The sequence below is a fragment of the Planktothrix pseudagardhii genome (genome assembly GCF_904830925.1).
In the GTDB taxonomy this organism is placed as follows: Bacteria; Cyanobacteriota; Cyanobacteriia; order Cyanobacteriales; family Microcoleaceae; genus Planktothrix; species Planktothrix tepida.
The window spans coordinates 4,958,818-5,016,488 of record NZ_LR882967.1 but is presented as its reverse complement, the minus strand read 5'-3'; the positions used below and the strand labels follow the sequence as shown (position 1 = coordinate 5,016,488).

Here is a 57,671-nt window from a genome sequence, read left to right as displayed (position 1 = left end):
TAGTTTTTGTTTCCAAACGACTTCAGCCCGCACAAATTGACCATCTTTAAATAAGCCTTGACCATTATCAAACGTGGCTTTTGCTAAAATCGTTTGAGAGTCTTGATTCACCGATGGGGAAATAAAACTGATGCGTCCTGTGGCTAATACTTTTCCCTGAGCATCAACCATTTGCACAGCTAATCCTATTTTTAAATCTGCCTTACGTTCTAAAGGAATAGGTAAGCGTAATTCTAACTGATCATTAGCGGTTAAACGAGTAAGGATATCCCCTTTATCCACATAATCTCCTACTTTAATATCCACATCCCCAACTATTCCAGTAAAGGGTGCTAAAACGGCTGTTTCTTGCAACTGAACTTCAATACTGCGAACTTGTGCTGCGGCTTCTGCAACTTGTGCTTCCGCCTGTTGAATTTCTTGAATCCGAGTTCCGTTTTCTAACTGTCTTAACGCTTGTTGTTCCTGTTCTACAACGGCCCGACGTAAATTAATTTCTGATTGTCGATTTTTTTGTAATTGTTCTAAACGACGTTGCGCCGCTTGTAAATTAGCTTCAGCACTGTTTTTTTGCGACAATAACGCATCAAATTCATCCTGGGAAATTGCCCCAGATCGGCTTAATGCTTCAAAGCGATTCACCCGATTTTCAGCTAATTGAGCTTCGGCTCGAATCGAATCAATTTGAGCTTGAGCTTGATTAATTTCTGCTAAAAAACTACCAGATTCAGCATCAGCTAATCCCGCTTTAGCTTCCGCTAATTTTGCCCTTCCTTGAGCAATTTCTTCAGGACGACTTCCAGCTTGTAATTCCGATAAACGAGCTTGAGTACGAACTAGATTGGCTTTCGATTGGGTTAAACTCGCTTCTACATTATCACTTTTTAATCGGGCGATCGCTTCTCCCTGTTGAATCATCTGCCCGGATTCTACTAATATTTGAGTAATTCGACCTTCAATTTCCGGTTTAATATCTACCGCCCGTTTTGCTTCTAATGTCCCTACAAATTCAGAAGTTTCTTCAAGATTGGCAGTTTCTACCCCAGAAATTCTCACCCCATTTCCTCTAGGCTGTTTGGGTTGGTCTGCTGTTAAGTTTTCCCCCTTGCTTGGGTTGGCTTGCCACCATTGCCCACCGACAAAACCCAGACCTAATGCTATTAATGTAACTAGAGTAATGGATAACCATCCTGTTTTTACAACCACCGATTCTGGGACAGTTGTAGGAGGTAAAGATTGAGGGTTAAGGTCAGTTCGGATTGGAGGATTATCCTGTCCAGCCCAGTCTTGATCCTGCTCTTTTGTCGTTGATTTCGGGGATTTAGAATAAGACATTGTTCAGCTAAATTTGAGGTCGTTTTTACGGAGCAGAATGATGAAAAAAACAGATCAATCTAGATATTTGACTAGACGTTACAATATGTTAAGCTCACCCAACATCTTTCTTGAGATAGAGGAGGAATGAGGTAAATTTTCTTTTTCCAAACATTCATGTAACCACTCCATTTCTGATACCAACATGAATTTTGCACGTTCCCAAGTTGCAGATTGGAAAGAGTCCGTCACCAAATTCCCCATTTCTTGAGTCTCTAAATAAGCTTTTCGTTGATGACAAACTCTTAAACGATTTTCAATTAATCGCACTCGTTCGGAAGATTCTAAATCTCCAAAAAAGAAATATTTGACTAAAAATCGAGCGCGACTTTTAACCCAGCTTTCTTGAGGTTGTTCTAACATCTTTTCCCGCCAGCGAGTACACCCGCTAGGAGTAATCGCATAAATTCTGCGACTAGCTCCGGCATCCCCAGACTCTTCCAGTAATACCTGAATGTGGTCTCGTTCTTCTAAACGTTTGAGCAAAGGGTAAATTGCTCCATAGTTCACACTCATACAACTACTAAGAAACAACTCTAGTCGCTGTTTCAGTCGGTAGCCATGTAAGGGTTCTCGCTGTAATAGTCCTAGGGCAGACAGTTCTAACATTATATCAAATTGATAGTTTATTCAGTAATTTTTACCCTACAGGAAAGTTTTTGATCGATTTTAAAACCCTACCCGGAATATTTCACCCAGTAGGGTATAGGGTTATCTACACCACAAAAGATCTCAGTAGTTCTGAATATAGCAGATTAGTAACTGGACTCAGCCCTATAGCTTTACACCTGACATCAAGGATGAGTCCGATATCGATGCAGTTAGCTTCTGTTTAACAAGTGTGATTAACTCACTCGTTTTGTTAATGCTGAAACTTCTACAACTTGCATTAAATGGGATAAGATAGATCACAATCGTAATTTTTATCAAAGCAATTACACAGGGGGAAGTTCGTAAAACCCCAAACCTAAAACCTTAAGCTTGAAAAAAAGTAACTATTGTGATAATTTAACTTAACGCCAGTTTCGCCAAACGCTGATTCCGAGTTTTTAAGGGGTTAAAAGCATGACGAGCAGAAGAGTTCTGTTTATTCTGAGCAATCTCCAAGGCAAAATTAGGCATTTCTTGATGACAATAAGAACAATACCAATACACTCGGTTATGCTCAATATGACGGAGCATGGAAGAAGAGCAACAGGGACAGTCATTCATGGATATTATTCTCCTATCAAAAAATCAAATAAAATGAACTCAACAGTACAGATACAGTTGATAAACTAAAATGTTTTAAAACCGGGTTTTTGTAATTAAACTAATTCCGTGCTTTCGCAGAAATCTGGATTGTATTAGATCGATTTTTTATCAAAATTTTCCATTTGTCTATTTTAATTTGTTCATTCTCAGTTACGATGAACAGTCGATTCAAAATTGAAGAAACTTCGAGTTTGAGTTTAAGGCTAGAGGCGAACAATGAAGAAATTTTGAAGCCAACCCTAAAGTTTTTAATTGATTATTTCTTCATCCTTTAACTTCAGCATTAAACTTTACTTCCCTAATGTTTCACCTATCATGCTAATTTTTACTCACTTCAGAGGCAAATTACATCTTCCTTTTGAGAGGTTTCCTGTAAAATAGAAGCGTTTATCGGTTAATCAAACTGAGCATAGCTTTTTTAAGTATTGTAACAATTTAGAACCCTTAATTGTTTAGTTTGCCCCATCTAATTTAAACAAGATTTGGCTACTTTCAACCTGAACTGAGACAATGAAAAAATCCCTCTAAAATTGAAATCCATGAGACCTAAAATTAAAGATCCAATGGCTTGGCAGCAAGCTGAACTCCTGATGCAACCTGCTTTTATTCGTCTCCTCGACAATATCCGTAAACAATTAGACGAATCGATTTGGACAGGAACTTACCAGGAAATTCAAGACCCATTCCCTGGATATCGGCTAGACTTAGAACATAATGGTCAAAAAGTCAGCATAGATATTTGGGAATTGTGTTATCAAATCTGTTTTCAAAACTATCGTCCTACCCATGCTGCTCAAGAAAGTCTTGAGGTTGAAATTGACACAACCTTAATTGATCAAGAAACAGGGGACGTTGATTGGCAGAAGCTCGAAGATAAAACCCGTCAGATTATTGAAGATTTATTTGCGCGTCTTACGCCCTGAAGCAACCCATTTTTGCGCTTAATTTTCTATACTCATCAATGTTGAAAAAATTTTAATCTTCCAACTCCAACAATGATTTCAGAATTACAAAATTTACAAGCCAAGACTGGTGCTATTTTTGAAACCTCTAGCCTAGAGAAGGTCATTCCGATGAGCTTTGGAAATGACACCGAAGCGATCCATGCCAGCCAACAGGGTGTTGCTTTATATGATCGATCTCATTGGGGACTGTTAAAAATTTCCGGGGAAGACCGACTGCGATTTTTACATAATCAAAGTACCAATTCTATTCAAACTCTCAAACCGGGAGAAGGTTGTGATACCGTATTTGTAACTTCAACGGCTCGAACCCTTGACCTGGCTACAGTATTCATCACAGAAGATGCAATTCTCCTGTTAATTTCACCCAACCGTCGTCAGCAGTTAATGGAGTGGTTAGATCGATTCATTTTCCCAATGGATCAGGTAGAATTGCAGGATCTCAGTAGCCATTATTCCATTTTCAGTCTCCTAGGGCCAGATAGTCGCAGTGTTCTCCAGAAGTTAGGTGTAACCGATCTGCAACAACAGCCGTTAGGTTGCCATCAATTATTGGAAATTGCCGGTTCAACTGTCCGTATTAGTGCTGGTAGTGGTTTAACAACCCTTGGCTATACGTTCATCATTCCTACCTCTGCTGCTGTCTCTGTGTGGCAAACCCTAACCCAAGTGGGTGCTATTCCATTGGGTGAAGTTGTTTGGCAACATTTACGCATTCGCCAAGGTCGTCCAGTTCCAGACGCTGAATTAACAGAAGCTTACAATCCTCTGGAAGCAGGTTTATGGCAAACGCTTTCCTTTGATAAAGGCTGTTACATTGGTCAAGAAACGATTGCGCGTCTCAATACTTATAAAGGAGTTAAACAGCAACTGTGGGGTATTCGCTTGAATGCACCCGTTTCACCTGGAACGCCGATTTGGATTGAGGATGCCAAAGTTGGAATATTAACCAGTTATACCAACACGGATGGAGAGCATTTTGGCTTAGGTTATATTCGCACCAAGGCAGGTGGAGTAGGTTCTAAGGTCAAGGTGGGTGAAATAGAAGCTGAAGTTGTTGATGTTCCTTTTTTAAAACATCCTCCCCTATAGGATTTTGCTGAAGGTGGAGAAATCCTCAATCACTTCTTCACCTTCATTCTCAAAGCCTCCACAGGACATCCACCTTGTAAATGCTGTTGAATAATAGTTGATACATCCATCGGTTCAAGGTGACTGTACCAAACCTCATCAGGTAGAACAATCATCATCGGCCCGTTGCCACACTGTCCTAAACAGCCTATTCCCTGAATTTGGACATCAGGAGGAGATTCATCCTTAAACAACACTAATATCTTGTCACTCCCTTGTTTATGACAGGTGCGATTTTGACAAATCAGAACTTGTTTGAAACCCATACGGTTAAAGGGATCTCCTAAAAAAAACCTTTAAACAACAACTGCCCCGATTTAAGTCAGGGCAGCTATTCAGATAAACCTTAATAAAAAACAGAAAACTGAAGACTGCATAGAAAATCAGAAGAAAAGAGATGAGGTCAAGCCCTCGGTCTGTTAGTGTGTCTCGGCTGCATCCATCGCTGGACTTCGACCTAACACCTATAAACGGGTGTTCTGCCCGTGACCTTACTTGGTTAAGCCAATGAGAGTAATCATCTTGAGGTGGGCTTCCCACTTAGATGCTTTCAGCGGTTATCCACTCCGCACATGGCTACCCTGCGTCTACCGTTGGCACGATAACAGGTACACCAGAGGTGCGTTCCTCCCGGTCCTCTCGTACTAGGGAGGACTCCTCTCAATACTCTTACGCCTGCACCGGATATGGACCGAACTGTCTCACGACGTTCTGAACCCAGCTCACGTACCGCTTTAATGGGCGAACAGCCCAACCCTTGGGACGTACTTCCGCCCCAGGTTGCGATGAGCCGACATCGAGGTGCCAAACCTCCCCGTCGATGTGAACTCTTGGGGGAGATCAGCCTGTTATCCCTAGAGTAACTTTTATCCGTTGAGCGACGGCCTTTCCACACAGTACCGTCGGATCACTAAGGCCGTGTTTCCACTCTGTTCGACTTGTAAGTCTCACAGTCAAGCTCCCTTATGCCTTTACACTCTGCGAATGATTTCCAACCATTCTGAGGGAACCTTTGCGCGCCTCCGTTACATTTTAGGAGGCGACCGCCCCAGTCAAACTGCCCCCCTGAAACTGTCTTGTTCCCGGATTCACGGGAACCAGTTAGAATTCTAGCCTCTCTAGAGTGGTATCTCACCGATGGCTCCATCATCCCCACAAGGATGACTTCAACGCCTCCCACCTATACTGCGCAAGAGAAGCCCGAACCCAATTCCAGGCTACAGTAAAGCTTCATAGGGTCTTTCTGTCCAGGTGCAGGTAGTCCGTATCTTCACAGACAATTCTATTTCGCCGAGTCTCTCTCCGAGACAGCGCCCAGATCGTTACGCCTTTCGTGCGGGTCGGAACTTACCCGACAAGGAATTTCGCTACCTTAGGACCGTTATAGTTACGGCCGCCGTTCACCGGGGCTTCGGTCATCAGCTTTAGGTTTCCCCTGACCGACTTCCTTAACCTTCCGGCACTGGGCAGGCGTCAGCCCCCATACTTCCTCTTTCGAGTTGGCGGAGACCTGTGTTTTTGGTAAACAGTCGCCTGGGCCTCTTCACTGCGACTTACTTTCATAAGCACTCCTTCTCCCGAAGTTACGGAGCCATTTTGCCGAGTTCCTTAGAGAGAGTTATCTCGCGCCCCTGGGTTTTCTCAACCTTCCTACCTGTGTCAGTTTCGGGTACAGGCATTGATAAATTAACGGTTTTAGGGCTTTTCTAGGAAGCTTGATGCTCTCTACTTCCCCTCCTTAGAGGGTCGGACTCCCGCCTTAGCTCAGTCTGTTTTCTCCAGACCTCAACACCTTGAACGGTTGCACCGGTAACCATCGTCCGGCTAGCACACACCTTCTCCGTCCCCCTGACCAATCTACCAATGGTACGGGAATCTTCACCCGTTGTCCATCGACTACGCTCTTCAGCCTCGCCTTAGGCCCTGACTTACCCTCCGTGGACGAGCCGTGCGGAGGAACCCTTAGGATTTCGGGGTGTAGGATTCTCACCTACATTTTCGCTACTCAAGCCGACATTCTCACTTCTGGTTCGTCCACATCTGCTTTCGCTAATGCTTCTCCCTACGCCAGAACGCTCCCCTACCAATACAATACAATCATATTCCACAGCTTCGGTACATCACTTAGCCCCTTTCATTTTCGGCGCAGCAACGCTTGACCAGTGAGCTATTACGCACTCTTTTAAGGTTGGCTGCTTCTAGGCAAACCTCCTGGTTGTCTGAGCATTCCCACCTCCTTTCTCACTTAGTGATGATTTCGGGACCTTAGCTGGTGGTCTGGGCTGTTTCCCTCTTGACGATGGAGCTTATCCCCCACCGTCTGACTGGTTGCTTTCCTCTGGGTATTCAGAGTTTGACTCGATTTGGTACCGCTCTCGCAGCCCGCACCGAATCAGTGCTTTACCCCCCAGATTTTTCTGCAACCGCTGTGCCTCAACACATTTCGGGGAGAACCAGCTAGCTCCGGGTTCGATTGGCATTTCACCCCTAACCACACCTCATCCGCCGATTTTTCAACATCGGTCGGTTCGGACCTTCACTTGGTTTTACCCAAGCTTCATCCTGGACATGGTTAGATCACCCGGGTTCGGGTCTAAAAACGATGACGACTTCGCCCTGTTCAGACTCGCTTTCGCTTGGGCTTCGACCTCTTCGGTCTTAACCTGCCATCGCCTTTAACTCGCCGGCTCATGCTTCAACAGGCACGCGGTCATCCGTTTAATCGGACTCCCACTGCTTGTAAGCTGACGGTTTCAGGTTCTATTTCACTCCCCTCCCGGGGTTCTTTTCACCTTTCCCTCACGGTACTGTTTCTCTATCGGTCACACAGGAGTATTTAGCCTTACCTCGTGGTCGAGGCGGATTCACACGGACTTTCACGGGCTCCGTGCTACTCGGGATTCAGCTTGGCTCTTCAAACTTTCGACTACAGGACTTTCACCTTCTCTGGTGCAGGTTTCATCTGCTTCGTCTAATTCTCTAAGTCCAGTCTTGCTGTCCCACTACCCCAACTGGATACCCAGTTGGTTTAGGCTGTTTCCCTTTCGCTCACCACTACTGGGGAAATCGCTTTTGCTTTCTTTTCCTCGGGCTACTAAGATGTTTCAGTTCGCCCGGTTCGCTCATCTACATCTATGGATTCAATGTAGTGTTTCTAGGTTGCCCTATTCGGATACCTCCGGCTCATTGCTTGCTTCCCGCTCCCCGGAGCTTTTCGTCGGTCGCCACGTCCTTCTTCGCCTCTGTGTGCCAAGGTTTCCACCGTCAGCCCTTTCTATCTTGACCAATTCTCTTTTTGAATCACTGTTCGTTTCCGAACTCCTGAACACCAAAATTTTCCGGGTTTTTTCTTCCCGGTTTGGGTTTCATTTTTGATCCCTTCTGATTTTTCTATGCAGTTTTCAAGGTTCTGGCTGGAACATTTCCAGCATTTACTCTTTCTGGTGATGAAAGCTGTAGTGCTAGTTTGTTCTCGGTTTTGATGGGTTTAGTGGAGGTAAGCGGACTCGAACCGCTGACATCTGCCTTGCAAAGGCAGCGCTCTACCAACTGAGCTATACCCCCACATTGTTTAGGTGGGCCATCCTGGACTTGAACCAGGGACCTCACCCTTATCAGGGGTGCGCTCTAACCACCTGAGCTAATAGCCCTTTTACCCAACCTAGTTGACGTTTGAAAGTCTCTTTTTCTTTTTCCTAGTTCCGACCTGGGATGACTTCTGTGAGTGCTTTTTTTGTTGGGATTTGGCACTTCTCCAGAAGTAGGTCTCCCTGAAAAGGAGGTGATCCAGCCACACCTTCCGGTACGGCTACCTTGTTACGACTTCACCCCAGTCATCAGCCCTGCCTTCGGCACCCTCCCCCCTTGCGGGTTAGAGTAATGACTTCGGGCGTGGCGAACTTCCATGGTGTGACGGGCGGTGTGTACAAGGCCCGGGAACGGATTCACCGCAGTATGCTGACCTGCGATTACTAGCGATTCCTCCTTCATGCAGGCGAGTTGCAGCCTGCAATCTGAACTGTGCCAAGGTTTCTGAGATTCGCTCTCCCTCGCGGGTTGGCTGCTCTCTGTCCTTAGCATTGTAGTACGTGTGTCGCCCAGGACGTAAGGGCCATGCTGACTTGACGTCATCCTCACCTTCCTCCGGTTTGTCACCGGCAGTCTCGCTAGAGTTCCCAACTTAATGATGGCAACTAACGACGAGGGTTGCGCTCGTTGCGGGACTTAACCCAACATCTCACGACACGAGCTGACGACAGCCATGCAGCACCTGTCTTCTGGTTCCCTAAGGCACTCCCCCCTTTCAGAGAGATTCCAGAGATGTCAAGTCCTGGTAAGGTTCTTCGCGTTGCATCGAATTAAACCACATACTCCACCGCTTGTGCGGGCCCCCGTCAATTCCTTTGAGTTTCACACTTGCGTGCGTACTCCCCAGGCGGGAAACTTAACGCGTTTGCTCCGGCACGGCCCGGGTCGATACAGGCCACACCTAGTTTCCATCGTTTACCGCTAGGACTACTGGGGTATCTAATCCCATTCGCTCCCCTAGCTTTCGTCCCTCAGTGTCAGTTGTAGCCCAGCAGAGCGCTTTCGCCACCGGTGTTCTTCCTGATCTCTACGCATTTCACCGCTACACCAGGAATTCCCTCTGCCCCTACTACACTCTAGCTCTCCAGTTTCCACTGCTTTTACGAAGTTAAGCCTCGCTCTTTAACAGCAGACTTGAAGGGCCACCTACGGACTCTTTACGCCCAATCATTCCGGATAACGCTTGCATCCTCCGTATTACCGCGGCTGCTGGCACGGAGTTAGCCGATGCTTCTTCCTCAGGTACCGTCACTTTCTTCTTCCCTGAGAAAAGGGGTTGACAATCCAAGAACCTTCCTCCCCCACGCGGTCTTGCTCCGTCAGGCTTTCGCCCATTGCGGAAAATTCCCCACTGCTGCCTCCCGTAGGAGTCTGGGCCGTGTCTCAGTCCCAGTGTGGCTGATCATCCTCTCAGACCAGCTACTGATCGTCGCCTTGGTGCGCTCTTACCACACCAACTAGCTAATCAGACGCAAGCCCCTCTGTTGGCGATTAATCTTTTACCTCTCGGCTCATCCGGGATTAGCAGTCGTTTCCAACTGTTGTCCCCGTCCAACAGGCAGGTTCTTACGTGTTACTCACCCGTCCGCCACTAGAATCCTAAGATTCCCGTTCGACTTGCATGTGTTAAGCAGACCGCCAGCGTTCATCCTGAGCCAGGATCAAACTCTCCATTTTGAAGAATTTGTAGCTCTTCTGTTGACTAGACTTGCTAGTCATGTTATCTTTTGGGAGTCCTCAGTCTTTATAACTGATTCCTCTCCTGATTTTTTGACTAGGAGTTCGTTAATTCGACTTTCAAACGTATTATTTTTTCTAGGTTCGGTGCGCTTTCGGTTCTTTCGTCTCTCAAGCGCATTTACCAATGTATCTAATCTCCTCGGCTTTGTCAACCCCTTTTCTTGACTTTTTTTTGAACCGGGGCAAATCCTTGTCTGGTAATGGTTTATAGCTATTCTCCCCTTTCTAGAGATGGAACGACTGGAAAGCATCTGTTTGTAAGGGCCATACAAGCTGGTTGTTACAAAAAATGATAAGGGGGTACAGCGTTCCCCAGACTGAGTTGCCAATGAGTATATTGGCTTTGCCATTGCTTCAGTTGCTCTTGTAGTTTGGATTCGTTGCTCTGCGGCATCAATATATAGATTCGTTCTCTATTGGGTTGGCTATCGGCTAGGCAGGTTTCTGGATAGGTTTGACACAGTACCTCAACTAACTGCTGCCATTGTTGGGCTTGCTGCTGCTGATGTTGTAATTGATGGTGATGTAATTGTTTTTTAGCTAAAAAGTAATCCCGACCGCGCAAAGGAGGTAAGTCCGTGGGATTAGTTTGAGTGAGTGTGTTTGCTGGCGGTTCGAGGGGAACTCCTTGTAAACAATACTCTGCTTTTCCTTCGAGTTGGTCTAATTTGTGTAAATAGTTCTGTTGATATAAAACTAAATGCTCCAACAGGGCTGTTTTTGAACGGAAACAGGTTCCAAAACGGACGGGTAACAGAGAAGTTTGGTAAAAAATGGTACAGGTGATTTGATCATGAGTGACAACGGCTTGCATTAATTGTTCGTCTGTATCAGGGAGATCTTCGGCTTGTAAATCGGGTTCTACAAGAGCAGATAATCCCTGATCACTAATAATTTCTAAAGAACCCTTAATCCCTTGAGGAAGCTTGAGGGGTGATGTGGGTGTTTTCAAAAAAGCGTAAATATACATTGGTTAATATCTACAAGTGAATATTAGGAATAGAATCAAAAGATCAGGGTATTTATTCTAGGGAACCGGGCTGTGCAGGAATCCACTCAAAATCAAGGCTGAGTTGAGCTAATCCAGATTGCCAATTGGGGGATAATTCTAAATCCTCATTAGAATTCCCCCAATCTATCTTAACTCCTTTCATCCAGCTTTGGAGTTCAGGAAGAGTTTCTAATAAATTAATGATTTGCAATTTTAAAACGACTAGGGATTGAGGAGATCGACACAATTCACTCCAATCAGATTGAATAATAGATTCAGGAATAATGGGTTTTAAATCAAATTTAAGAGGTTGGCTAGTCGCAATATCCAATTCCCAAGAATCGCTTAAAAATTCTGCACTTAGAACCATTAATAATCTTAATGTCCCTGTTTGCCATAAAAATCCAGGTTGGAGGACTTTGGCTTGAATCCCACTCATTAATTGCATAACATTATAACTGCTTTTAACGATCTGCCATAATAATCTTAGCGATAAATCGATTAAGGGAATTTCAGGTTGAAGACGAATTAAGCTAGATGACGATTTAGGACTGTAAATTATATCAACTAATTCATCAGTAATTTGAATTAACTCGATTAATTCAGATTCTTCTGTTTGGGAGTCAAGAGTTAAGAAAGAGTTAACAGAATTGGTAAGTTGTAACTGTTTTTTTCGTTGTAGTCCGTGTAATCCATAATATTTAATTTGGGTTTGAATATAAGGTTGAATAATATTCGGATCAGTAAGTCGAACGTGAGTTTTGAGTAAAGCAGAGTGGGGAATAGAAGCTAAAATGGAATATTCAACATCTTGAATGGGGGTATTTTGAAACAATTCTTCATCTACAGGGGCATTTTCTAAAAAATAATGAAAGGGACTCACTTCGGATGTTTTAGAATCAGGAATAAATTGAAATCCTATTTCTATACTCATTTCAATGGGTTCCCATTGACTTTTAGGGGATAAAAATTCAGCTTGGATAGGATGATTCAAGAGATTAAACCCTTGAAAATTATCTTGAAAGTGATGTGTGATTTGTCGTACAAAAGATTGAACTTCTAAAGGATTTTGGCAAAAAGAACAATCATTAGATTGAAGATAAGCTTCTGAAGTAATTAGGGGAGGAGGGGAATCACTGGTTGCTAAATCAATAGAACTTTGGAAATTTTCAGTTTTAATGATGAGACTAGCAACTAATCTTAATTTTCCTGGAGTCCAATCTTGATGGGGTAATAAAATTTCAGCATTAATTCCCGTCAAAAGTCGCATAAATTGATAAGAGGTTTGTGCAAAATTCCATAATAACTGAGAAATTAAAGTATTAAGGAATAAAATAACAGGAGTTTGAATACTGCTGTCTTTTTTAGGGAAGGAGTCGGATTTAATATTAGAAGCAGAGATTGGATGAGTTTGATAAGCCGCTAGAAGTTCAGAAACTTCTTCTGTAACATAAGGAATTAAGTTTTCAGGGGTTTGGGGTAAATCACTAGGCCATGACCCATTCGGTGATCGCAAATGAGCTATAATTTGAACTAATCCTTGCATAGCCTGGATAACAGGGGCGGAAATTTCAGGAGAGGGAGGAACTAAATTAAAAGAGACTTCATCTTTAAATTTAATTAAAGTTTGATCGGGAAAATTCATTAAATTTTTAAGTTGATTTTTCGATAAGTTTTCGATATCACTGGGAGGTATTTCTTGGGAGTTCATAGATGGAATTAAAGGGTTGTTATTCATAAGTCTCTTTCAAAATTAACAGATTTTACAAAATGTAGATAACCTTGTTTTTCGGTATAAGTAACAATGGCTAATCCCGTTTTTCCCCAGAAAGCTAGAGATTTAGGATTAACAGGGCCAAAATCATAACTGATCAAATTCCCTTCCAAATCAAAAAAGGTGTATTTTCCTTCTTCATCCGCTATAACATATCCCCAAGAGGTAGCGCAAGCAACAGTTGGGGGAGAACTTAAAGGAATGCGAATGACGCTCAGGGGCTTTAAACGTAAGAGAACAAGGTAAGGTTGATCATCGAGTCCAATTCCCAATAAAGTATAGGGTTGAGGAGTAGGTAGCAGTTGTTTTAAAGGAATAGATAATTTAAGATTTCCAATGGGCATTCCTCGGCGAGTATAGACCCGGAACATATTAAAGTTTTGTTGTTTAAAGTTTAACCAAACACAAAGTAAATGTCTGTTATCTAAGAAGAAAATTTCGGGAACTTGAGATACAGCTAGGGATAATTTTTTCAGAGGTTTGAGAACAAGATAGTCTGATTTTTGGGTTAAAGAGTAGAATCGTAATTGTCCTGAAAATGCTAAAGCCATATAGCGACTATTGGGTTCTATCGTAATTTTATATAATAACTCTGGATCAAAGGTTTTTATGACAGAGGTTGAATCTTCATTTTCCCCGAAAAAATCAGGAGAGATAGGAGATTGCTGACGATTAGATTGTAAGGATTGAATCGAACTTAGATTTAACAAAGATTGAGATTTTTTTTGAAAAGGAGTGCAGTGATAAATTCGATTCGGGGTTAAAACACAGCAGCCGTTTCCCAGGGGAAGCATCCCCAAAATAGGTTCAGGAAATTGAATTTGTTCTTGAGAAGAAATAGCAACTTGCTGAACCGATGGAGATAAATCTTGGGGGATAGACCAAATTTCTAAAGCCTGACCAAATCCTGTATAAAGATAAGGAAAATTGGAAATACAATTGAAGGGGAATTTAGACTGATGAACCGAAGGTAAAGAGATAGAGTGATGTAAGATCAGAGGAGAAACGGAGGTATAGACCCCTGCTAATTGGGTGTGATTTTTAGTCGGTAAATTGGAGTTTTTCCAAGGAACAATAAAATCAGCAAGGCTTTGAATTTGGGGATGAACAATGACTTTGCGTAAGGCTTCTGCCATTTGTTCTGCGGTGTTGTAGCGACGAGCCGGGAGCTTTTCTAAAGCTTTTTGAATTACAGTTTGTAACGCTTCAGGAATCTCGTTAGGGATCTGCAACCGTTGATTTAACTGCGCCCACATTAACTCACCGGGTAAACCATGAAAAGGACGATCTCCAACTAACAGTTCAAATAAGACAATTCCAACCGCATAAATATCGGATCGGGCTGAATAAAGGCCATAAAATCGTTCTGGGGCCATATAAGCTGGAGATCCCCCGGTAAAGGTGGAGGCTTTTTGGGCAATAGATAATTTGCCTACGATGGGCAGACGACGGGCAATTCCAAAGTCTGATAATTTTGAAGACCATCCTTGGGCTTGTAGAGTCAGTAGGATATTTTCAGGTTTAATGTCACAATGGATAATACCCCGTTGATGAGCGTAGTGTAAACCTTCTAAAACACCAATGATCAGGTTTAACGCTTCTTGTAGTCGCAGAGAATCCTGTTGTTCAAGAAGATGGCGCAGAGTTCCCCCCTCGCAATAGTCCATGACCAAATAGCGTCCGGTTTGGATATGTTCTAAACCGAGACAAGCAGCAATGTGGGGATGTTGTAGACTAATAATGAACCACAGTTCCTGCAAGAATTGGTGAGTAGGTGCGCGCTGATGACTTAATTCCTTCAGAGCCACCAGTTGTCCAGTGCGACGATCACTGGCACAGTAAACTTTACCAAACTGACCTTGTCCTACTAACCCCAAAATTCGGTATCGAGAAGCCTGCATGGTGTATTTTAGACCACCTCATTAACGGTATTTCCGATAGTATTAAAGTATACCTAAAATATAGGCATTACTGACCCATTAATCCGTTACCCAGCGATGAAGAGTGCTTATGTTTTCTCCCGTTGAATCGGAATCTACGAAACTACAGCAGGGGCCTGCCCCTACTAAAATCATACAATCTCAAAGCCAATATCGAACCTGCCAAATCAAAGTACCGGATTTAGAAAAACCGGTTCCTGCGGTTTGCGTTGATCAGGAATACTACAGCTTTTTTAAAGCGGTAGAAGGTGCTGATAAAACCTTAGAAATTGTGGCTAAACTAGGAACTGGAGGAGACAGTACGGTAATTACAAAAACCCCAAAGGGATATGCAATTTGGGTGAAAGAGCCTCAAGGTGAACTGCATCGTTCTAAAGCCTAAATTCGGGATTATGATTGAATTTGGAGGAGTTAACGCCCCTGTTCTCCTGAATTGAGCGGTTCAGTTGTGCAGTCTACATTATTTCTGCTCTGTGGGTTCTCTAATTTAATTTTTACTGGAAATGGCTAAAATACTTCGACTAGAACCAATTGCCGAAGAAATGGCAGTTAAAACTAATTCTAATTTGCTTTCGGCATTAATGACTAAGGAACTTCACGTTCTGAAAGAATGCGGAGGACGAGGAATGTGTGCAACCTGCCATGTTTTCATTAAAGATGGTATGGAGGGTTTATCTAAAGTCAGCCGTCGTGAACAAAGAACCTTGGAAGTAATTACAACAGCTAAACCCAATTCCCGTTTAGCTTGTCAAGCTCATGTGCTTGGGGAAGGAATTATTGTTGAATTACCTTCGGGGATGTATATTGATGCCATCGAAGATGTAGAATCACTGATTGGACGGCGAGCAGAACAAGAATTACTGCATCCGATCACCGGACAAGTTGTGGTGGAAACGGGAAAATTGATTACTCGATCTATTGTGAATCAGTTGAAAGATACTCGTTTGCAAGTTGGCGAATATTTAGCTCGAACTCGTAACGCTAAAGATGATGTCTCTTAATCAGTTATCAGTTATCAGTCATCAGTTAATAGGGAATAAGCAGTTTTGTAATGGAGACTCTTGCAATAGGCAAAAACTAACCTCCCATAGCCAACAATGATTAACGATTCACTGACAAGTGTTAACGAATAATTGTTAACTGATTATAGGTGACATTTATACCCTGGCAATTCTTATTTATGTTAACTGAGTTACAACGTTTGAGTATTGAGGCTGATGGCCGTTATGCAACACCCGAAGAATTAGAATTTTTAAAGTCTTATTTGGAGACTTTTCGATATCGTATTAGTGCCTATCAAAAACTTCAAAAGTATGAACCTATAATTCTTCAAAAAATACAAAATAAACTCATCAAAACTAATCCTCAAATTTTTATGAAAGGATCTATTGATTTTACCTCAAAGTGGCGTTTAGATACGATCCGAGTTTTACGATATTCGGCCATGGTTTTATTAATTAATGATCCTGATTATTTACAGGAACGTTTATTAACTTGGTTCGCAACAATTTTACAAGCGTTTAAAGTCCAAGATATTACTGAATTTACTTACCAAGCCATGTCCGATGTCTTGGAAGATTATTTGACACCAGAGGAAAAAAATGTATTTTTTCCTCTGATTGAACTTAATATCGCTATTTTGTGCAAAAAAAGAACATCATGAATTTTCCAGAATCTCAATCATTTATAAACTTTTCCATTCGGTAATATAGCACCCTGTAGCTGTGCCCCCTTAATTTCCGCATTTGCTAAAATTGCTCCTTTCAAATTTGCCCCTCTTAAATCAGCCTTGCTCAAATTAGCCCCCATTAAATTAGCCTCTGTCAAATTGGCATTAGCGAGATGAGTATTTCTTAAATCAGCATTAATTAAACAAGCTTGAATTAAGTTCGCCGAGCTTAAATTACTGGCGCTTAAATTAGCATCCATGAGTAAGGCTCCTGCTAAATTAGCTTCACTTAAATAAGCACCTGCTAAATTAATTCCTGTTAATAATTTCTGCCTTAAATCAATTCCACCTAAATCAGCACCGCTTAAATTAATGCCACTTAAATGAGCTCCATTTAAACACACATTCCGCAGATAGGTTTTACTCAAATTCGCTTTACTCAGGTTAGCTCGGCTCAAATTAGCTTCATTGAGATCCGCTTCTAATAAAGTAGCAAAATTCAAAAAAGCGTCTGTTAAATCAGCGTGTCTTAAATTGGTTTTTAACATTTGAGCTTTCGTTAAATCGGCCCCCGTTAAATTTGCTCCACTTAAATTCGCTCGGATAATGGCAGCTTGACTCAAATCTGCTCCTGATAAGTCTACATCTTTCAAATTAGCTTGGGTTAAATCCGTGTTTTTTAAGATGGCTTGACGGAGATTAGCTTTAATTAAATAAGCTTTGATCAAACAGGCTTGAGTCAAAACCGCTTCTATCAGAATTGCAGAACTAAAATCTGCACTTTTGAGATTACAATGCCTGAGATCGGCCTCTTGCAAATTTGCCCAATTCAGGTGAGCACCTTCGAGGTTAACCCGACTCAGGTTCGCCCCTGTTAAGATTGTGCCACTCAGACTCGCTCCACTAAGATTTGCTCCTGCTAAATTAGCTCCGGTCAAATTCGCTTTACTCAAATTCACCAAACAGAGATGGGCTTCGCTTAAGTCAGCATTGCTTAAATCTGCACCAATTAGATGAGGTCGATTTTGGGGTTCTCGAATATTAGTTAAACCCAGAGTCGGTACCGCATTGGGCCGATAAGAATTGCTGCTCAAAATAATTCCTCGCAGATTGGCACCTTTAAAATCCCGTTCTCCATCTGCATATCGACTCAGCAGTTCAATAGCATCCATGGGTTTAACCTAAAATAATTCGCCTATCAACGGGTCATTCCTCCCTCACGATGTTTCACACAGTTGTTTCAGAATCGTTTCATGATCTTTTCCTTCATCAACCCAAGCTTCTGTGGTTTGTAAACGATTACTTAAACCGAGAATAAAGTAATTACAATCTGCTCCCATCGATTCACAGGTGGTTTGAACACAATGGAGATCTCGTCCGGTTAATCGACTAAAAAAGGAACTAAAAACTCCAGCTTCTAAAAAACAAGCGGGGTGCTGGCCTTGGGGAGCAGCACTGGCAAAGGGTGAATTTTTAGTCATCAGGATTAGAAATCCCGTGTTAGTATAGCGTGCATCTAAATCAAAGGTTCCCCATCCATGAGTTTTCCAACATTGTTGTAAACATTGAATGAATTCAATCATTTCCATCTGGGCTACAGCTTTACCATAATATTCGCTGGTTTCTTCACAAAAGCGAACATAAAAGTTTTTTCCCCACCAACGACCACAGTTAAATAAAACTAAGCGGGTAGCTTGACCTGTTTCTTGTTCTAACCCAGTATAGATCGCCTGAATTAGGGTTAAGGGAAGCCCCAATAAACGGGAACCGAGACGATTTTCTAGTAAACCTAATTCTAAATCCCCTTTAATATAAGCATTGTAGGCGAAATAGTTACCCGGAAGTTGCGGTTTACTCAGTAAGTTGGTAATTTCAATCATAATAAAACAGGCTGTATGGACGGTTGACAGTTAACCGTTAACGGTTGATAAACAGAGGAATAAATGCAAAGAAAAAACGGTTAGTTTTCCAGGGTTTACGACTTCTCGGCTCCAGATTCTAGCAAGCCCGTTTTGACCTGTTCCAAGAATGGTTGCAGGAAAACTGTGGCTTTTGGAGAAAGTAATTCATTTAAACGAGCCATAAGCAATTGATAAATTTGAGTATCAATTGATTGGGTATTATGAGCGTGAACTAAACCAGATAACCACTCAATAACTCGTTGCTGAAGGTATTCGGAATCATTTAATAACATTGCCATTGCACTATGACGAAGAATCAGAATCCATTGCTGTAAAATTTGTTCTAATCGTTCTTCCTTTTCGTGAGGAAATTGGCTAGGAATTTGATCCGCAATCGGTTGGAAAATAACTATTTCTCGATCCCGAAGGAATTCATAAATTTTTAATCGCTGGGCTAAAGTTTCTGCATAACTTTTAAAACCCACCAATTCTTCTGTTTGGAGATAGCGATTTTCCGCTTGAACTAATAATTCATTTAATTCGGCTTGCATACAGATTTGATCAGGTTCATGAATTTGATGGAAAATTTTACGAAGAGGAAATAAAAGCTCTTGTTGATGCTCCCCTATTTCCCAGAGTGGACAGCATTTGTGTTTAAAATAATCCCATTAAATCCTCAATGGTGACATCAGGATCATCCAAGGAAACAGGAGTAGAGGAAGAAGAGGATATGGGCATAACCCCCACTTGGGGAACCCCTTCCCAATCAATTCCTTGAAAAAAATCGCTGACGGATAAAGTTAAATTCATCTGGGATGAAGTCGGAGAATGACCGTTTTGTAGTACCCGTGAGGGTGTACCTAGCCAGTTGAGGTTACTAAAAAAGTCCTGAACCGACTCACTCATCCAGGCGTTTTGATTCGTCATCGCAGTATCACTCCATCTTGTAATTTCCGTTGAATGTCTCTGGCTGTTGCGCCTTCATTCAACCAGAAACCCGCAGCATCAATGCGATCAGGGTTTCCTAAGAGAAATTTACAATAGGTTTCTCCCATGGAATAACATTGCAGTTCAATACAACTGAGACTTTTTTTGACCAATTTGCTAAAAAATCCGGCAAATAATCCAGCATAAATATGACAAACCGGTTTTCCCACATCTCCTAAACTACGAGCAACGGCGGAGTCAAATAAGTTAATGAAAATACAACCGTGTTTGCGATCGCTCATATCGACTTCCCAACGTCCCCAGCCTTGGGCGGTGAACGGCCACCACCAAGTTTCTAATAAAAACATTAGGTTAGACTGTCGGATACTTTGACCAAACTCGGCTTCATACCAGTGTTGGAAAAACTCTGCATCCTTAACCCCCCATTCTTTTCCAATGGTGTACATAATCACGGATGAGGCATTGCCAACTTCCTCTTCTAATCCCTCCACTAAACCAATAATAAAATCTTCACTGGTAAAGATATTTCGCATTTCATTCCAGTCTGTCACCGTACCCATTGATGAGTCAAAGCTGAAGAAATCTTGAAATCGATAATGATTATGGGCCTTCGGATGGGTTTTTTTGAGTTTGGAATGATTCTCAATATGATGTTGGGTTGCGGTGGTTAACACCATCTGCTGCATACTCCTTTTTAATCAACAAGGTAAGGTTCAAGAAAATCAACGTTTAATTTATAGGGAATCATCGAGGTAGACTGTGGCAGATCAACGTTGATTAAGAGTCGCGGCTGTTTCTGCCAATGGTTTACCTCAACAAGCAAGACTTAAGCTTCTGTGCCATGTACGTCTATTGCTGTAAAGGCAGGTTCTTCTCGCGTGGTCAGGAATTGAATTAGCCTGTCTGGTTACTTTACCCAGTTGTCAACCAGAAACATGGACGCACCTCTGTATCTAATTTAACTCGATTCTTGGCGGTGAAACATCACATTTTTTTTACAGAGCAAGTTTTGACAGTTGCTTCCTCTTTCCCTGTCCCCCTCTCTCTCCCATCATCCCCTCTTCTCCTCTCCTTCTTCCTGTCCCCCTGTCCCCTTGTCCCCCTGTCCCCCTGTCCCCCTGTCCCCCTATTTCCTATACTCTCAACTTAATTGCTGATCGAAGCCTGGGGGGATGGGGTGATAGAATGTTCGCTTTCTGGGTAAACCACAGGTTCTAAAAGTTGTTTGACTGGAATTTCCATCAAAAATTTAGTGTATTCTCCCAATTCAGACTCGCACCAAATTTGGCCTTTATGGCGTTCCACAATAATTTGATAGCTAATGGACAAGCCTAAACCTGTTCCTTTCCCAACCGGTTTGGTCGTAAAAAAAGGATCAAATAGCTTAGAACGAATTTCTTTAGGAATCCCCAAACCATTATCAGAAATTTCTATCAAAATTCGTTGATGGTGTACCGATAGAGTACGAATCACAATTTGAGGCTGAATTAAGGATTTATCGCAGGATAGCAAAGAAAATTTATCCTGCATCATTGAATCGTGCAGGGCATCAATGGCATTATTGATCAGATTCATAAACACCTGATTTAATGGCCCTGGATAACATTCAACTAAAGGAATATTTCCATAGTCCTTAATGATTTCAATTCCGGTTAATTTTCCTTGGGGTTTAAGTTTACTTTTCAAAATCATCAAGGTACTGTCTAATCCATCATGAATATTAACGGGTTTGAGTTCCGCTTCATCATGACGGGAAAAGGTTCGCAATGAGCGAACAATGTCCCGAATGCGGTCGGCTCCGACTTGCATTGATTCTACAATTTTAGGAAAATCTTCTTTGAGAAATTCTAAATCAATCGATTCAATTTCTTGCTGAATTTTCGGACTGGGATGGGTGTATTCTTGTTGGTAAATTTCCAGTAAATTCAGGACATCACGGGTATAGTTAGTGGCATGAATTAAATTACCATAGACAAAATTAACAGGATTATTAATTTCATGGGCAATCCCTGCCACCAGTTGACCCAAACTGGACATCTTTTCACCTTGAATCAATTGAATTTGAGTTTGTTTGAGTTCTCTAAGCGTATTTTTGAGTTGATCATTTTTTCGTTTTAACTCCAGAGAAGTTTTCAATCGTTCTTCAGCTTGTTGTAAGGCTTCTTCAGCCCGTTTATGGGCGGATAAATCCCGAAAGGTTCCCATAAAAAAGGATTGATAGCCAAATTTGGCTTCATTAATTGTGGCTTCTAGGGGAAAACAAGATCCATTCGCTCGACGACCGACAACGGCTTGACGGCCTTGTAATAACCATCTTTCTAATAAGGTTTGCTGTTCATGAAGTTCGGAAGTAGGCCAATCAAACAGATGTAAAATTGACATTCCAATTAATTCTGTAGCCGGATATCCAAATATTTCTTCTGCACTGGGATTAGCTCTTAAAATCTTTCCCGTTGGGTTGGAAAAGGTAATCATGGCATCCGTTGCATTTTGAATAATAGCTTCGGTTTGGGTTAAGGCATCTTCTAAGGCTTGCATCACTTGGTTATATCGAAAGCCAATTTGACCCACTTCTGTAAATTGATTTTCAGGAACCCGTCGCCTAAAGTCCTGGGTACGAGCTTGATATTCCATGACTTCAAATAAGTCATAAACTTCGGTTTTAGCTCCATGTTCAGAAATATTTAATCCGGTTGTTTCTGCTTCAATCGAGACTCGCAAGGGAAAATAACGATTAATGGTGTATAAAACCAGCCAGGTTAAGCCAAATCCCCAGAGAAAAGATACCCCAATCCCTAAAGCTTGAACCAGCAACTGTTCGCTACGAGATAAGCCTGTATTCAATAGCTGAAGATTACCAAAAAGACCTACCGCTAAAGTTCCCCAAACACCACCGCCCGCATGAACTGCAATGGCATCTACAGCATCATCAATATGCCATCGTTGTAGGGTCAGGGAGACTAACACCATGACTCCGGCTCCAATTCCCCCAATAATGGGAGCCATGGGGGTCGAAACCACATGGGAAGAAGCCGTAATCGCCACTAAACCCGCCAAGGAACCATTAATAATCAGTTCTACTTCCGGTCGGCGATGCAGTAACCAACCTAACATAGCCCCGATTAACATTCCCGATGTTCCAGCTAGAACCGTATTGACAATAATCGAGGCGACGCGAATATCTAAATGTAGATAACTTCCCCCGTTAAATCCTAACCATCCTAACCACAGCAACATTGTCCCTAATACAGACAATTGAAGGTTTGAGCCGCGCATTGGTTCGGGTGGTTTATCGAGGGAAAAACGTCCGATTCGTGGCCCAATAATTAACACAACGGCTAGAGAAACCCATCCTCCAATACTATGAACAACGGTAGACCCAGCAAAATCTACAAATCCAATTTCTCCTAACCATCCCCTGAAATGGTTGAGTTCAAGGCCATTCCACGCCCAATGACCAAAAATGGGGTAAATAATTCCAGAAGTTAAAGCAGCAACTAAGAGATAAGACCCAAATTTCATGCGTTCCGCCGATGCCCCTGAAACGATGGTTGTGGCGGTACTGCAAAACATAGTTTCAAACAGAAAAAAAGCAGCTGCCCCTGGAGAAGATGTGGTATCAAAAAAGAAAGATCCTGGGTCAATTCCTCCTGTCGGTGTCTTGCTAAACATTAGGGCATAGCCAAAGGCCCAAAATAGGGCTACGGAAATCCCAAAGTCGGCAAAATTTTTGACTGCAACGTTAATACTATTCTTGGAGCGGGTTAAACCCGACTCTAAACACATAAATCCGGGCTGCATCAAAAAGACTAAGCCCGAACAGACCAGCAGCCAGAGAATATCAATCACTGAATTATCGATTACTCACTTAACTTAAGATTGTCTCAACTTATCCTAGAAGTTTTTGTGGAATTTTATACAGTTAATCTACAAACCGTTGAGTTGAGGGGTTGGGCAACAAGACTCATCCGCCAGAAATCAAGCGGGTCTAAGCAAAAAACCTTTCATCAGGAAAAAAAATACTTTAGGTGTTGACAAATGGAACCGGGTTTGGGTAGAGTAACAAGCGTGTGAGGAGCGAACCAGCTAAGGACACCGAGACGAAACACGGCCAGTCGCCGGTGTCCTTTCTGATCAGAAGGAAACATACGTTCTTCAAAAAATTTTAATTTTGAAGAATTGCTTTCGGTTTATGACAGTTATTTCTCCCTGGTCTATCGGCTGGGGACATATGGGGATTTTGCTATAAAGTCAAAACCCTAAAATATTAGGAAGCAACCCGGATCAAGCTTAATTTGATTCTGGGATTGTTACACAGTAAAAGCCAAAATTGTCTCCTGAATGACCCAGTATTTTGCAACGGTTGCCAAGGGTTTAGAAGTTATTGCTGCTCAAGAGTTAGAACGTTTAGGTGCTGAAAATGTTCGTCCTGAATTTACAGGAGTTCATTTCACAGGTTCTCGCAAGCTTCTTTATCGAGTGAATCTATGGGGAAGAACCCTATTTCGGGTTTTAGTCCCGATTGCTGAGTTTCCCTGTGCCAATGCCCAGCAATTGTATCAGGAAGTTCAAAATATTAATTGGACTGAGTATTTATCCCCGCTCAATACCTTTGCCGTTAACTGTACAGGCAAAAATGAAGCCTTAAACCATACACACTTTACTGCCCTTCAGGTTAAAAACGCGATTATTGATCAACAGCGTTTAGAATTTGGGGAACGTTCTGATATTAATATTAATAATCCTGATTTATGGATTAATCTTCATCTCCATGAAAATCACGGAATTTTAAGTTTAGACAGTTCTGGAACCAGTTTACATCGACGGGGGTATCGTCCCGCCGTTGGACTTGCCCCTTTAAAAGAAAGTTTAGCTTCTGCTTTATTAGAAATGGCAGAATGGCATCCTAATTTACCCTTTTTAGATCCATTATGTGGGTCAGGAACCTTACCCATAGAAGCCAGTTTAAAAGCCTTAAATATTGCACCAGGGTTATTCCGAGAAACCTTTGGGTTTATGAAATGGAAAGATTTTGATGCTAAATTATGGCAATCTTTAAAACACGAAGCCTTAGAGGCACAATTAACCATTTTACCCGCCCCAATCATGGGTTCAGATCAAGATGGGGATATTCTTAATCAAGCCTTTGAGAATGCTCAACGTTGTGGCGTTGCAGACCAAATTCGCTTACAACAACTTGAATTATCTCAGATAGAACCTCCGGCGGATCAGGGTGTGATTATTTGTAACCCTCCCTACGGAGAACGTTTGGGAGAGGTGGAGGAATTAGCGGGTTTATATAAACAGTTAGGGGATACGTTTAAACAACGGTTTAAAGGCTGGACAGCTTATATTCTGACCGGAAACAAAACATTAGGAAAACAAGTCGGTTTAAGAACTTCTCGGAGAATTGCGGTTTATAATGGTTCCTTACCCTGCACGTTATTAAAGTATGAGCTTTATTAATTGATAAACTTCCACAAACTGCCCTCAGTTTTGCTAAAAACCATTAATTATACCTGAATAAATTAGGATAAGAAAAGCCATTATCACCTCATACTACCCTATTAAGCCATCAAGAAAAAGCTGTTAAATAGCCTATAAAAACTCTTGATGAATTAAAATGATAAAGTAAATCAGAACATGAAAAGAACTTCGCGATTAGTCTCATCGAATTTTAATTTAAAAATATTATTTTCTTCGGATTTTAGACGATATTTAAAATCTATACAAAGAGAAATCATAGATCAGTTATCAGGACAAAAAAGTAAGTTTGTTCAACGACAAATTCTAACCCTTGAAGAACAGCAAGATTTTAAAGAACAAATTAAAATTAGTCAAGCCGTAAAAAAAACGAGCCATTTTGAAAATAAAAAACATAATTTAGCCACAGCGATCACTCAAATTGAAAATCGTTTAATTCAACCGGGAAAAATATTTTCTTTTTGGCATTTAGTCGGAGAACCTCATACTAAGAATGGCTATCGAGAGGGACGATCAATTGTTAATAATGAACTAAAATATAATATTGGTGGGGGTTTGTGTCAACTCTCTGGATTAATTTATTATTTAATCTTAAAAGCAGGTTTGATACCCTTAGAAAGACACCCCCATTCCCAAGATATTTATACTGAAGAAAGCCGATTTGCACCTTTAGGTTCAGATGCAACAGTGGTTTATGGATATAAAGATCTACGGTTTCAAAATACATTATCTATTCCTATTTGTTTTCGGTTTGAATTGTTAGAGGAAGAAATCATCGGATTTTTATGTTCTTCCGAAACCCTAGAGGAATTTGAGATTGAGTTTCAAATTGAAGCGAAACAAGGACTCAAAAAAGTGGATACGGTTCGTTGGGATAATACAGAAAATAGATTCACTTTAATTGCGTCTAATTGCTACCCTAGCTTAATAGAGTAGTTGTGAAAATTAGATTGCTTTAGTGGGTGAAGTGATTGATGGGGAACAAACTCAGCCTGAAATATAGGTTATACTAAAAAGCAACAACCTTAATCCAGAGCAATTCTATGGTTGATATCACTGTTGCTATTCCCACCTATAATGGGGCGACCCGCTTACCTGCGGTTTTAGAGAAGTTGCGATCACAAACTGGAACAGAACACATCAACTGGGAAATTATAATTATTGATAATAATAGCACCGATAATACAGCAGACTTGATTAAAATTTATCAAAAAGGATGGCTGAGAACTGTTCCTTTAAGGTATTATTTAGAAACCCAAAAAGGGGCAGCATTTGCTCGAAAAAAAGCTATTCACCAATCAAAATCAACTTGGATCGGATTTTTAGATGATGATACCATTCCGGCTCTAGATTGGGTTGAAAAAGCTTATAAATTTAGTGAAGCCCACCCCAAAGCGGGAGCATTTGGTAGCCAAATTCATGGTGTTTATGAAGTCGAACCTCCTGCGAATTTTAGCCGAATTTCTAGTTTTTTTGCCATTACAGAGCGAGGTGAAAAACCCCATATATATCAACCTCAAATGAAAATGTTACCGCCTTCGGCGGGCTTAGTGGTACGTCGTCAAGCTTGGTTAGAAAATGTACCCGAAAAACCGTTTTTAACTGGACGTTCTTCTGAATCTATTCTCAATAGTGAAGATTTGGAAGTAGTGATGTATATTCAAAATACCGGGTGGGAAATTTGGTATAATTCAGAAATGCACCTTTATCATCAAATCCCTAAACAACGGTTAGAGCGAGATTATTTATTATATTTAATGCGAAGTACCGGGTTAGCACGACATTATATTCGGATGTTACGGTTAAAACCTTGGCAACGGCCTTTGTTATTTCCCTTGGGGTTAGTGAATGATATTAGAAAAGCGATCGCTTACTATTTAAAACATCGAAAAGCATTAAAAACCGATGTGGTCGCAGCTTGTGAAATGGAGTTTTTAAGAAGTAGTGTGATCAGTCCTTTTTATTTATGGCAGTGGAAACAACGGGATTAACCTAAACTTATTAATTTTTCTAGTTATAAAATAGGATCAACTCATTCTAAAGAAGACTTACGAACAATGATCGATTTTACCATTGTTATTCCCACCTATAATGGTGCTAGTCGTGTTTCCAATGTTTTAGAAAAATTGCGATCACAAAAGGGAACAGAAAATATCACTTGGGAAATTATTGTTGTTGATAATAATAGCAATGATCAAACCGCTAATATTATTCAGGAGATTATCACATCATGGCATGAATTGTTTCCACTTCGCTATATTTTTGAAAAACAACAGGGTATTGCCTTTGCTAGACAACGAGGAATAGAAGAAAGTCAAGGAGAATTGGTTGCTTTTATCGATGATGATAATTTTCCTGATGAAAATTGGGTATTACAAGCCTACTTGTTCGCCAAAGAACACCCTAAAGCGGGGAGTTATGGGGGACAAATTCATGCCAATTATCAAGTGGAGCCGCCTCAAAATTTTAAACGAGTTGAACATTTATTATTAGCAATTCGAGAAAGTGGTGATCAGCCCTTTTTATTTTGTCCTGAACGCTTACAACTTCCTTGCGGTGCGGGGTTAGTCGTGCGGAAAAAAGCTTGGTTGGATCACGTTCCTTCTCAATTGATGAATATAGGACGAGGAGGAAATGATTATGAAATTTCTTTACATTTATATCAGGGAGGTTGGGAAATTTGGTATAACCCCAAGATGCACCTTGATCATTATATTCCCAGTAAGCGGCTTGATAAAAAATATTTGTTATCCCTAGCTTCTTTATATGGTTCAAAATCCTGTGAATTTAGAATGTTGATTACGTCGACTTGGGAAAAACCCCTAGTATTTTTTAAGGTGATGTTTGGAGGGATTAAACGCTCTATTAAACATCAAATTCAGCATTCAAAAGATATTAAGATTGATCTTGCTGCTGCTTGTGAATTAGAATTTTTTAGAGCCAGTGCTATCAGTCCTTTTTATTTTTTAAAAAAAGCTATCTTCAAAAAATCTTGATTTTCTTAAATTACAACAATCGAATTAAAATATTTTTTTTAAAGTGGATAATATTTTTGAGGAAATAGCGGGTGGAAATAAAACAATAATTAAACTTTTTAAAAGAATTATCAGGCAAAATCGCCATTGTTGTAAGGCGGAGGAATCATATCGAATATAATTGAATAAAAACCCAATAGTAGCACGACCTTTTTCTGGAGATGGATATCCTTCTAAAGCTCGATCAATAAAATATTTATAAATTTTTGCTAAACTTTGTTTTTTTAAATGTTGTAATGACGAAGGAGCTTGCAAAAAGGCTTTTTCAATCACTGCTACACATTGTTTTTCTTGTCTAAGTAGGTAGGCAGGAAGAAACGAAAGTATGTAAAGATAAATGAAGAGAGAGAAGAAATCTACCGAGGTCATGAAAATATGGGTGCTCGTTTAAGGGTATTTCTAACTCGTGAGCAAGACAAAACCCTGTTCAAGCTCAGAACAGCAGATGTGCCACAGAAAGTTAAAGACCGAGCCGAAGTGATTCGATTAAACTCACAAGGTTGGTACGTGGAAAAAATAGCAGCTTATTTTAATTGGACAGCACAGACAGTTAGAGAAGTGTTGCACAAATGGGAAAAGTTAGGACTAGAAGGGTTATGGGAAAAACCCGGTCGCGGGGGAAAAGCCAAGTGGAAAGAAGAGGACTTAGTATTTTTAGAAGAATGTCTCAGAAGAGAACCCCGGACATACAACTCTGAGCAATTAGCCCAAAAATTAGAACAAGAACGGTCAGTTAAATTGAGTCCCGATAGATTAAGACGGGTGCTCAAAAAAAGGGGGTGAATTGGAAGCGAGCCAGAAACAGCCACAAAGGAAAGCAAGACCCGATAGTCCGCGCGCAGAAACAGGCGGATTTAGAAATGTTGGAATTATCAGCCGCCACCGGAGAAATTGACTTAAAGTATTTAGATGAATCGGGTTTTTGTCTGTGGAGTGAACCGGGGTATACCTATTATTTTAGAGGGGAACAAAAACGTTTAGAACAAACTCGTCGTCGGGGTCGAAGATTAAGCATTATTGGGTTTTTGCAACAGCAAATCAGTTTTGTTTACGGCTTGGTGATTGGAGGTGTCAATCGCCAGTGTTATATCCAAATGATGGAACAAGAAGCAGCAGAGGCTGAAAAAGCCGGACGGATGAGAGTCATTGTCCAAGATAATAGCCCCATACATCAATGCCATGAAGTCAAAAAACTCTGGCCAAAATGGGAAAGTATGGGTTTGTATATTTTCTATTTGCCTAAATATTGTTCGGAAATGAATCCGATTGAATTAGAGTGGCAACATCTCAAAAAAGATGAACTATCAGGACAAACATTTGAGGATGAATTAGACCTGGCCTATGCGGTAATGAATGGTATTCAAGCTAGGGGAGAAAGAGGAAACTACAGCACACAACGGATGAAATTTCACTCGCAGCAACAACCCAGTTAACTTTTCGTTACATACTTGTCGATTTTCTCGCCTACCTACTTATACAAACCCATACTTTCCCATTTTGGCCAGAGTTTTTTGACTTCATGGCATTGATGTATGGGGCTATTATCTTGGACAATGACTCTCATCCGTCCGGCTTTTTCAGCCTCTGCTGCTTCTTGTTCCATCATTTGGATATAACACTGGCGATTGACACCTCCAATCACCAAGCCGTAAACAAAACTGATTTGCTGTTGCAAAAACCCAATAATGCTTAATCTTCGACCCCGACGACGAGTTTGTTCTAAACGTTTTTGTTCCCCTCTAAAATAATAGGTATACCCCGGTTCACTCCACAGACAAAAACCCGATTCATCTAAATACTTTAAGTCAATTTCTCCGGTGGCGGCTGATAATTCCAACATTTCTAAATCCGCCTGTTTCTGCGCGCGGACTATCGGGTCTTGCTTTCCTTTGTGGCTGTTTCTGGCTCGCTTCCAATTCACCCCCTTTTTTTGAGCACCCGTCTTAATCTATCGGGACTCAATTTAACTGACCGTTCTTGTTCTAATTTTTGGGCTAATTGCTCAGAGTTGTATGTCCGGGGTTCTCTTCTGAGACATTCTTCTAAAAATACTAAGTCCTCTTCTTTCCACTTGGCTTTTCCCCCGCGACCGGGTTTTTCCCATAACCCTTCTAGTCCTAACTTTTCCCATTTGTGCAACACTTCTCTAACTGTCTGTGCTGTCCAATTAAAATAAGCTGCTATTTTTTCCACGTACCAACCTTGTGAGTTTAATCGAATCACTTCGGCTCGGTCTTTAACTTTCTGTGGCACATCTGCTGTTCTGAGCTTGAACAGGGTTTTGTCTTGCTCACGAGTTAGAAATACCCTTAAACGAGCACCCATATTTTCATGACCTCGGTAGATTTCTTCTCTCTCTTCATTTATCTTTACATACTTTCGTTTCTTCCTGCCTACCTACTTAGTTATAAAATAGGATCAACTCATTCTAAAGAAGACTTACGAACAATGATCGATTTTACCATTGTTATTCCTACCTATAATGGCTCTATTCGTGTTCCTGATGTTTTAGAAAAATTGCGATCGCAAAAGGGAACAGAAAATATCGCTTGGGAAATTATTGTTGTTGATAATAATAGTAGCGATGAAACCGCTACTATTGTTCAGGACATGATAAATTCTTGGCAAGAATTTTTTCCTCTGCGGTATGTGTTTGAATTGCAACAGGGTGCGGCTTTTGCCCGACAACGGGGACTAGAGGAAGCTCAGGGGGAGTTAATTGGGTTTCTGGATGATGATAACTGGCCGGATGAAAATTGGGTAGCCCAAGCATATCAGTTTGCACAGGTTTATCCCCAAGCGGGTGCCTATGGCGGACAAATTCATGGGGTTTATGAAGTTCCACCCCCAGAAAATTTTAAGGCAATTGAGGGATTTTTAGCTATTCGAGAACGGGGGCCAGAACCCAACCGTTATCAACCCCAGGTGTTAAGCTTACCCCCAGGAGCAGCAATGGTGGTTAGAAAGCAGGTGTGGAGTGAAATTGTACCCAAGCAACCTCAAATGAGTGGGAAGTTGCCAGGGGGAAAAATGGTGCAAGGGGATGATTGGGAACCGTTGATGTATTTATATAAAGCGGGTTGGGAAATTTGGTACAATCCAGCGATGCACACTTACCATCAGATTCCAGCTTGGCGACTGGAACGAGATTATTTGCTATCGTTGATTCATGGGTCGTGTTTGTCTTTTTGTCCGTTGCGGATGCTCGGCTCTAAACCCCATGAAAAGCCAATGATTTTAGTAAAGACTTTATTGGGGAATATTTACAATGCTATTGTTTTTTATTTCAAACATCATCAGCAATTAAAAACGGATTTAGTTGTTGAATGTCAGATGCAGATTTATTTGAGCAGAATTAGTAGTTTTTTTTACTTATTAAATATAAATACATCTAAAAAATATGCCTTTAGTATCTGTTGTTATCCCCGCTTATAATGCTGAAAAAACAATTCAAAAAACAATTAATTCGGTTTTAAATCAAACTTTTAAAGACTGGGAACTGATTGTTATTGATGATGGTTCTCAAGATTCAACTGTTAAGATAATTAAGCAAATAGAGGATTCACGAATTAGAATATTATCTTACGATAATGGAGGGTTAGCTATTAGTCGCAATCGGGGTATTGATCAGGCTCAAGGTGAATATATTTCTTTTCTTGATGCAGATGACTTATGGACTCCCGACAAATTAGAAGCCCAGTTTCAAGCGTTACAAGAGAATACAGAAGCTGCTGTTGCCTATAGTTGGACAGACTATATCGATCAGTCAAGCCAGTTTTTGCATTCAGGCAGACATATGACAATTAATGGTAATGTTTATCAATATTTATTAGTAAATAATTTTTTAGAAAATGGTTCTAACCCGTTAATTCGTAAACAAGCATTAAATCAAGTTGGAGGATTTGACAGTTCGATTAACTCGGTAGCCGATTGGGATATGTGGGTTAGGCTGGCAGCACTTTATCAATTTGTAGCGGTTCCACTCCCTCAGATTTTATATCGTGTATCGGATCGTTCAATGTCGGCTCAAATAAAAAATCAAGAAATAGAATGTTTAAAATTTATAGAAAAAGCTTTTAAATCTGCTCCTGAGTCTCTACAGCATTTAAAAAGAAAAACTTTAGCACAACTCTATAAATATCTAATGTGGAAAATTTTTCAACAACAGGCACATCATAAGCAAGGTTTAATTTTAATCAAATATCTCATTAATTATTCTACCCATGATCCAGAATGGAAAAAAGAAATAAAATTTATCTTGATAATGTTAATAAAAAGTTTAATCATCTTAATTTTACCTTCTAGTTTTTCCCAAAAAATCCTTAAAAAAGGTTAGATCTATTAAATAATTAATTAGGGCTTGCTGAAAAAGTAAGCTGTTACGCACTTAAATTTTTATATCTTAGCAAGCGGGGACGCTCGCACTGCAACGATTCAACAATTTCGTACTTAATTATCGGGACTTGAACAAAGTTCAAGCCCAAACAAGCCCCAAATTGCTTAGGTGTAAAGCAAATACGTCATGATTCTCTTGGAGCCAAGCAACAAATCGATAAGATATAGCTGTTCTAAAAGCGGATAAAGCATCAGTAAATGTATTTAACGGTTTGTTAGCCCAACGCCGTCTTAATCCGCCAGTTAACTGTTGCCAAATAATAAAACTATAGGCACAGAAAACTAATATTAGATGTCGATGAAGACTTTTAAGACTTCGGGTCTGATATTCCCTTAAACCTAACCACCCCTTGGCTTCCCGATAAAATACTTCTAACTTTCTTTTGTCACTCTAGGCAGAGGAAAAAGCGAAAAAGTCTGCCCCAAGTGATAAAAACAGATGATTGTGTAAGGTATTCATGAGGTTAATCAGGTTATACCTGACACTTTGTCCTTTGGGTAGCCAAATCCCGTGATTACTGCGTATAGCTACAACAAAATTGAGTTGTAATTGATTCAATACACTAATAAAATTGCCATCACTTTCCCCATAAAGACTATCTGCTAAAACCAATTCAAACTTAAATCCTATCTCTTGGAGTTCTCGGATTAATTCTGCTGCGATTTCTGGCTTGGTTTTATATTTATCTCCTGGCTGTAACCTCTCCTTGGGTTTATATATTTGAAATGTTAAATGATTGCTGATTTTCTAACCCTACTACCTTGGCTATTTCTGGTAAGGATTTCCTTTTTATCTCCGATATCATTCCCAAATGTAAATCTCGGAAATTTTCAAAGCTCCTGACTTCTGGAAATATATTTCTGTAGATTGAACAATATTCGTCCACAAATTTGATGCTGGGTTTGGGACTTCTTGGCTGTGTCATCATCCCCTCCTGCCTTTCAGACCTCTTTTTTGATTTTACTCTACTTAGAGTGACAAAAGAAAGTTAGAATACTTACCCTGTTGCAATTATAGCCGTTTTATTTCTCTTTCTTTGTTTAAGTTCCGTTAGCTATTTAGGGTTAGAAAAGAACATAATGATGATTTTAATAGATAAACTAATAATAATTTTAGGTTTTAAGAGTAACTCTGGTTTGTATTTGCAATATTGCCATAAACAACAAGCAGCTATTCCAGCATTTTGCCGTTTAGGAGAATCTTCAACGGCTTTAAAAGTAAGATATTTATAAACATTTGATAAACTCAAAGATTTTAAATTATGTAGAGACTCAGGAGCAGATTTAAAAGCTTTTTCTATAAATTTTAAACATTCTATTTCTTGATTTTTTATTTGAGCCGACATTGAACGATCCGATACACGATATAAAATCTGAGGGAGTGGAACCGCTACAAATTGATAAAGTGCTGCCAGCCTAACCCACATATCCCAATCGGCTACCGAGTTAATCGAACTGTCAAATCCTCCAACTTGATTTAATGCTTGTTTACGAATTAAAGGATTAGAACCATTTTCTAAAAAATTATTTACTAATAAGTGTTGATAAACATTACCATTAAAGGTAACGTGGCTACCTGGACGTGAAAACTGGCTTGACTGATCAATATAGTCTGTCCAACTATAGGCAACAGCAGCTTCTGGATTCTCTTGTAACGCTTGAAACTGGGCTTCTAATTTGTCGGGAGTCCATAAGTCATCTGCATCAAGGAAAGTAATATATTCCCCAGTTGCTTCTGTAATACCACGATTTCGACTTGATGCTAAACCTGCATTATCGTAAGATAAAATCCGCAAGCGGGGATCTTGAATAGAGGATAAAACTTCTAATGTTGCATCTTGGGAACCGTCGTTAATTACAATTAATTCAAAATCTTCCCAAGTTTGTTTCAAAACGGATTCAATCGTCTTTTGAATCGTTTTTTCCCCATTATAAACGGGTATAACAATAGAAATCTTAGGCATATTTTTTATTAATTAGGATCAGTTTGGATATACATCATTAAAGCTTCAATATTAGAGATTCTACCAAATTTAGATAAAATCCATTTAGACACAATTCCCTCAATTTAACCCTGTACTGTTGGGGATTAAATGGGTAACATATACGGAAATCCGAATCAACCTTTGGGCGGTCATCCATCCCTCGTGAGGGAACCGCGATCGCACACAATCTAAAATACAACCCTAATTTTATAGATAACCTCACATCACTATGACCGTACTTGAACAGGGAACGATTACCATCCATACCGAGAATATCTTCCCCATTATCAAAAAATCCCTCTACACAGACCATGAAGTCTTCCTGCGGGAACTTGTTTCTAACGCCGTTGACGCCATTGCTAAACTGAAAATGGTGTCCCGGTCTGGGGAATACTCCGGGGATATCGGTGAACCCGAAATCACCATTACCGTCGATAAAGAGAATAAAACCCTCTCCGTGACCGATAATGGCATTGGAATGACCGCCGACGAGGTGAAAAAATATATTAACCAAGTCGCCTTTTCCAGCGCTGAAGAATTTGTCGAAAAATATAAAGCCAATTCTGACCAATCTATTATCGGTCATTTTGGCTTAGGGTTCTACTCTTCCTTCATGGTCGCCCGTCAAGTTGAAATTGATACCCTTTCCTACCAAGACGGAGCCCAAGCCGTACACTGGACGTGCGATGGTTCTCCGGTGTTTCAACTGGAAGACTCTGGCCGCATTCAACGGGGAACTACCATCACCCTAACCTTGATGGATGAAGAAACCGAATATTTGGAAACATCCCGGATTCGTCAATTAATTAAAACCTATTGTGATTTTATGCCCGTCCCGATTAAATTGGACGGGGAAACCATTAACCGCCAAAAAGCACCTTGGCGGGAATCTCCTAATAATTTAACGTCTGAAGATTATTTAGAACTTTATCGCTATCTTTATCCCTTCCAAGAAGAACCCTTACTCTGGGTACATCTGAATACCGACTATCCTTTTATTGTCAATGGGATTCTTTATTTCCCCAAACTCAAACCGGATGTAGATGTTACCCAAGGCAATATTAAACTCTTCTGTAATCAAGTCTTTGTCAGTGACCACTGTGAAGATATTATCCCTAAATTCTTAATGCCTTTACGGGGGGTAATTGATAGTACGGATATTCCCCTGAATATTTCCCGCAGTGCCCTACAAACTAACCGCACCGTCCGCAAAATTGCCGACTATGTAGCGAAAAAAGTCGCAGACCGTCTCAAAGAATTGTATCGGGATAACCGCAAAGAATATATTCGCTGTTGGCAAGATATCGGTACTTTTGTCAAGTTTGGTTCCCTCAACGATGATAAGTTTAAAAAACAAGTTGAGGATATTCTGATTTACCGGACAACCTACACTCCAGAAACTCCCAACACCGAAGAGAAAGTTGTTGAAGTGCAGGTACAAACTGAAGAAGGAGATGTTTGGCAGGAGGTAGCGTCCCAAACCCCTGAAAATACCGATGAAAAAGGACGTTATTACACCACCTTAAGCGAGTATCTCGAACGCAATAAACAACGCCATGAAAATCGGGTGTTTTATTGTACCGATGAAGCCACTCAAGCCACCTATATCCAGTTACACACCAGCCAAGGGTTAGAAGTCCTGTTCTTAGATTCCTTTATTGATAGTCATTTTATCAGTTTCTTAGAACGGGAACATACCGATGTTAAATTCTCACGGGTGGATGCAGAACTGGATGAGAATTTAATTGATAAGGATAACAACAGCGAAATTGTTGACCCCAAAACCAATAAAACCCGCAGTGAAGAAATTAAAGATTTATTTACCGCAGCGTTAAATAAACCGAAATTAACGATTCGGACTGAATCTTTAAAATCGGAAAATACACCCCCCGCAATGGTCTTATTACCGGAATTTATGCGACGGTTACAGGATATGACCGCCTTAATTCAACAACAAAAAGCCGAATTTCCCGAAGAACATATTCTGTTAATTAATACCGCCCATCCGTTGATTCAAAATTTAGTTAATTTAAGTCAAGGATCAATCATTCAAGAAGGCGGTGAATCTCCTTCAGCAGAATTAGCAAAAATGATTTGTCATCATGTTTATGACTTAGCCTTAATTGCTCAAAAAGGCTTTGATGGGGAGGGAATGAAGGACTTTGTAGAACGTTCTAACCAAGTGTTGACGCGGTTAACGTCTAATTAAGATAACAGTAAAAACCCTGATTATATCTTCGGATAGATCCCCCTAAATCCCCCTGAAAAAGGGAAACTTTGAAGTTAAAAATTGCCCCTAAATTCCTTTTGGATAGATCCCCCTAAATCCCCCTTAAAAAGGGGGACTTTGAGACGAAAAATTGTCCCTAAATTCCTTTTGGATAGATCCCCCTAAATCCCCCTTAAAAAGGGGGACTTTGAGACGAAAAATTGTGCCTAAATCCCTTTTGGATAGATCCCCCTAAATCCCCCTTAAAAAGGCAGGGCTGTTTCATTCTAATTTTTTGCGATCGCTAAACCTTTGATCTGGGGCAAGTTTTAGACCCTATTTAAACAGAAAATATCAAAACTGTTGAAATAATTCTCCTTTTCTTTACAGAAAAAGGCTTTTAGAGTTTAGCGATCGCATTTTCGATCCGAGAATGAAACAGCCCTGCTTAAAAAGCAGGGCTGTTTCATTCTAAAAAAATTAGGTACACAAAAGGCAAAGATAATTGATATTGTCGGCTATCATTCTTTGAGTTGTTGTGGGAGAATGATAGCCGTTAATTCTGAGAAGATTAAGGACAATACTTCTGATAATGGCGAAGTTTTGTGCAGCCCAACCTGAGCGAATCTTAGAACTATCTTCACGGAATAAAACATCCCTTATCCAATGATTTTGGTTTTCGATTAACCAATGTTCTCTAATCTTCTCCCCGAATTCTTCCGCACTAATCAGTATACTGCTAATGTAGTAAACTCTCTCGTAGTAAGGCTTTGCTTTTCTAATTCCGCTTCGAGTTACACAAACAAAGCTCTTAATTCCTTTCCAATAATTTTGATTAATACAACTGAGATTATCGAAAACTTCTACCCTTCGGGTAATCTGTCTTCCCTTTGTATTATCTTGACTAATATGCTGGTCTACACTTTCACAGCTTTCTCGTTTCATCTCTAACATTTCATACAGCTTTTTTTGGTTCTTCTTGACGGCGATGATATAGTGGTTTTTGCTCTTAATAATAACTTCTGTGGTTTTTTTTGGCAATGAAGGGCATCTAAGGTAAAGACTGCATCCTCTAATCCCAAGGTTTTAATTAAGTTTTGCACCACTATTAGTTCACTATTAGACTGACTTAACCATTCTGCCATTCCCGCTATTAATCCTTGAGTTGTGCTATACACTGACACAACTTGTACAAATTGTGTATAATTTTCTTCTAAGGTTTTCTGGCTTCCTCTTAGAGTTTTTCCATCCACTGCATACCACCTCCTCCCTTCCGGTTCCATCGTCGCGATCGCCCAATTATTAAACACCGATAAAAATTCTTCAAAGTCTATCCCCATCATCACTCTACGGATTGTTGAATAAGAGGGTAGACGGTTTTTAGGGACTTTCAATGTTTGAATTAATGCTTCCTTATGTCTTGTTACAAAATCTCCTAATGCTCTGTATCCTAAATATCCGCTCATTGTTCCCATAATTACAATCAGCAATACTAACCATAACGGGTGTCTTCTCCCTTCATTAATTCGGAAGTCTTTAATTTTTTTCAGTTCTTCTACCAGATTTGTTTCCATTGTTCATTCCCCAGAAGTTTCTCTTCTATTTTAGCAGTCTCTTCTGCGGAATGAAACAGCCCTGGCTTAAAAAGGGGGACTTTGAGACGAAAAATTGTCCCTAAATCCCCCTTAAAAAGGGAAACTTTAAGATGATAGATTGTCCTTGTAGGGACTGTAGAATCCGGTTCCCCCCTTCCCAAGGGGGGTTAGGGGGGATCTAAAACTCAAGGTAAAATCAAAGGACTTTTCAGCCGACGAGTTGATAGGGACGAAAACTCTGTATAATAAAGGTTTGGACTTTTGAGAAAATACTAAACTGGAGTTAACCATGTCTCGGATTTGTCAGTTAACGGGAAAGAGAGCTAATAATGGAATGGCTGTGTCTCACTCCCACCGTCGTACCCACAAGCTACAAGAAGCAAATTTACAATGGAAACGGATTTGGTGGCCCCAAGGCAAACGCTGGGTTAGATTGAAATTGTCTACAAAAGCGATTAAAACCATTGAACTCAAAGGGTTGCAAGCAATGGCTAAGAAAGCCGGAATTGATTTGAATAAATTTTAAATACGGGTATTTATTTCCCTAGCTCCCCAATTTTGGGGAGTTACTTTTTTCTTGGCTAATTTGTCTAGCTTCAATTATAAATTGAGAAGTTAAGTTTATTTAAAAAGGGTTTGTGTTAATGTAAAATAAAAAAGCAGTTGTATTTGAGATTCGAGGAAACTTAGAAAAAACCTTTTGAGCTACCAAAGGAGATAACAAGACTACTAAAACACTTTTATAAAAAGCTTTCATTAACAATTTAGGTTGTTTTTTCAAGAAAACAGGTTCATTTTTTATAACATAGCCTATAAATTTGATTGTTGTTAGTCCAACACTTCTTTCTAAAGGATAATTTAAAGCTTTGAAAATTAAATATTTATATAGATTAGCTAGGCTGTATTTCTTTAAATAATGACAGGAAACAGGTGCTTGATCAAATGCTTTTTTAATCACTGTAATACTGGCTTCTTCTAAACGATTAACATGAGAAGAAATTGAGTTTTTGGACTCTCGATACAATACTTGAACACGAGGTACAACAACAAACTCATATCGATAGGCTAAACGTAAATACCAATCCCAGTCTTGAGCAGCTTGTAGGGATTCATTAAAATCACCGATTTCTTTAACAACCTGCTGACGTACCAAAATAACAGAACCATTGCCAATAAAATTAGCTACTAACAAGTTAGCGAATACATTACCAGTATAAGTAAAATGGCAGGATGGACGTAAAAAGTTACCTGATTCTTCAATACAGTCACTCCAGCTATAAGCTACCATAGCTTGTGGGTTTTCTTCTAATACAGTCAGTTGACTCTCTAGCTTGTCTACTGTCCATAAGTCATCAGCATCTAATAAAGCAATAAACTCACCACAAGCATGAGAAAATCCTCGATTTCGGCTAACGCAGGCTCCAGAATTTCCATAAGAAAAAACTTTAATTCGAGAATCTGATATTTTCGAGATAATTTCTAAGGTTGAATCAAAAGAACCATCATCAATAATAATAATTTCAAAATTTTTAAAAGTTTGTTTTAAAACAGATTCCAATGTGGCTTGAATGGTTTTTTCTCCATTAAATACCGGAATAACAACAGATATAAGTGGCATTGAAATCACCTAGTTTTTTTATTAAAATCTTAATACTTTGTATAAAAATCATTTGATAATTAACCAAGCCGAAAGGTCTCGCTGAATTAAATCTTGCAACCTTAAAATATCTTCTCTATAAACCTCAATTAATTCAGATCTTATCTTTGGCTCTAGCTGAGGTTTTACTAAGTTGCTTCTATAAACTTTGGCTGCCATAGGTTTACGAATTGTATCAGGAACTAAATTTCTAATAAAACTTTTAATTAAATTGGGTTTTTCAAAAAAATCGAGTAAAGCCTTACTTTTAACTTTATAGGTGACATTGTGTTTCTTATATGTATTAGGAATAAAATTTGGATCTACTCCTATAAAGTCAAAAAGGTCTGACATGACTTTCTGAGAATCAACTTGAATATCTTCATAAAGATATACTTTAATTTGATTGGGGTTAAAGATTTTGTAATATCTTTGAAGCTGGCTATAATAAAATCCCAAGTTTTTGTAGTGCCAAATCCATTCCCACTGATTAATTATGCGCTCCGTCTCAGCTTGTAAAGCATTTTCAAAGCTTAAAGGTTCAAATTCAGGAATAAAAAAGTAATTATAATTAGAGAATGCGCGTTCAGCAGGATTTCTCAGCACAGCAATTAATTTAGCATTGGGTATATAGTGTTTAATTCTCTCAGGAGCTTTAGGGCTATAAAGATACAAAGGAGAAGCTTCGCCAATAGCTTTTTTTGATTGAACTGAATCAAACATTTTTTGATAATCCTCTAAATTATTAATTGACCACGAATTAATTTCTTGGTTTGCTCTAGGCCCCTTAAAATTTATTTCTTCTCCTTCTAAAGCAAAAAAATTTGTTTCTTTGATAGGACTCATATAGACTTCAGGATGTTGCTGGAGATAACTATACAATGATCGAGTTCCCGCTTTCCCCGCACCTATAATCAAAAAATTAGGTAGTGTCATCAGTAATTAAAGTAATCAATGCTTTCTTTTTTAGGTTACTCATAACAATCGAGGACTGTCAAGATAGTCAAGTGCCAGAACCACTCAAGGCAGTTCCTCTTAAATTTTCTTAACATTGATCGCTAGAAGCTAAATCTTGGGCAAGCTAAGTATAGGAAAATTTTAGGACGCCAAAGTCATCGTGTGATAGCTAACACAACCTTTCTGTGATGGCATTCTAACCACTTCAGAGAATAGTTGTTATAAAGGTAATAGATAGGTCAGTCGTAGGAGTTAGTCTACCTGATCTCTGCTTATAAACACTAAAAGCAGTATTAGTCAATTCTAAGACAGCCAGCACAACCCTTACAAACCCAGGTTAGGTAGGCATCTATGTCACAGTATCAGAATAAGAGAAACAACCCTATTTTGTTTTTAGGTCGGCGGATTCATCTTATGTTCAAACAACTAATGCGACTAATGATGAGATCGTTACTGCGAAGATGGCTCCAAATGAACCATCATAATCGCTATGCGAAAGCAGGGTTTGTTTTGCCTACTGTAGCAATGGTGTTATTGGTTGTAGTGCTGTTATCCTTAGCAATTACATTTCGGGCATTTGATCGAGCGAACTATGCTCAAAATACTCGTGTTGATCAACAAGTGCTATCGCTGGCGACACCAGCATTAGAAAGAGCCAAAGTAAAATTAGAAAAAGCTTTTGGTGAATTTACAGAGACTCCATCTGAACTAGGTTTGTTAGGGGAATTAACCAAACCAGATAAATATAAATTTACAGGTGAAAATACTCTAACATTAGCGTTTGATCAAGAAACCCTTAATACCGCCTGGAAGTTTCCCGTTGACCTCAATAATGATGGTAAGGCAGATGATGGTTTTAATATTTATGGGATTTTCTTTCGGAGTCCTGAACGAAATGACGAAGGCAAATTTAAGGAGGTTAGAACGCCTTTAGAAGCTAGAAGTTACCCTTTACCTAAACTCACTTCTGCGGCTATAACGAATAAAGACTGTCCTCAATCTCTTGGTACCAGTGCTAGTTTAGTCGGTTCTTCTGACTGGTATAAAGTGGGAGCTAACCTGAAAAAAAGTTTCTTTATTTACGCGGCAACAATTCCTAATCAGGGATCTGGGTTTTCAGCTTTAGAGATACAACAAGACAGAGAAAGAGTTCCTCTGGTTAATAATGCTGTTGTTTATGAAGATGACTTACAAATCACTCCTGGTGCTTCCGGTATTCAAATTAATGGACGGATCTTTACTAACGCTAATTTGCTGACAGGTAAGCGTTCTAGTGGTGGTGCTGTTGAATATTATCAAGTCAGTAGTCCTAAATCTTGCTTCTATGAAATGGAAAATAGCAAGATTGTTGTTGGTGGTAACGTGGGTATTGGTGCGCCGGATAGTAATACAGCTTTAGAAGCTGTACAAGTTCACCTATTCAAATCAGGTTCTGCTCCGACTAATAAGCCCAGCATGAGTAGCGCTGAACAGCCTGTTACACAAGGCGCTAAAGATATATCTTATAGTGATAAAAGATATGTTGATCGCATTGCCAGCCTCCGGAAGGCACAAATGGCGCAACTAGCTACGAATGATCCACAAGAAGTTAAGGATGATGTTGCAGATGGCATAGATCGAGAAAAAGCTCTGGAAAATTACTTCAGAGCACGGACTCGCAGGGTTCCCACTGTTGACCCACAGACCGATACTCCTTTACCTCAAGGATCTGGAAACGCCTTGCGTCCCCCTGATAAGCACGCTTTTCCCTACGAAGCACCAGATAATACCACGAGCAATAATGGGACGACTTTGAATGGGACAGTACCTCACCTCATGCCACCCGCAACGGAACCTAGTTTAGTTAAAAATAACCAGGAAGAAACCAGACTAGGTGATCGCATCGCTATGGGCAACGGTTTACCTGTTAAATGGTTTAACAATAACGACTTTACGAGCAGTGACACACAATTAATTAAGGATTATAAATGGGATGAAGGAACTCCTGCACCTCGCTACCGTACAACCCAAATGCAAGATTTAGCGGATTTTGGTAGCACACAGCGCAATGGTTTTTGGGAACAAGCCGCAGCTAAAGCTCCAAGCGATACGGAGAAAGGAGTCGGTGGCTTGCGAATTGTCACGGGTGCAGGCATCTACGGCCGTGCTAATAGTACATCCTTCCTCCCAGAACCTCCCACTGCACCGAATAATCCCAACACTTCCGAAGACGAGTCTCAATTTGATGTGGTTTGGCCGGATACCATGCCGATGTGGAAGGACGACAATTTAGATGGTATTCCTGATATCGGAGCCAGTGGTCAACTCGATAAACAAGGGGATCTAAAAATGCGGGCAACCGTTGTTTACCACTATATCCAAGATCCTTGGAATCCAGATGGAGTTGCCGCTGATAAACGTCAATCCCCCCTTGCCTGCATCAGTAGCTACTATGATCCGACAACAGAAAAAACTGCAATGAATCGTGCAGGTTTACCCAATATCAAACTTAGAGAAACTGACAGGACACTAGCATGGGGTACTACAAACACAGTTACGGCTAATCCAGGGAACTCCCATAACGGCGTAGTTTATAGTATGCCCTCAACGGCTATTGATCAAGCAACTCCTGGTGCTAATGGATTATTTACAATTAGTGATCCAAAAGCTAAAGATCCAACTGATAGCACGGCAGACTTCAAAGAAAAAATTATCTATCAAGCAAATTTAGTCTTTCCTGATGGTCGCTTTGTCAATGAACCTTTACGCAAAGCTTTACAAAAAGATCCAGATGATCGCAGCCTAGATGAACAATCTGCTATCGACACAACCTTGTGTGCAATGACCATTCTCAACAACCTTGCGGGTAATCCTAATGATAAACCGGGTGTAGGTGACACTGTAATTCCTCATGGAGCTATCTATGAAACAGCATTTCTGGATTCTCGCCAAATTAAATCGATTGAAAATAATGACACAGGGACTCCCAACACCTATGATCGTCCGATTGAGGATCGTCAACCCCTGGAAATTCGAGCCACTGTTATTGATTTAGACTTGCTGCGTCGAGGAACAGTTGGATCGACAAGTGAATATCTACTCCCCAATAGTGGCATTATTTATGCAACTCGTGAAGATGCTTTACTAGACCAGAGTGATAACACGACTAGCTGGGATCTTAAGAGTCCTGTAGATTACATTCTTGATGAAACTCGTCGTCCTAACGGCATCATGTTAATTAACGGTCAAATCTTAGCAAGAGGTGGTAATGACAACAATTATAACGATATAGAAAAAGGCTTGATCTTAGCCACTGATTTACCTGCTTATGTTAAAGCAGATAGCTCAAATGGTTTTAATCTACATCAAAGTACACCCGGTGGTGCTGAGTTAGAAGAATTTGATACAACAGCCTTAACTGGAACACCTAAGAAGTGGACAGAGACAAGTTTCTATGGTCGAACTAAACTCAATAAAAGCTTTGCTTGTCGCAAGGGAGATACACGATTAGAGTGTGTCGGAACTGGGGATTTATGGCGTCCCGCAACAGTGATTTCTGATGCAATTACCCTCCTCTCTAATAACTTTAAAACGGGGTATCGCAATCTAGGAGATTATGATCTGCGGAATAATACCGTTCTTAGTGCTGATTATATTACCCATAAAGGACTGAACCCTATTATTGCGGGCGGAGGCTATGATCTTAATAACGATGGAGATCTTAGTGATTCTTTTTCAGAAGTTACTCTCAAACTTGACCTCAACGGAAATGGCAATCAAACTGACACAAGTGTAAGCGAAACAAATGTCACGGTGGCTGCTGCCCGTCAATTCAATGGTTTCTATGACAACAATTATGTGACCACCACTGATTGGTATAAAACCGATGGAAAACCAGAAGCTACAAAAGTTAATTCTTACATGAATAATTTCATTACCCCAGTACAACTGCGGGGTAGTGCAGCAGAATATGTCATGGAAATTTGTCGGAAGCCTTTGGTTTCTATCTGTAAACCGGGGGATTGGAAGATTGGTATTGATAGTAATGGTAATTCAAAGTTAGATTCTGGGGAAGAAAAATTTTCCTATGAGATTCCCGTCGATACTGCCGTAGGTAAACTTTTATCCGGTACAACAGCAAGACCAGCCCTTGATCCAAATGATCGCATTTACCCTCGTCGAATTGCTTTTGCTCGATATCCTGTCTCTCATGCAAAAAAATATGAGTTGATTTTGGATAACTCTTCCCCTTCCCCTTTACCCATTGCTTTAGGAATCTATAGTAGTAAAGTCAATTACGCAGGTAATAGCAGCACTGCTTTCACATTCCCAACGATTTCAGGTTTTGAAGGTAGTGGAAAATCGGTAAGCACTAATGTTCCTCCTAATGCTACTAATGCACTCCGGTTTCAACTCAACAGTAGTCGCCCTAAACTTGATTGGAACCCTGGATCATCACTACTACTTGCTCAACCGATCTGGAAACCGTTGGTACAACTCAATCAAATAGCATTAGTCTCGAATACCGATGGGTGGCAGCAACCTGCAACAGCATCAAAATTCAACCTAATTATTGCCAGTGGAGATGCTCCAACTCGTGATAGCGAAACGAATGGGGGTTTACCTAACTTCGCTCGGTTTATCGAAAATTGGACAGGCCAAGAAGCTCAGATCAGTGGTTCATTTATCCAATTCAAACGCAGCACCTATGCAACAGGCCCCTTTATGCCGATTCTCGACCGAACTAAGGCTACACTAACCAAGTTTGGTAATCCCCCCAGTGGTGATCCCAGACCCTATACTGCCGCTAACAACGAGGGTAGAACTGCTCAATATATGCCACCTAGCCGTGTGTATGGTTTTGATGTCGCTTTATTGTCCCAAAGCCCTGACTTATTTGCCACTAAATTTACCCTGCCCTCAACTCAACCCCCCGATCAATACTTCCGAGAAGTTGGAAAAGATGATCCTTGGATTCAAACCTTGTTGTGTGCCGCCCAAGATACTAATAGCAACTATGGCACGGCGCCTACTGACTATGGTACTGGGAAATTCTATGCTTTACCCGAAAATCTCAGACCCAAAAATTGTCCATTAGGTAAAGATGATATTTGATAACGCTCAAACCCTGATTCATTGGTTAGTTTTTTATAGCTTTCTAGTTTAATCTTATGAATACCCCAAAACACAAACATCCCCACCCCTCCAGTCAATCTGGATATACCATTCTCGAATCTTTAATGGCTATCGTTGTTGTAACGGTTTTAATGGTTGCCGTTGCACCTTTGCTGGCTTTTTCCTTTGCGACCCGTGTTCAAGCCAAACGGGTTGAACTGGGGAGTAAAGCGGCTAATACCTATATTGATGCAGTTCGTTCAGGAGTAGTTACACCAACCTTAACCACCCAAACTAATGCTCCAACAAGTTCAGGTTCCCTAACCTGTGATGCCGGAAAACTTTGTACTAGCCCAGCAGGTCTATACTGTGTGGATAATGATAGCGACGGCAAATGTACTCTTCCAAACCCAACTCTAGGTACAGGATTAATGGACATGATTGTTCAAGGCGTAGCGATTAACAACGTCGATGGGGCTACACTAGAGGACGGCTATCAACTGATTGTTAGAGTGTATCGCTCAGATGCGTTTAAAGACAGTAGCCCACTGCAAGGAGGAGAAAAATTACAATCAACAAAAGGCTTAGGAAACCCTAAAGTTCCTCTATCTGAAATTACAACTCAAATCATAGGAAGCCAAACAAGTTTTCAAGATATAGAAAATCGCTTAAAAACTCAATAATCATTCAAAGCTGTTACTGTTCTAATTTGAAATTGATGAAACTTTCAGCGTTAAGTTCAAAAATGGTAAAACCTTAGAGGTAAACCTTAAAATGAAAACATCACTCCTGATTTTATGCCAAAATAGGCTAAAGCAAAAAGCTTTGCTTCAGCATCAAAAGACGAGTGGCTTTACAATGATTGAACTGCTGATCGGAACGATTATGGCAGCAGTAATTATCACACCGATTTTAGCCTTTGTTGTCGATGTCCTACAAAGCGATCGCACAGAAGGAGTTAAAGCCGCTACTGAACAAGAGCTAGAAGCTGCTACAGATTTTATTAAGCGGGATCTCTCCCAAGCTATTTATATTTATAATAAAACCGGAGTTGATAAAATTAAAACTCAACTTCCCTTGGATGCCACGGGTGAAGAACCCATCTTAATTTTTTGGAAACAAGAGTTTATTCCTGATGTTATCCCTCCATTAAGCGAGTATGAAGGCACTGTGGGCCCAGCCGAAGATTATTGTGACACTGGAGACTGTGATGATGCTCAGGTATATTCATTAGTAGCTTACTATTTAAACACAGAGCAAGATACAGATCAAAAATGGTCAACGGAAGCTCGGATTACCCGATTACAAATTAGGGATGGAGTCAAAGATCCTAATCAGGATTTCCAGGATTATATTAAAAATATTCCCGAAGCGCAAAAAGATAACGGTTTTAAACCTCTGGAATTCACAGGTTCGGGTACTTTAGAAGACAAAATGAATAATTGGACAAGTGAGGGAGCCGCTAAAATTACACAAACAAAACAAGTTTTAGTGGATTATATTGATAAAAGTCAAGGTACGGCACTCGACTCTAAGTATTGTCAACAAGTATTAGGATCAGCAAATGCAGCCGATGCTCAAATGATTGGAACTAATAATGGGGGATTTTTTGCTTGTGTAGATTCTAAGAGAACTATAGCTCAAGTTAATATTCGAGGAAATGCTTTGGTTAAAATTCAACCGGGAGCAACTTATGATTCCACGAAACCAGCTTATTTTCCACAAAAAAATATCATTGTTCAAGGTCGAGGTTCTGTGGGTCAGTAAAGCATCAAGTAGAGTTAATAACGAGGTAAGGAAACAATGAAAACACCAAACTTAAATGGGCTAATAAGATTTTTACTTTTAACAAAGCAATCTAAACTAAAATCTCAGTCAAATTTTCATAAAAATGAAGCGGGATTTAGCTTGATTGAAGTAGTAGTCGTTGTATTAATGGTTGCCATTTTAAGTGCGATCGCCGCTCCTGGTTGGCTTGGTTTCATCAATAGACAGCGCATTTATAGTTTAAATGATGAGGTTTACAGAACTATACAAAATACCCAAAGCGAAGCTAAACATAAAAAATTAGCTCACGTTGTTGAATTTGATGGAGCTTCTGATCCTCCTCGGTTTAGAGTATATCCAATAACTGTAACTGATCAAACAGAACAGGATAAACTCTGGCAGTCTCTAAGTTTATCAGGCTCAATTAAAGAAAAGCAAGTCAAATTGGAATCAAATATGGAGATTCAAACCTCAAGTGATCCAGATGTGAAATCAGATAAAAAAGAGGATTTTGAGAACTCGAATTCAGGAAATTGGATTTTAGTGTTTAATCAGTATGGAGAGGTCGTTAATAAGAACGGAAAAACCCCAGTCAATGACGTACCTTTCACGGTAACAGTATCCTTACCCGATGAGACAAGTAAACGGTGTGTTATGGTTGAAACCTTGTTAGGAGGGATGAGGCTGGGAGAAGGAAACTATGACTCTACAAATAATCCAACAGGTTGTAAATAGTCTAACAGATTATAAAGTTTCCGAGTTAGTAAATTTTTTTGAGTCATCATTCCTGTTAACTCCGTAAAACCACTAGATTGATGATAACTTCAAATCCACAAATTCAATTATTCAGTAAAAACCTCAAGGGAAATTAAACCCCAAAAAATCCGTAATTGTCACAATTTATGTAATCCATTATCTTCGATAAACTGATTATCTGTTGGATTTAAAAAACAATCCAACGGTTTAACCTTAGTTTCAGGGTTGCTACAATGCTCAGTTTTAAGAAGAACTGCGATCTCGCTAGTAGTGTGGTTGTAGATCGCTCATTAAAGAATGTCTATCTCCCTAATGCAGGATTTACCCTTTTAGAAAACCTGATTATTATTCTAATACTCGCTATTCTGGCTGCCGTAGCTGTCCCCAGTTGGTTAGCATTTATTAACCATCATCGCCTCACCACCACCACAGAACAAATAGAAAGGGCCTTTAACGAAGCTCAAAGCAACGCCAAACGGGATAAAATTGCATGGCAAGTCAGCATTCAAGAAACTCCAAAAAACATTAAAGTTGCCCTCCATTCCGCCAATGTTCCTCCGGCTCAACTTCCAGACAGTGCTTGGAAAACCCTAGAACCCGGTATTATTATTGATGATAAGAAACCAAACCCCAAAGGCAAAATCGAAACCAGCCTACGAAAAATTAACCCCACCACTAACGCCGTTAGTACCAAGGGTACTATGTACCGCGCCCTGTTCAACTACAAAGGCTGCCCCGTCTATTCTCCCAACGATGAATGCACCCAAACCAGTTTACTAGCTCTCGGACGTATTGCCTTGTACCATCCCGACCTGGAAAAAACTAGACGCTGCGTGATTATTTCTACAGTTCTTGGTGTCACCCGTATTGGAGAAGAACAGACAAAACCTGATAAAGATACAGATCGTTATTGTTATTAAAGTAAGTTGTCAGAATTGCGATCGCTTCATCCCGCTTCCTCTTGAAAATCTTGGCTCTCAGCCAACCGTCAACCACCAACCATCAACCCAAACCTTAAAATGTTCCAACAGTTGCAACCCAATATCCTAAGAACCTGGTAACTTTTCTCTAGTCTCAAAAATTTCAACAACGAGACCCCATCCGTCATTACAAAGGATTGATATGTCAGATAGCGCGATTAACACCATTATTGCCCGTGAAATCCTTGACTCTCGCGGACGCCCCACCCTTGAAGCCGAAGTCTACCTCGATAACGGAGCTTATGGACTCGCCCAAGTTCCTAGTGGCGCCTCCACCGGAAGCTTTGAAGCCCATGAACTGCGGGATGGCGATAAAAGCCGTTATGGGGGTAAAGGCGTTCTCACAGCCGTTAAAAACGTCACTGAAATCATCGCCCCAGCCCTCAACGGAGTCAGTGCCCTCGAACAAACCATCATCGACCAAATCATGCTCGATCTCGATGGCACTCCCAACAAAAGCAACATTGGTGCCAATGCCATCCTGGGTGTTTCCCTAGCCGTTGCGAAAGCCGCCGCCGAAAGTGTAGGTTTACCTCTCTATCGTTACCTGGGTGGCCCCATTGCCAACGTTCTCCCCGTTCCCTTAATGAACGTGATCAACGGAGGTGCCCACGCCGCCAATAACGTTGATATTCAAGAATTTATGATCGTTCCCATCGGTGCGCCCACCTTTAAAGAAGCCCTGCGTTGGGGGGCGGAAGTCTTTGCTTCCTTAAGTGGGGTGCTAAAAGAAAAAGGACTTTTAGGGGGGGTTGGAGATGAAGGTGGTTTTGCCCCTAACCTCGGTTCTAACCAAGAAGCTCTGGATATTCTCATCCAAGCTATTGAAATTGCTGGATACAAACCGGGTGAACAGGTTGCCCTCGCCCTGGATGTCGCCTCCAGTGAATTCTACAAAGACGGAACCTATACCTATGATGGTCAACCCCACAGTCCGGCTCAACTCATTGACTACCTGAGTGAATTAATTGGGAAATACCCGATTGTTTCCATTGAAGATGGTCTACAGGAGGATGACTGGGATAATTGGAAATCCCTCACCGAGAAAATAGGCGGTAAAGTGCAACTGGTGGGAGATGACTTATTTGTTACGAACCCGACTCGTTTGAAAACAGGCATTGAACAGAAAGTCGCCAATTCTATTTTGGTAAAACTCAACCAAATTGGTTCTCTGTCCGAAACCTTAGCCGCCGTTGACTTAGCAACCCGTAACGGGTATACCTCTGTAATTAGTCACCGGTCTGGGGAAACTGAAGATACCACCATTTCAGACTTAGCCGTTGCCACCCGTGCCGGACAAATTAAAACCGGTTCTCTGTGTCGCAGTGAACGGATTGCCAAATATAACCGTTTATTACGCATTGAAGACGAACTTGGCCCCCAAGCGGTTTATGCTGGAGCCGTTGGTTTGGGCCCCCGTTTTTCTAAATAAGAGAGAAACAGTCGATAAAACAGTCCAGTTTTGGGCTGTTTTATTGATTCTCAAAAAATCTCTCCAGTTTTAGACACGCCAACACGGTACGGCGTTTAGAGGTACAATTTCAAGCGTTCTCGTCAGATTAATCGGGGAAAATTAAGATGAAAATGGATTGGAACTGGAAGTTAGGGAACTTTGCAATCGCAGGCTTAATGGGATTAGCAACGGTGGGTTTAGTCTTCGTAGAGGCCATATTCTCCCCCGTCAGTGCTGCTCAAAGCCTCTCTTGCACGGGACGAATGAATAATGGATGGACTTACTCAGCCCAGTTTCTCGACGGACGTTTTACCCAAATTCGTTGGGAACGTTCAGGACAGCCACCCCAAGTCTCAACCCTCAAATTCCTCTCTAATAATGACAAAGGCCAACCTATCTACAAAGGCTCCTTAATGGCAGCCGTAACAGTAACTTTAGTGGATCTCTCTGGTGGCAATGTTCAACCGGGTTCGCAAATTTCTGTTGGTGTGGAAGAATGGGGCTGGAGTCGAGGAAACTGTAGTCTCTGATCATCAAAAATAAGCGGGATGGGGGAAACGAGCGCGTCTTTAGACCTGAGAGGTAAGTGACACTGCGGTTAAACCCCCATGTCTTTTCTAATTCTTAGAATTTAGATGTTAGAGTGGACGGAATGTGATAGGTGATGCAGATTTTACGATTAATTTTAATGTAATCAGTTGGGTTTCACTGTGGTTGGAGCAACGGTTGTTAGCACCAAATAAAAAAAGATAGAAACAAGGTAATCTTGCCTCTATCTTTTTAAATGATTAATATTTAGACGGGCTAGGAGGGATTCGAACCCCCGACACCGTGGTCCGTAGCCACGTGCTCTAGTCCACTGAGCTACAAGCCCTTGCCAGGTCAGAACAACAACCCCAGGAACAATATACACTGTTGAACGAGGGTGTTTTCTTCACCGCTTTCTTATATTAACACATTTTTCCCAAATGGCAAGCAATTTTTCTGAAAATTCTTCTGATCGCCTCACCCACCTTAATGAGACGGGAGAAGCCCGCATGGTGGATGTGTCGGGGAAGGTCGCAACCCTTCGCCAAGCCATCGCGGGGGGACAAGTGCGGATGTTACCTACAACTTTTGCCACCATTGAAGCGGGAAATGCCCCCAAAGGGGATGTTTTAGGGACAGCGAAACTCGCGGGAATCATGGCGGCTAAACAAACGGCTCAGTTAATTCCTTTGTGTCATCCCTTACCGTTAAGTAAAATTGATGTCCAAATTCTGCCCGTTCCCCAATTACCGGGGTATCAAATTCAAGCGGAAGTGATTACCAAGGCTGAAACTGGAGTGGAAATGGAAGCGTTAACGGCTGTTTCAGTGGCGGCGTTGACCTTGTATGACATGGCGAAAGCCCTAGAAAAGTCGATTGTGATTGAGTCTATCCGCTTGTTAAGTAAAACAGGGGGGAAATCGGGAGATTACCACCACTAGATAGAAGAAGTCAAGCCCCATTCAGCCTAAAATAGAATAGAAAAAGCTTGGGAATTAACTGTCTATGCCTCCTCGTTGGCCCCGTAAACCCGACCGCAAAGATCCTGATTATCGTCGTTTAGATGATCGGATGAATTTTGCCATCCATGTTGCTATTTTTGCAGCGATTAATTCGGGTTTATGGTTTTTTCATAATTTACAATCGGCTGATTGGCCTTGGTTAATTGAATTTACGGGCGTTTGGTTACTTGCGATCGCTATTCATGGTATTTATATTTTTGCGATCGCTGACTATTCTCCTGTCAGTTCAAATCGATAACATTCAAGTTAACGGTTAACCGTTAACCCACAATTATTTAGGAGATTAATGATGTCTGTTTTAGATACAAGAAACATTGAAAAATTAGCGGCTGAAATTGGAGAGAATATCTATATTGATGTCGCCAAATGGCATCTCTATTTAGCTGAAGCGCATTTACATACTCAATTAGCTGAACAACTGTATCCCCTTTTAGAAAAGGGAGACTTTACCGAAAGCGAAGTTCAACAAGTGTTGCAAAAAATTTATGTTAATTTAGGAGGAGGAAAACAAACTACCTCGCTTGTCAATTTAATTCCTAATTCAGGAATTCAAGAATTGGTGAGAATTTTAAAAGACTTCCAAGAAGAACTGTAACGGGTTGCGAGGCGTTCACGCCTCTCTGAATTTTTGGAGTCAAGTGCCAGTCATCTGTAACAATATTGCCTAATAAAAACCATGATTGAACTTTACTACTGGCCTACTCCTAACGGTTACAAAATCCCGATATTTTTGGAAGAAACCGGATTAGACTATCAAATTATTCCGATTAATATTGGGGCTGGTGATCAATTCAAACCAGAATTTCTTAAAATTGCTCCTAATAACCGAATGCCCGCTATTATTGATTTTAATCCGATTGATGGTGGGGAACCTTTGTCTGTCTTTGAATCAGGAGCAATTTTAATTTATTTAGCCGAAAAAACCGGACAATTTCTCCCCCAAAATTGGCGCGATCGCAAAACCGTTTTAGAATGGTTATTTTGGCAAGTGGCAGGACTAGGGCCAATGGCGGGACAAAACCATCATTTTGTCCAGTATGCACCGGAAAAACTCCCTTATGCCATTGATCGTTATGTCAAAGAAACCAATCGTTTATATGGGGTTTTAAATCGTCAATTAGAAGGGCGAGAATACATTGCTGGGGACTATTCAATTGCAGATATGGCTTGCTACCCTTGGATTGTTCCCTTTGAACAACAACAGCAAAATTTAGACGATTTTCCCCATTTAAAAGCTTGGTTTTATCGCATTCAATCTCGTCCGGCGGTGATGCGGGCTTACGAGACAGGAAAATCCTATTCTTCCGGTACAACAATGACCGATGAAGCGAAAAAGATTCTCTTTGGTCAAAGTGCAAAAACGCTTCAAAATGGGGAATAGGGAATAGGGAATAGGCAACAGGGAACAGGGAACAGGGAATAGGGAATTAGGAATTATTTCCCCTTCACCTTTGCTGAAAAGGAGTTGGGGGAGAGGAGACATAATTCCTAATGCAATAAGGTTTTAAACAATTTAATTCCGTCGGTATTTCCTAACATTGGATCAGAGGCACGTTCTGGGTGGGGCATCATTCCTAAAACGTTGCCTTGACGGTTACAAATTCCAGCAATATTATTTAAAGAACCGTTAGGATTTTCTTCGGGTTTTGGAGTTTTATCCGTTCCATAGCGGAATAAAACTTGGTGATTTTCTTCTAATTCTGCTAAAGTGTTTTCATCGGCATAATAACACCCTTCCCCATGAGCAATGGGTAAATTGATAACTTCTCCCGTTTTATATTCAGAAGTCCAACTAATATTATTATTAACCACCGTCAACGGAACAGACTCACAAATAAAATGTAAATCCCGATTTCTGACTAACGCACCGGGTAATAATCCTGCTTCCGTTAACACTTGAAATCCGTTACAAATTCCTAGGACAAATTTACCTTGGTTGGCGTGTTCAATTGTTGAACGCATCACAGGAGAAAACCGTGCGATCGCACCACAACGCAAATAATCCCCATAACTAAACCCCCCCGGAATCACCACCACATCAATATCCGATAAATCCGTATCTTCATGCCAAATCATGCGGGTCGGTTGTCCCAATAATCCTTGAGTTACCCAAGCCACATCTCGATCGCAATTAGAACCCGGAAAAACAATAACCCCAAATTTCATAGTTAATTTATGTAGTAAATTACAAATAGAAACGAGTTGATCAAAAAAGATATTTCACCTCATCTTTGATCAACCCACCTGTTCAGAAATCAAGCTGTAACAGATGCAACCTCCGTTAGATCAAATCGATAAATTTCAATCACAGGATTTGCCAACACTTGATCGCAAATACGGTCAAGCTGAGTTCTCGCTTCCGCTTCATCGGTTGCAGAAAGCGTCATTTCTATATATTTACCAATTCGCACCTGTTCAACATTGTCATATCCCAGATGTTGAATGCCGGATTTGACCGCCACGCCTTGAGGATCAAGAACAGAAGGACGGAGGGTAATATAAATTCTAGCTTGGTAGTGATGGGTCACAACAATCCCTACTTAAACTGCACAGTTCTTATTATCACTTTTTATTAGATCACTGAAGAAACAAAGTCCTCAACAGTCAGTAAGTTTATATTAACTCCCGGCAAAAGAGCCAGAATTTCTAACCCAACTTGGATACTTACCCCTTCAGCAGAGGGAATAATGCTGATTTGCTCGAAAGTCAAACCCCTGTTGAGAACCAATAAGTCTTGACCCTCTTGAAAATCCATAATCAGATCAGAGCCATAGCCGGGAATAAGGACAAAGCGATCGCTACCTTCACCTCCAGTTAAACTATCTATTCCTTCTGCACCCACAAGCACATCATTTCCTTGACCTCCGGTGAGTTGATCATTGTTCATTGCCACGCTTATTGACGGCGGACAAGTTCAATTTTCGAGGAAAATCTCTTGTCGAGTACCGTATCATCAAAAACTAAACAAGCTTCGGGATGGGTCTGAAGTTCTGAATGCACTTTTTCCCAAATTACTTCGGTTGTTAAGTTTTCTGCATTCAAGTAACGATTAATTGTATCATGGCTAAACTCTTGAATATGTGAGCGCGAAGTTGGTTATAGTATAATTGATTTGGCTACTCAGAAGATATTGGCAATAGTATAGATAATTGATGCTCATATTTTTGGGCATGAATTCTGATTTTATTTTAAAATTTATTATCCCTTTTGAGATTTCTTTTGGGTTGGCGATCGCTTTTGAGTTTCGAGTGCGATGCCGTGAGGCGGCGGCTACGCCATCGCGCTTCTCATTAGTACCCTACATATAGCGTCACTGCGTAAGTCCTGATGCAGTATCAATTCAGATCAAGGTATTAGGAGTAACAAATGAACCTGTAAGCCTAATTTCCTGTCAGTATGGTTTAAATAGGGTTTACTGACTTCAGGAGAAGCTTAAAAATGAAACTACGCAATTTAACTGTATTGGGATGTGTTTTCGGGATGGTTTTAGCTTTAGCACCCAACGCTTGGGCTGATCGCCAACAAATGACCCAAGGGGGTTCTCTTTCCTTATCAGGTACCTCTGGAGGGCCTGTTAATAGTCAAGATTGCGGATTTATTGCTCAAACCCCCAATCATATTATTGAAATTACTGAAGATTTACCGTATTGGCGAGTGATGGTCACAACCTCTGGTTCACCTACATTATTAATTGATGGCCCTAGCGGACGTTATTGTATGTTACCAGAGGGTTCTGCCAACAGTGGAATTTTACAATATTCCGGTTATGGAACCCAAGGTAATTATAACATTTATATCGGTGATCGTCAACAAAATCAAAATCCTTATCGGCTGTTAATTACAGATCAGAAATAGCACTTCTGAGCAGGAGACTTGATAACTGATAACTGATAACTGATAACTGATTTATGATTCTCGTCCTGATGCCCAAAGATCCCGCCATTTAACAATACCTTCATTGGCAATAACCCAACGACGAGATACTAAATTTTCGCGTAATGGGGATGTTCCTTCTCGTAAAATTGCATATTTATAATTAATCAATTTTCCAGCACTTTCATTAAAAGGAATTTCCCCAAACCAAGTGTTAGTATTGATATATTCTAAGGGGTAAGCGTGGGCAATATCCCAATTCCCTAATTCAGGACAATCCCCAATGACAACTACTCGTTCTCCGGGTTGAGTTTGAATTCCGTTTAATTGGACTCGAACAATGGTTTGTGCTTTTAAACGTTCCCCAACTTGAGACAAAACAATTACTTGTTTAGAAGCGAGTTCTAGGTTATAAATTTTTCCGTCTTTGACTTCATATTTATTCTTAGACATGACATCCGTATGTTCTCCATCATTTAACTCGGTTTCGACTTCTTCAAGAGTTACCGTTTCTCCGCGATTCATTGCTACAAATAACAGACAATCTCGATAGCGACGAACATAACAATAAACATCCGGCGTAATATATTTTTGCCATTGACTTCCTAATGATACGGCTGGATTTAAACGTCGTAAACCGGATAATAATCGAATCTCTCGATAAAGGGGAGAATCCGTATCCCAATTTTCCATCATCGGACGATTATAGGGGTCATTATTTCCATAAGGATTTCCGTCTCCATTGGTATCATTATGGAGGAATTGTTCTGTGCCATAATAAACACACGGAATGCCACGAGATGTCATAATTAAAGCGATCGCCATTCGCAAAATTTCAGGATCAGGATTTAACGTTTGGAATCGGTGCATATCATGGTTGTCAATAAATGTAATCAATTCCGTTGAACTATAATAGCGATGATCTAAATCTAAAACATCTTGAATTAAGTGAAATCCGGCTTCTTCAAATGCGCCTAATGCTCGACGAATTGCAACACAAAATCCAAAGTCTAAAATCGACATTCCAGACTCATTTGCAAATTCCACAGATCGATCTTGTTCTGGACTCGAATAAATCCACTCGCAAAAGATAAAAACATCAGGTCTGTAGGTTTTAATATCGGCGTTAAATTCCTGCCAAAACCAAATTGGCATATGTTTAACCGTATCAACCCGTAACGCATCAACTCCTCGATCTAACCATTGTTTAATGGCAGATTTGATATAATTTCGGTATTCAATATTATTTTCATTAAAGGTGGCTAATCCTGACAATTCACAATTCATGACTTGCCATTCATCTTCCCAGTTTGTGACTTCTCCGTAATGATGATACCAGTTCTTCTCATCATTATTAAAATCTGCAATTTTGACTCCATCATCATATAAAATTCCTTTTTTTCCACTAATATCGGGGTTACTATGATTACACACAATATCTAAAATCAACTTCATATTGCGGCTATGGAGTTCTTCGATTAAGCGATCAAAAGTTGTGTGGCGGGTGTCTTGAGTTGCATTCAGAGAGGGGTTTTCATCTTTACCAATAAAACGGGGATTTAATCGTTTAAAATCGCTTGTCCAATAGCCATGAACTGCCGCCGTTTCACAGAATAAATCTTCGATTTGT

The 57,671-nt window shown here is 40.5% G+C and carries 49 protein-coding genes, 3 tRNA genes, 2 rRNA genes and 4 pseudogenes (2 of these 58 only partly in view); 26 read left to right on the top strand and 32 right to left on the bottom strand.

Annotation, left to right across the window (positions count from 1 at the left end; all coding sequences use genetic code 11):
- The 3 genes from NMK36_RS21655 to NMK36_RS21645 form a co-directional block, all read right to left on the bottom strand.
- Positions 1 to 1,335, bottom strand: partial view of an efflux RND transporter periplasmic adaptor subunit gene (locus NMK36_RS21655; RefSeq protein WP_254174593.1) — the 5' portion only. Its footprint begins 261 nt before the window's first position; 1,335 of the gene's 1,596 nt are visible here — the first part of the coding sequence; the start codon lies at positions 1,333 to 1,335; its stop codon lies off the left edge, out of view.
- Between the two features lie 78 nt (positions 1,336 to 1,413).
- On the bottom strand, positions 1,414 to 1,983 hold the full coding sequence (locus NMK36_RS21650) for a PadR family transcriptional regulator (protein WP_072718509.1): 570 nt from the start codon (positions 1,981 to 1,983) through the stop codon (positions 1,414 to 1,416).
- Positions 1,984 to 2,382: 399 nt separating this feature from the next.
- Positions 2,383 to 2,586: a hypothetical protein gene (locus NMK36_RS21645; RefSeq protein ID WP_072718510.1), complete on the bottom strand. Its 204-nt coding sequence runs from the start codon at positions 2,584 to 2,586 to the stop codon at positions 2,383 to 2,385.
- A gap of 581 nt (positions 2,587 to 3,167) precedes the next feature.
- On the opposite strand from NMK36_RS21645, the gene NMK36_RS21640 reads away from it, so the two are divergent.
- Complete coding sequence (locus NMK36_RS21640) at positions 3,168 to 3,551, top strand: hypothetical protein (protein ID WP_072718511.1); 384 nt, start codon at positions 3,168 to 3,170, stop codon at positions 3,549 to 3,551.
- 72 nt (positions 3,552 to 3,623) lie between these two features.
- Positions 3,624 to 4,682, top strand: a complete 1,059-nt coding sequence (ygfZ, locus tag NMK36_RS21635; RefSeq protein ID WP_072718512.1) for a CAF17-like 4Fe-4S cluster assembly/insertion protein YgfZ — start codon at positions 3,624 to 3,626, stop codon at positions 4,680 to 4,682.
- A 29-nt stretch (positions 4,683 to 4,711) separates the two neighbouring features.
- On the opposite strand, the gene NMK36_RS21630 is transcribed toward ygfZ, so the two are convergent.
- From NMK36_RS21630 to NMK36_RS21595, 8 genes are all read right to left on the bottom strand, one after another.
- A complete protein-coding gene (locus tag NMK36_RS21630; protein ID WP_072718513.1) occupies positions 4,712 to 4,987 on the bottom strand; it encodes a (2Fe-2S) ferredoxin domain-containing protein in 276 nt (91 codons plus the stop codon).
- 133 nt (positions 4,988 to 5,120) lie between these two features.
- Positions 5,121 to 8,006: ribosomal RNA gene (locus tag NMK36_RS21625) — 23S ribosomal RNA — on the bottom strand.
- 206 nt (positions 8,007 to 8,212) lie between these two features.
- Positions 8,213 to 8,285 (bottom strand) — tRNA-Ala (locus NMK36_RS21620).
- A gap of 12 nt (positions 8,286 to 8,297) precedes the next feature.
- A tRNA-Ile gene (locus NMK36_RS21615) sits at positions 8,298 to 8,371 on the bottom strand.
- A gap of 124 nt (positions 8,372 to 8,495) precedes the next feature.
- A 16S ribosomal RNA gene (locus NMK36_RS21610) occupies positions 8,496 to 9,986 on the bottom strand.
- The 16S and 23S rRNA genes sit together here with 2 tRNA genes alongside, the layout of an rRNA operon.
- A 343-nt stretch (positions 9,987 to 10,329) precedes the next feature.
- Positions 10,330 to 11,019 carry a GvpL/GvpF family gas vesicle protein gene (locus NMK36_RS21605; RefSeq protein ID WP_072718514.1) on the bottom strand — a complete coding sequence of 230 codons (690 nt, stop codon included), beginning with the start codon at positions 11,017 to 11,019 and terminating at the stop codon, positions 10,330 to 10,332.
- 52 nt (positions 11,020 to 11,071) lie between these two features.
- Entirely contained in the window at positions 11,072 to 12,778 is a 1,707-nt protein-coding gene (locus tag NMK36_RS21600) for a hypothetical protein (RefSeq protein WP_254174592.1), read from the bottom strand.
- Complete coding sequence (locus NMK36_RS21595; protein WP_072718516.1) at positions 12,775 to 14,715, bottom strand: serine/threonine-protein kinase; 1,941 nt, start codon at positions 14,713 to 14,715, stop codon at positions 12,775 to 12,777. Before NMK36_RS21595 ends, NMK36_RS21600 begins: the two co-directional genes overlap by 4 nt.
- 109 nt (positions 14,716 to 14,824) lie before the next feature.
- Between NMK36_RS21595 and NMK36_RS21590 the strand changes: the two genes are divergently transcribed.
- From NMK36_RS21590 to NMK36_RS21580, 3 genes are all read left to right on the top strand, one after another.
- Positions 14,825 to 15,136: a hypothetical protein gene (locus tag NMK36_RS21590; RefSeq protein WP_072718517.1), complete on the top strand. Its 312-nt coding sequence runs from the start codon at positions 14,825 to 14,827 to the stop codon at positions 15,134 to 15,136.
- A 121-nt stretch (positions 15,137 to 15,257) separates the two neighbouring features.
- Positions 15,258 to 15,755, top strand: coding sequence for a 2Fe-2S iron-sulfur cluster-binding protein (locus NMK36_RS21585; RefSeq protein WP_072718518.1), 498 nt, complete (start codon positions 15,258 to 15,260; stop codon positions 15,753 to 15,755).
- A 179-nt stretch (positions 15,756 to 15,934) separates the two neighbouring features.
- Positions 15,935 to 16,417, top strand: coding sequence for a phycobilisome protein (locus NMK36_RS21580; RefSeq protein ID WP_072718519.1), 483 nt, complete (start codon positions 15,935 to 15,937; stop codon positions 16,415 to 16,417).
- A gap of 17 nt (positions 16,418 to 16,434) precedes the next feature.
- On the opposite strand, the gene NMK36_RS21575 is transcribed toward NMK36_RS21580, so the two are convergent.
- The 6 genes from NMK36_RS21575 to amt all read right to left on the bottom strand — a co-directional run bounded on the left by NMK36_RS21575 (position 16,435) and on the right by amt (position 23,121).
- Positions 16,435 to 17,595, bottom strand: coding sequence for a pentapeptide repeat-containing protein (locus NMK36_RS21575; RefSeq protein WP_072718520.1), 1,161 nt, complete (start codon positions 17,593 to 17,595; stop codon positions 16,435 to 16,437).
- 45 nt (positions 17,596 to 17,640) lie between these two features.
- On the bottom strand, positions 17,641 to 18,303 hold the full coding sequence (locus NMK36_RS21570; protein WP_072718521.1) for a V4R domain-containing protein: 663 nt from the start codon (positions 18,301 to 18,303) through the stop codon (positions 17,641 to 17,643).
- Between the two features lie 95 nt (positions 18,304 to 18,398).
- Entirely contained in the window at positions 18,399 to 18,875 is a 477-nt protein-coding gene (locus NMK36_RS21565) for a phycobilisome protein (RefSeq protein ID WP_072718522.1), read from the bottom strand.
- A 103-nt stretch (positions 18,876 to 18,978) separates the two neighbouring features.
- Entirely contained in the window at positions 18,979 to 19,251 is a 273-nt protein-coding gene (locus tag NMK36_RS21560) for a hypothetical protein (protein WP_072718523.1), read from the bottom strand.
- Positions 19,248 to 19,949, bottom strand: coding sequence for a V4R domain-containing protein (locus NMK36_RS21555; protein WP_072718524.1), 702 nt, complete (start codon positions 19,947 to 19,949; stop codon positions 19,248 to 19,250). Before NMK36_RS21555 ends, NMK36_RS21560 begins: the two co-directional genes overlap by 4 nt.
- Positions 19,950 to 20,418: 469 nt before the next feature.
- Complete coding sequence (gene amt, locus NMK36_RS21550; protein WP_072718780.1) at positions 20,419 to 23,121, bottom strand: ammonium transporter; 2,703 nt, start codon at positions 23,119 to 23,121, stop codon at positions 20,419 to 20,421.
- A gap of 492 nt (positions 23,122 to 23,613) precedes the next feature.
- Between amt and NMK36_RS21545 the strand changes: the two genes are divergently transcribed.
- The 4 genes from NMK36_RS21545 (at position 23,614) to hpsE (NMK36_RS21530) (ending at position 27,752) form a co-directional block, all read left to right on the top strand.
- Positions 23,614 to 24,738: a THUMP domain-containing class I SAM-dependent RNA methyltransferase gene (locus tag NMK36_RS21545; protein WP_254174591.1), complete on the top strand. Its 1,125-nt coding sequence runs from the start codon at positions 23,614 to 23,616 to the stop codon at positions 24,736 to 24,738.
- Between the two features lie 177 nt (positions 24,739 to 24,915).
- A complete protein-coding gene (locus tag NMK36_RS21540) occupies positions 24,916 to 25,692 on the top strand; it encodes a VanW family protein (protein WP_254174590.1) in 777 nt (258 codons plus the stop codon).
- 107 nt (positions 25,693 to 25,799) lie between these two features.
- Complete coding sequence (hpsE, locus tag NMK36_RS21535) at positions 25,800 to 26,747, top strand: hormogonium polysaccharide biosynthesis glycosyltransferase HpsE (RefSeq protein ID WP_254174589.1); 948 nt, start codon at positions 25,800 to 25,802, stop codon at positions 26,745 to 26,747.
- 66 nt (positions 26,748 to 26,813) lie between these two features.
- Complete coding sequence (gene hpsE / locus NMK36_RS21530) at positions 26,814 to 27,752, top strand: hormogonium polysaccharide biosynthesis glycosyltransferase HpsE (protein WP_254174588.1); 939 nt, start codon at positions 26,814 to 26,816, stop codon at positions 27,750 to 27,752.
- 24 nt (positions 27,753 to 27,776) lie between these two features.
- On the opposite strand, the gene NMK36_RS21525 is transcribed toward hpsE (NMK36_RS21530), so the two are convergent.
- On the bottom strand, positions 27,777 to 28,064 hold the full coding sequence (locus tag NMK36_RS21525) for a hypothetical protein (protein ID WP_254174587.1): 288 nt from the start codon (positions 28,062 to 28,064) through the stop codon (positions 27,777 to 27,779).
- A 102-nt stretch (positions 28,065 to 28,166) separates the two neighbouring features.
- Here NMK36_RS21525 and NMK36_RS21520 point away from each other — a divergent pair.
- Positions 28,167 to 29,224, top strand: a protein-coding gene (locus tag NMK36_RS21520) for an IS630 family transposase (RefSeq protein WP_254172945.1) whose coding sequence is annotated in 2 segments (ribosomal slippage) — positions 28,167 to 28,559 and positions 28,562 to 29,224 — 1,056 coding nt in all. Because the reading frame shifts where the segments join, the coding sequence is not laid out codon by codon here.
- A 35-nt stretch (positions 29,225 to 29,259) separates the two neighbouring features.
- Here NMK36_RS21520 and NMK36_RS21515 read toward each other — a convergent pair.
- Positions 29,260 to 29,712 carry a transposase gene (locus NMK36_RS21515; RefSeq protein ID WP_254174200.1) on the bottom strand — a complete coding sequence of 151 codons (453 nt, stop codon included), beginning with the start codon at positions 29,710 to 29,712 and terminating at the stop codon, positions 29,260 to 29,262.
- Positions 29,709 to 30,116, bottom strand: coding sequence for a helix-turn-helix domain-containing protein (locus tag NMK36_RS21510; RefSeq protein WP_254174201.1), 408 nt, complete (start codon positions 30,114 to 30,116; stop codon positions 29,709 to 29,711). Before NMK36_RS21510 ends, NMK36_RS21515 begins: the two co-directional genes overlap by 4 nt.
- Before the next feature lie 123 nt (positions 30,117 to 30,239).
- On the opposite strand from NMK36_RS21510, the gene hpsE (NMK36_RS21505) reads away from it, so the two are divergent.
- Entirely contained in the window at positions 30,240 to 31,226 is a 987-nt protein-coding gene (gene hpsE / locus NMK36_RS21505; RefSeq protein WP_254174586.1) for a hormogonium polysaccharide biosynthesis glycosyltransferase HpsE, read from the top strand.
- Positions 31,192 to 32,127, top strand: a complete 936-nt coding sequence (locus tag NMK36_RS21500) for a glycosyltransferase (RefSeq protein WP_254174585.1) — start codon at positions 31,192 to 31,194, stop codon at positions 32,125 to 32,127. The genes hpsE (NMK36_RS21505) and NMK36_RS21500 overlap by 35 nt, the downstream gene beginning before the upstream one ends.
- Positions 32,128 to 32,265: 138 nt before the next feature.
- Here NMK36_RS21500 and NMK36_RS21495 read toward each other — a convergent pair.
- From NMK36_RS21495 to NMK36_RS21485, 3 genes and pseudogenes are all read right to left on the bottom strand, one after another.
- Positions 32,266 to 32,577, bottom strand: a pseudogene (locus NMK36_RS21495) (IS701 family transposase); the annotation flags it as partial.
- An 81-nt stretch (positions 32,578 to 32,658) separates the two neighbouring features.
- Positions 32,659 to 33,112 (bottom strand): annotated as a pseudogene (locus tag NMK36_RS21490) (transposase); the annotation flags it as partial.
- Between the two features lie 129 nt (positions 33,113 to 33,241).
- Complete coding sequence (locus NMK36_RS21485; RefSeq protein WP_254174584.1) at positions 33,242 to 34,150, bottom strand: glycosyltransferase; 909 nt, start codon at positions 34,148 to 34,150, stop codon at positions 33,242 to 33,244.
- Between the two features lie 250 nt (positions 34,151 to 34,400).
- Between NMK36_RS21485 and htpG the strand changes: the two genes are divergently transcribed.
- On the top strand, positions 34,401 to 36,380 hold the full coding sequence (gene htpG, locus NMK36_RS21480; protein WP_254174583.1) for a molecular chaperone HtpG: 1,980 nt from the start codon (positions 34,401 to 34,403) through the stop codon (positions 36,378 to 36,380).
- Positions 36,381 to 36,860: 480 nt separating this feature from the next.
- On the opposite strand, the pseudogene NMK36_RS21475 reads toward htpG, so the two are convergent.
- Positions 36,861 to 37,954: pseudogene (locus NMK36_RS21475) on the bottom strand (ISAs1 family transposase).
- A 310-nt stretch (positions 37,955 to 38,264) separates the two neighbouring features.
- Between NMK36_RS21475 and rpmB the strand changes: the two are divergent.
- Positions 38,265 to 38,501 (top strand): 50S ribosomal protein L28, encoded by a 237-nt coding sequence (gene rpmB, locus NMK36_RS21470; protein WP_072718535.1) that lies wholly within the window; start codon positions 38,265 to 38,267, stop codon positions 38,499 to 38,501.
- 99 nt (positions 38,502 to 38,600) lie between these two features.
- Here rpmB and NMK36_RS21465 read toward each other — a convergent pair whose 3' ends face one another.
- Complete coding sequence (locus NMK36_RS21465; RefSeq protein WP_254174582.1) at positions 38,601 to 39,593, bottom strand: glycosyltransferase; 993 nt, start codon at positions 39,591 to 39,593, stop codon at positions 38,601 to 38,603.
- A 48-nt stretch (positions 39,594 to 39,641) separates the two neighbouring features.
- Positions 39,642 to 40,547, bottom strand: a complete 906-nt coding sequence (locus NMK36_RS21460; RefSeq protein WP_254174581.1) for a sulfotransferase family protein — start codon at positions 40,545 to 40,547, stop codon at positions 39,642 to 39,644.
- A gap of 372 nt (positions 40,548 to 40,919) precedes the next feature.
- Between NMK36_RS21460 and hpsA the strand changes: the two genes are divergently transcribed.
- The 7 genes from hpsA (at position 40,920) to NMK36_RS21425 (ending at position 51,148) form a co-directional block, all read left to right on the top strand.
- Positions 40,920 to 45,662 (top strand): hormogonium polysaccharide biosynthesis protein HpsA, encoded by a 4,743-nt coding sequence (gene hpsA, locus NMK36_RS21455; protein ID WP_302184676.1) that lies wholly within the window; start codon positions 40,920 to 40,922, stop codon positions 45,660 to 45,662.
- 56 nt (positions 45,663 to 45,718) lie between these two features.
- Positions 45,719 to 46,345 carry a hormogonium polysaccharide secretion pseudopilin HpsB gene (hpsB, locus tag NMK36_RS21450; protein ID WP_254174580.1) on the top strand — a complete coding sequence of 209 codons (627 nt, stop codon included), beginning with the start codon at positions 45,719 to 45,721 and terminating at the stop codon, positions 46,343 to 46,345.
- 91 nt (positions 46,346 to 46,436) lie between these two features.
- Positions 46,437 to 47,429 carry a hormogonium polysaccharide secretion pseudopilin HpsC gene (hpsC, locus tag NMK36_RS21445; protein WP_254174579.1) on the top strand — a complete coding sequence of 331 codons (993 nt, stop codon included), beginning with the start codon at positions 46,437 to 46,439 and terminating at the stop codon, positions 47,427 to 47,429.
- 36 nt (positions 47,430 to 47,465) lie between these two features.
- Entirely contained in the window at positions 47,466 to 48,164 is a 699-nt protein-coding gene (locus tag NMK36_RS21440) for a pilus assembly FimT family protein (RefSeq protein WP_254174578.1), read from the top strand.
- A gap of 254 nt (positions 48,165 to 48,418) precedes the next feature.
- A complete protein-coding gene (locus tag NMK36_RS21435) occupies positions 48,419 to 49,105 on the top strand; it encodes a prepilin-type N-terminal cleavage/methylation domain-containing protein (protein ID WP_254174577.1) in 687 nt (228 codons plus the stop codon).
- Between the two features lie 202 nt (positions 49,106 to 49,307).
- Entirely contained in the window at positions 49,308 to 50,597 is a 1,290-nt protein-coding gene (gene eno / locus NMK36_RS21430) for a phosphopyruvate hydratase (protein ID WP_072718541.1), read from the top strand.
- A 146-nt stretch (positions 50,598 to 50,743) separates the two neighbouring features.
- A complete protein-coding gene (locus NMK36_RS21425) occupies positions 50,744 to 51,148 on the top strand; it encodes a hypothetical protein (RefSeq protein WP_222425217.1) in 405 nt (134 codons plus the stop codon).
- A 270-nt stretch (positions 51,149 to 51,418) separates the two neighbouring features.
- Here NMK36_RS21425 and NMK36_RS21420 read toward each other — a convergent pair.
- A tRNA-Arg gene (locus tag NMK36_RS21420) sits at positions 51,419 to 51,492 on the bottom strand.
- A gap of 94 nt (positions 51,493 to 51,586) precedes the next feature.
- On the opposite strand from NMK36_RS21420, the gene moaC reads away from it, so the two are divergent.
- From moaC to NMK36_RS21400, 4 genes are all read left to right on the top strand, one after another.
- Complete coding sequence (moaC, locus tag NMK36_RS21415) at positions 51,587 to 52,087, top strand: cyclic pyranopterin monophosphate synthase MoaC (RefSeq protein ID WP_254174576.1); 501 nt, start codon at positions 51,587 to 51,589, stop codon at positions 52,085 to 52,087.
- A 64-nt stretch (positions 52,088 to 52,151) separates the two neighbouring features.
- Complete coding sequence (locus NMK36_RS21410) at positions 52,152 to 52,406, top strand: 2TM domain-containing protein (RefSeq protein ID WP_072718543.1); 255 nt, start codon at positions 52,152 to 52,154, stop codon at positions 52,404 to 52,406.
- Between the two features lie 48 nt (positions 52,407 to 52,454).
- A complete protein-coding gene (locus tag NMK36_RS21405) occupies positions 52,455 to 52,763 on the top strand; it encodes a DUF3181 family protein (RefSeq protein ID WP_190517215.1) in 309 nt (102 codons plus the stop codon).
- Between the two features lie 81 nt (positions 52,764 to 52,844).
- Positions 52,845 to 53,549: a glutathione binding-like protein gene (locus NMK36_RS21400; protein ID WP_072718545.1), complete on the top strand. Its 705-nt coding sequence runs from the start codon at positions 52,845 to 52,847 to the stop codon at positions 53,547 to 53,549.
- A 107-nt stretch (positions 53,550 to 53,656) separates the two neighbouring features.
- On the opposite strand, the gene purQ is transcribed toward NMK36_RS21400, so the two are convergent.
- The 4 genes and pseudogenes from purQ to NMK36_RS29160 form a co-directional block, all read right to left on the bottom strand.
- On the bottom strand, positions 53,657 to 54,334 hold the full coding sequence (purQ, locus tag NMK36_RS21395) for a phosphoribosylformylglycinamidine synthase subunit PurQ (RefSeq protein WP_072718546.1): 678 nt from the start codon (positions 54,332 to 54,334) through the stop codon (positions 53,657 to 53,659).
- A gap of 89 nt (positions 54,335 to 54,423) precedes the next feature.
- Positions 54,424 to 54,696, bottom strand: a complete 273-nt coding sequence (gene purS, locus NMK36_RS21390; RefSeq protein WP_072718547.1) for a phosphoribosylformylglycinamidine synthase subunit PurS — start codon at positions 54,694 to 54,696, stop codon at positions 54,424 to 54,426.
- Between the two features lie 44 nt (positions 54,697 to 54,740).
- Complete coding sequence (locus tag NMK36_RS21385) at positions 54,741 to 55,055, bottom strand: hypothetical protein (RefSeq protein WP_072718548.1); 315 nt, start codon at positions 55,053 to 55,055, stop codon at positions 54,741 to 54,743.
- Positions 55,056 to 55,066: 11 nt separating this feature from the next.
- Positions 55,067 to 55,328: pseudogene (locus tag NMK36_RS29160) on the bottom strand (IS701 family transposase); the annotation flags it as partial.
- A 278-nt stretch (positions 55,329 to 55,606) separates the two neighbouring features.
- Between NMK36_RS29160 and NMK36_RS21375 the strand changes: the two are divergent.
- Positions 55,607 to 56,023, top strand: a complete 417-nt coding sequence (locus NMK36_RS21375; protein WP_072718549.1) for a hypothetical protein — start codon at positions 55,607 to 55,609, stop codon at positions 56,021 to 56,023.
- A 51-nt stretch (positions 56,024 to 56,074) separates the two neighbouring features.
- On the opposite strand, the gene NMK36_RS21370 is transcribed toward NMK36_RS21375, so the two are convergent.
- Positions 56,075 to 57,671: the 3' portion of an alpha-amylase family glycosyl hydrolase gene (locus NMK36_RS21370; protein ID WP_254174575.1), read on the bottom strand. 359 nt of this gene lie beyond the right edge of the window; the window shows 1,597 of its 1,956 coding nt (coding positions 360-1,956); its start codon lies off the right edge, out of view; it ends in the stop codon at positions 56,075 to 56,077.

Bases quoted from the DNA above. Each gene is read 5' to 3' on its own strand.
- NMK36_RS21630 (WP_072718513.1), bottom strand. From the start codon at position 4,987: ATGGGTTTCAAACAAGTTCTGATTTGTCAAAATCGCACCTGTCATAAA.
- NMK36_RS21605 (WP_072718514.1), bottom strand. From the start codon at position 11,019: ATGTATATTTACGCTTTTTTGAAAACACCCACATCACCCCTCAAGCTT.
- NMK36_RS21405 (WP_190517215.1), top strand. From the start codon at position 52,455: ATGATGTCTGTTTTAGATACAAGAAACATTGAAAAATTAGCGGCTGAA.
- NMK36_RS21485 (WP_254174584.1), bottom strand. From the start codon at position 34,150: ATGCCTAAGATTTCTATTGTTATACCCGTTTATAATGGGGAAAAAACG.
- NMK36_RS21585 (WP_072718518.1), top strand. From the start codon at position 15,258: ATGGCTAAAATACTTCGACTAGAACCAATTGCCGAAGAAATGGCAGTT.
- NMK36_RS21410 (WP_072718543.1), top strand. From the start codon at position 52,152: ATGCCTCCTCGTTGGCCCCGTAAACCCGACCGCAAAGATCCTGATTAT.
- ygfZ (WP_072718512.1), top strand. From the start codon at position 3,624: ATGATTTCAGAATTACAAAATTTACAAGCCAAGACTGGTGCTATTTTT.
- NMK36_RS21560 (WP_072718523.1), bottom strand. From the start codon at position 19,251: ATGACGAATCAAAACGCCTGGATGAGTGAGTCGGTTCAGGACTTTTTT.
- NMK36_RS21540 (WP_254174590.1), top strand. From the start codon at position 24,916: ATGAAAAGAACTTCGCGATTAGTCTCATCGAATTTTAATTTAAAAATA.
- rpmB (WP_072718535.1), top strand. From the start codon at position 38,265: ATGTCTCGGATTTGTCAGTTAACGGGAAAGAGAGCTAATAATGGAATG.
- NMK36_RS21570 (WP_072718521.1), bottom strand. From the start codon at position 18,303: ATGATTGAAATTACCAACTTACTGAGTAAACCGCAACTTCCGGGTAAC.
- NMK36_RS21500 (WP_254174585.1), top strand. From the start codon at position 31,192: ATGCCTTTAGTATCTGTTGTTATCCCCGCTTATAATGCTGAAAAAACA.
- hpsE (WP_254174586.1), top strand. From the start codon at position 30,240: ATGATCGATTTTACCATTGTTATTCCTACCTATAATGGCTCTATTCGT.
- NMK36_RS21375 (WP_072718549.1), top strand. From the start codon at position 55,607: ATGAAACTACGCAATTTAACTGTATTGGGATGTGTTTTCGGGATGGTT.
- NMK36_RS21590 (WP_072718517.1), top strand. From the start codon at position 14,825: ATGTTTTCTCCCGTTGAATCGGAATCTACGAAACTACAGCAGGGGCCT.
- NMK36_RS21510 (WP_254174201.1), bottom strand. From the start codon at position 30,116: ATGGGTGCTCGTTTAAGGGTATTTCTAACTCGTGAGCAAGACAAAACC.
- NMK36_RS21640 (WP_072718511.1), top strand. From the start codon at position 3,168: ATGAGACCTAAAATTAAAGATCCAATGGCTTGGCAGCAAGCTGAACTC.
- NMK36_RS21440 (WP_254174578.1), top strand. From the start codon at position 47,466: ATGAAAACACCAAACTTAAATGGGCTAATAAGATTTTTACTTTTAACA.
- eno (WP_072718541.1), top strand. From the start codon at position 49,308: ATGTCAGATAGCGCGATTAACACCATTATTGCCCGTGAAATCCTTGAC.
- NMK36_RS21425 (WP_222425217.1), top strand. From the start codon at position 50,744: ATGAAAATGGATTGGAACTGGAAGTTAGGGAACTTTGCAATCGCAGGC.
- NMK36_RS21435 (WP_254174577.1), top strand. From the start codon at position 48,419: ATGCTCAGTTTTAAGAAGAACTGCGATCTCGCTAGTAGTGTGGTTGTA.
- NMK36_RS21650 (WP_072718509.1), bottom strand. From the start codon at position 1,983: ATGTTAGAACTGTCTGCCCTAGGACTATTACAGCGAGAACCCTTACAT.
- NMK36_RS21545 (WP_254174591.1), top strand. From the start codon at position 23,614: ATGACCCAGTATTTTGCAACGGTTGCCAAGGGTTTAGAAGTTATTGCT.
- NMK36_RS21565 (WP_072718522.1), bottom strand. From the start codon at position 18,875: ATGCAAGCCGAATTAAATGAATTATTAGTTCAAGCGGAAAATCGCTAT.
- hpsB (WP_254174580.1), top strand. From the start codon at position 45,719: ATGAATACCCCAAAACACAAACATCCCCACCCCTCCAGTCAATCTGGA.
- NMK36_RS21645 (WP_072718510.1), bottom strand. From the start codon at position 2,586: ATGAATGACTGTCCCTGTTGCTCTTCTTCCATGCTCCGTCATATTGAG.
- NMK36_RS21580 (WP_072718519.1), top strand. From the start codon at position 15,935: ATGTTAACTGAGTTACAACGTTTGAGTATTGAGGCTGATGGCCGTTAT.
- hpsE (WP_254174589.1), top strand. From the start codon at position 25,800: ATGGTTGATATCACTGTTGCTATTCCCACCTATAATGGGGCGACCCGC.
- hpsA (WP_302184676.1), top strand. From the start codon at position 40,920: ATGTCACAGTATCAGAATAAGAGAAACAACCCTATTTTGTTTTTAGGT.
- hpsC (WP_254174579.1), top strand. From the start codon at position 46,437: ATGAAAACATCACTCCTGATTTTATGCCAAAATAGGCTAAAGCAAAAA.
- NMK36_RS21400 (WP_072718545.1), top strand. From the start codon at position 52,845: ATGATTGAACTTTACTACTGGCCTACTCCTAACGGTTACAAAATCCCG.
- hpsE (WP_254174588.1), top strand. From the start codon at position 26,814: ATGATCGATTTTACCATTGTTATTCCCACCTATAATGGTGCTAGTCGT.
- moaC (WP_254174576.1), top strand. From the start codon at position 51,587: ATGGCAAGCAATTTTTCTGAAAATTCTTCTGATCGCCTCACCCACCTT.
- htpG (WP_254174583.1), top strand. From the start codon at position 34,401: ATGACCGTACTTGAACAGGGAACGATTACCATCCATACCGAGAATATC.
- NMK36_RS21385 (WP_072718548.1), bottom strand. From the start codon at position 55,055: ATGAACAATGATCAACTCACCGGAGGTCAAGGAAATGATGTGCTTGTG.
- NMK36_RS21465 (WP_254174582.1), bottom strand. From the start codon at position 39,593: ATGCCACTTATATCTGTTGTTATTCCGGTATTTAATGGAGAAAAAACC.
- NMK36_RS21575 (WP_072718520.1), bottom strand. From the start codon at position 17,595: ATGGATGCTATTGAACTGCTGAGTCGATATGCAGATGGAGAACGGGAT.
- NMK36_RS21460 (WP_254174581.1), bottom strand. From the start codon at position 40,547: ATGACACTACCTAATTTTTTGATTATAGGTGCGGGGAAAGCGGGAACT.
- NMK36_RS21595 (WP_072718516.1), bottom strand. From the start codon at position 14,715: ATGCAGGCTTCTCGATACCGAATTTTGGGGTTAGTAGGACAAGGTCAG.
- purQ (WP_072718546.1), bottom strand. From the start codon at position 54,334: ATGAAATTTGGGGTTATTGTTTTTCCGGGTTCTAATTGCGATCGAGAT.
- NMK36_RS21600 (WP_254174592.1), bottom strand. From the start codon at position 12,778: ATGAATAACAACCCTTTAATTCCATCTATGAACTCCCAAGAAATACCT.
- NMK36_RS21555 (WP_072718524.1), bottom strand. From the start codon at position 19,949: ATGGTGTTAACCACCGCAACCCAACATCATATTGAGAATCATTCCAAA.